56 protein-coding genes, 1 tRNA gene, 1 pseudogene and 1 riboswitch (1 of these 59 only partly in view) are annotated in these 54678 nt (G+C 69.9%); of the genes and pseudogenes, 31 read left to right on the top strand and 27 right to left on the bottom strand.

All coding sequences use genetic code 11. The features are described from left to right. Positions 1-172 precede the first annotated feature (172 nt). Positions 173-352, bottom strand: coding sequence for a DUF1328 domain-containing protein (locus H2041_RS06325; RefSeq protein WP_293410723.1), 180 nt, complete (start codon positions 350-352; stop codon positions 173-175). Between the two features lie 140 nt (positions 353-492). On the opposite strand from H2041_RS06325, the gene cobT reads away from it, so the two are divergent. Both cobT and H2041_RS06335 read left to right on the top strand, forming a co-directional pair. Further along, the gene (gene cobT, locus H2041_RS06330; protein WP_293410725.1) at positions 493-2445 is read left to right on the top strand and encodes a cobaltochelatase subunit CobT; all 1953 of its coding nucleotides are present in this window, start codon (positions 493-495) and stop codon (positions 2443-2445) included. Then, on the top strand, positions 2442-3404 hold the full coding sequence (locus H2041_RS06335) for an esterase-like activity of phytase family protein (protein ID WP_293410728.1): 963 nt from the start codon (positions 2442-2444) through the stop codon (positions 3402-3404). The genes cobT and H2041_RS06335 overlap by 4 nt, the downstream gene beginning before the upstream one ends. A gap of 79 nt (positions 3405-3483) precedes the next feature. On the opposite strand, the gene rpmB is transcribed toward H2041_RS06335, so the two are convergent. Beyond that, complete coding sequence (gene rpmB, locus H2041_RS06340) at positions 3484-3780, bottom strand: 50S ribosomal protein L28 (protein WP_293410730.1); 297 nt, start codon at positions 3778-3780, stop codon at positions 3484-3486. 401 nt (positions 3781-4181) lie between these two features. Here rpmB and H2041_RS06345 point away from each other — a divergent pair, with 401 nt between their 5' ends. The 4 genes from H2041_RS06345 to H2041_RS06360 are packed head-to-tail and all read left to right on the top strand — an operon-like array spanning position 4182 to position 7841. Continuing rightward, positions 4182-4820, top strand: a complete 639-nt coding sequence (locus tag H2041_RS06345; RefSeq protein ID WP_293410733.1) for a TetR/AcrR family transcriptional regulator — start codon at positions 4182-4184, stop codon at positions 4818-4820. After that, a complete protein-coding gene (locus H2041_RS06350; RefSeq protein WP_293410736.1) occupies positions 4817-5797 on the top strand; it encodes an HlyD family efflux transporter periplasmic adaptor subunit in 981 nt (326 codons plus the stop codon). The genes H2041_RS06345 and H2041_RS06350 overlap by 4 nt, the downstream gene beginning before the upstream one ends. Further along, complete coding sequence (locus H2041_RS06355) at positions 5794-6711, top strand: ABC transporter ATP-binding protein (RefSeq protein WP_293410738.1); 918 nt, start codon at positions 5794-5796, stop codon at positions 6709-6711. The genes H2041_RS06350 and H2041_RS06355 overlap by 4 nt, the downstream gene beginning before the upstream one ends. Continuing rightward, a complete protein-coding gene (locus H2041_RS06360; RefSeq protein WP_293410740.1) occupies positions 6708-7841 on the top strand; it encodes an ABC transporter permease in 1134 nt (377 codons plus the stop codon). Before H2041_RS06355 ends, H2041_RS06360 begins: the two co-directional genes overlap by 4 nt. Here H2041_RS06360 and H2041_RS06365 read toward each other — a convergent pair. From H2041_RS06365 to H2041_RS06390, 6 genes are all read right to left on the bottom strand, one after another. Then, a complete protein-coding gene (locus H2041_RS06365) occupies positions 7838-8587 on the bottom strand; it encodes a protein phosphatase 2C domain-containing protein (RefSeq protein WP_293410743.1) in 750 nt (249 codons plus the stop codon). The two genes, H2041_RS06360 and H2041_RS06365, sit on opposite strands and share 4 nt — an antisense overlap. Before the next feature lie 2 nt (positions 8588-8589). Continuing rightward, positions 8590-9561 (bottom strand): type VI secretion system-associated FHA domain protein, encoded by a 972-nt coding sequence (locus H2041_RS06370; RefSeq protein ID WP_293410745.1) that lies wholly within the window; start codon positions 9559-9561, stop codon positions 8590-8592. Between the two features lie 7 nt (positions 9562-9568). Next, positions 9569-11308: a protein kinase gene (locus H2041_RS06375; RefSeq protein WP_293410747.1), complete on the bottom strand. Its 1740-nt coding sequence runs from the start codon at positions 11306-11308 to the stop codon at positions 9569-9571. Between the two features lie 131 nt (positions 11309-11439). Next, positions 11440-11916: a hypothetical protein gene (locus tag H2041_RS06380; RefSeq protein WP_293410749.1), complete on the bottom strand. Its 477-nt coding sequence runs from the start codon at positions 11914-11916 to the stop codon at positions 11440-11442. Next, complete coding sequence (locus H2041_RS06385) at positions 11913-13496, bottom strand: bifunctional diguanylate cyclase/phosphodiesterase (protein WP_293410751.1); 1584 nt, start codon at positions 13494-13496, stop codon at positions 11913-11915. The genes H2041_RS06380 and H2041_RS06385 overlap by 4 nt, the downstream gene beginning before the upstream one ends. A 144-nt stretch (positions 13497-13640) precedes the next feature. After that, the gene (locus H2041_RS06390; protein ID WP_293410754.1) at positions 13641-14597 is read right to left on the bottom strand and encodes an alpha/beta hydrolase; all 957 of its coding nucleotides are present in this window, start codon (positions 14595-14597) and stop codon (positions 13641-13643) included. 140 nt (positions 14598-14737) lie between these two features. Between H2041_RS06390 and H2041_RS06395 the strand changes: the two genes are divergently transcribed. From H2041_RS06395 to H2041_RS06420, 6 genes are all read left to right on the top strand, one after another. Next, entirely contained in the window at positions 14738-15406 is a 669-nt protein-coding gene (locus tag H2041_RS06395; protein WP_293410757.1) for a hypothetical protein, read from the top strand. An 81-nt stretch (positions 15407-15487) separates the two neighbouring features. After that, positions 15488-18127 carry a helicase-related protein gene (locus tag H2041_RS06400; protein ID WP_293410759.1) on the top strand — a complete coding sequence of 880 codons (2640 nt, stop codon included), beginning with the start codon at positions 15488-15490 and terminating at the stop codon, positions 18125-18127. Beyond that, the gene (locus H2041_RS06405) at positions 18124-18411 is read left to right on the top strand and encodes a S4 domain-containing protein (protein WP_293410761.1); all 288 of its coding nucleotides are present in this window, start codon (positions 18124-18126) and stop codon (positions 18409-18411) included. The genes H2041_RS06400 and H2041_RS06405 overlap by 4 nt, the downstream gene beginning before the upstream one ends. A 119-nt stretch (positions 18412-18530) precedes the next feature. After that, a complete protein-coding gene (gene fdxA / locus H2041_RS06410; protein ID WP_293410763.1) occupies positions 18531-18872 on the top strand; it encodes a ferredoxin FdxA in 342 nt (113 codons plus the stop codon). A gap of 295 nt (positions 18873-19167) precedes the next feature. Next, complete coding sequence (locus H2041_RS06415; protein ID WP_293410766.1) at positions 19168-19680, top strand: CarD family transcriptional regulator; 513 nt, start codon at positions 19168-19170, stop codon at positions 19678-19680. Between the two features lie 132 nt (positions 19681-19812). Continuing rightward, positions 19813-19889 (top strand) — tRNA-Arg (locus tag H2041_RS06420). A gap of 205 nt (positions 19890-20094) precedes the next feature. Here the strand turns inward: H2041_RS06420 and H2041_RS19090 are convergent. Beyond that, entirely contained in the window at positions 20095-20718 is a 624-nt protein-coding gene (locus H2041_RS19090; RefSeq protein WP_367133022.1) for an alpha/beta fold hydrolase, read from the bottom strand. Here H2041_RS19090 and H2041_RS06425 point away from each other — a divergent pair. Then, positions 20617-21246, top strand: coding sequence for an alpha/beta fold hydrolase (locus H2041_RS06425; RefSeq protein ID WP_293410768.1), 630 nt, complete (start codon positions 20617-20619; stop codon positions 21244-21246). The genes H2041_RS19090 and H2041_RS06425 overlap by 102 nt on opposite strands. Positions 21247-21412: 166 nt before the next feature. Here H2041_RS06425 and H2041_RS06430 read toward each other — a convergent pair whose 3' ends face one another. Together H2041_RS06430 and H2041_RS06435 are read right to left on the bottom strand one after the other, a co-directional pair. After that, positions 21413-22924 (bottom strand): recombinase family protein, encoded by a 1512-nt coding sequence (locus H2041_RS06430; RefSeq protein WP_293410771.1) that lies wholly within the window; start codon positions 22922-22924, stop codon positions 21413-21415. 270 nt (positions 22925-23194) lie between these two features. Further along, positions 23195-23440 (bottom strand): helix-turn-helix transcriptional regulator, encoded by a 246-nt coding sequence (locus tag H2041_RS06435; protein ID WP_293410773.1) that lies wholly within the window; start codon positions 23438-23440, stop codon positions 23195-23197. On the opposite strand from H2041_RS06435, the gene H2041_RS06440 reads away from it, so the two are divergent. The 6 genes and pseudogenes from H2041_RS06440 to H2041_RS06465 all read left to right on the top strand — a co-directional run bounded on the left by H2041_RS06440 (position 23439) and on the right by H2041_RS06465 (position 28350). Beyond that, positions 23439-23768 carry a hypothetical protein gene (locus H2041_RS06440; RefSeq protein ID WP_293410775.1) on the top strand — a complete coding sequence of 110 codons (330 nt, stop codon included), beginning with the start codon at positions 23439-23441 and terminating at the stop codon, positions 23766-23768. The two genes, H2041_RS06435 and H2041_RS06440, sit on opposite strands and share 2 nt — an antisense overlap. A gap of 138 nt (positions 23769-23906) precedes the next feature. Continuing rightward, positions 23907-24218 (top strand): hypothetical protein, encoded by a 312-nt coding sequence (locus H2041_RS06445; RefSeq protein ID WP_293410778.1) that lies wholly within the window; start codon positions 23907-23909, stop codon positions 24216-24218. A gap of 98 nt (positions 24219-24316) precedes the next feature. Further along, on the top strand, positions 24317-25831 hold the full coding sequence (gene istA, locus H2041_RS06450; RefSeq protein WP_293411150.1) for an IS21 family transposase: 1515 nt from the start codon (positions 24317-24319) through the stop codon (positions 25829-25831). Continuing rightward, positions 25818-26545 (top strand): annotated as a pseudogene (gene istB / locus H2041_RS06455) (IS21-like element helper ATPase IstB). The gene istA and the pseudogene istB overlap by 14 nt, the downstream one beginning before the upstream one ends. 408 nt (positions 26546-26953) lie before the next feature. Next, positions 26954-27589: a glutathione S-transferase family protein gene (locus tag H2041_RS06460; protein ID WP_293410780.1), complete on the top strand. Its 636-nt coding sequence runs from the start codon at positions 26954-26956 to the stop codon at positions 27587-27589. A 146-nt stretch (positions 27590-27735) separates the two neighbouring features. After that, complete coding sequence (locus tag H2041_RS06465; protein WP_293410783.1) at positions 27736-28350, top strand: TIGR02281 family clan AA aspartic protease; 615 nt, start codon at positions 27736-27738, stop codon at positions 28348-28350. 59 nt (positions 28351-28409) lie between these two features. On the opposite strand, the gene H2041_RS06470 is transcribed toward H2041_RS06465, so the two are convergent. Then, the gene (locus H2041_RS06470; protein ID WP_293410785.1) at positions 28410-28964 is read right to left on the bottom strand and encodes a 2'-5' RNA ligase family protein; all 555 of its coding nucleotides are present in this window, start codon (positions 28962-28964) and stop codon (positions 28410-28412) included. A 59-nt stretch (positions 28965-29023) separates the two neighbouring features. Here H2041_RS06470 and H2041_RS06475 point away from each other — a divergent pair, with 59 nt between their 5' ends. Beyond that, complete coding sequence (locus H2041_RS06475) at positions 29024-29524, top strand: metallophosphoesterase family protein (RefSeq protein WP_293410788.1); 501 nt, start codon at positions 29024-29026, stop codon at positions 29522-29524. Between the two features lie 101 nt (positions 29525-29625). Then, a complete protein-coding gene (locus tag H2041_RS06480) occupies positions 29626-31272 on the top strand; it encodes an acyl-CoA dehydrogenase family protein (protein WP_293410791.1) in 1647 nt (548 codons plus the stop codon). Positions 31273-31286: 14 nt separating this feature from the next. On the opposite strand, the gene H2041_RS06485 is transcribed toward H2041_RS06480, so the two are convergent. Beyond that, the gene (locus H2041_RS06485) at positions 31287-32282 is read right to left on the bottom strand and encodes a glutathione S-transferase family protein (RefSeq protein WP_293410793.1); all 996 of its coding nucleotides are present in this window, start codon (positions 32280-32282) and stop codon (positions 31287-31289) included. A 78-nt stretch (positions 32283-32360) separates the two neighbouring features. Then, on the bottom strand, positions 32361-32816 hold the full coding sequence (locus tag H2041_RS06490; protein ID WP_293410795.1) for a DUF4126 family protein: 456 nt from the start codon (positions 32814-32816) through the stop codon (positions 32361-32363). 252 nt (positions 32817-33068) lie between these two features. Here H2041_RS06490 and H2041_RS06495 point away from each other — a divergent pair, with 252 nt between their 5' ends. The 3 genes from H2041_RS06495 to H2041_RS06505 all read left to right on the top strand — a co-directional run bounded on the left by H2041_RS06495 (position 33069) and on the right by H2041_RS06505 (position 35227). Beyond that, a complete protein-coding gene (locus tag H2041_RS06495) occupies positions 33069-33758 on the top strand; it encodes an alternative oxidase (RefSeq protein ID WP_293410797.1) in 690 nt (229 codons plus the stop codon). Between the two features lie 52 nt (positions 33759-33810). Next, complete coding sequence (locus tag H2041_RS06500) at positions 33811-34026, top strand: hypothetical protein (RefSeq protein ID WP_293410799.1); 216 nt, start codon at positions 33811-33813, stop codon at positions 34024-34026. Positions 34027-34108: 82 nt separating this feature from the next. Beyond that, entirely contained in the window at positions 34109-35227 is a 1119-nt protein-coding gene (locus tag H2041_RS06505; RefSeq protein WP_293410800.1) for a ferritin-like domain-containing protein, read from the top strand. A gap of 147 nt (positions 35228-35374) precedes the next feature. On the opposite strand, the gene H2041_RS06510 is transcribed toward H2041_RS06505, so the two are convergent. Then, complete coding sequence (locus tag H2041_RS06510) at positions 35375-36967, bottom strand: isocitrate lyase (RefSeq protein ID WP_293410802.1); 1593 nt, start codon at positions 36965-36967, stop codon at positions 35375-35377. Between the two features lie 140 nt (positions 36968-37107). Here H2041_RS06510 and H2041_RS06515 point away from each other — a divergent pair, with 140 nt between their 5' ends. After that, complete coding sequence (locus tag H2041_RS06515) at positions 37108-38520, top strand: short-chain fatty acyl-CoA regulator family protein (protein ID WP_293410803.1); 1413 nt, start codon at positions 37108-37110, stop codon at positions 38518-38520. Positions 38521-38752: 232 nt separating this feature from the next. Next, entirely contained in the window at positions 38753-40903 is a 2151-nt protein-coding gene (locus H2041_RS06520; protein WP_293410805.1) for a malate synthase G, read from the top strand. Positions 40904-40922: 19 nt separating this feature from the next. Here the strand turns inward: H2041_RS06520 and H2041_RS06525 are convergent, their stop codons facing one another. The 3 genes from H2041_RS06525 to H2041_RS06535 all read right to left on the bottom strand — a co-directional run bounded on the left by H2041_RS06525 (position 40923) and on the right by H2041_RS06535 (position 42588). Further along, on the bottom strand, positions 40923-41390 hold the full coding sequence (locus H2041_RS06525) for a hypothetical protein (RefSeq protein WP_293410808.1): 468 nt from the start codon (positions 41388-41390) through the stop codon (positions 40923-40925). 10 nt (positions 41391-41400) lie between these two features. Beyond that, the gene (locus H2041_RS06530; RefSeq protein WP_293410810.1) at positions 41401-41703 is read right to left on the bottom strand and encodes a hypothetical protein; all 303 of its coding nucleotides are present in this window, start codon (positions 41701-41703) and stop codon (positions 41401-41403) included. A 99-nt stretch (positions 41704-41802) separates the two neighbouring features. After that, complete coding sequence (locus H2041_RS06535; protein WP_293410812.1) at positions 41803-42588, bottom strand: porin; 786 nt, start codon at positions 42586-42588, stop codon at positions 41803-41805. Between the two features lie 201 nt (positions 42589-42789). On the opposite strand from H2041_RS06535, the gene H2041_RS06540 reads away from it, so the two are divergent. Next, positions 42790-43557, top strand: coding sequence for an SDR family NAD(P)-dependent oxidoreductase (locus H2041_RS06540; RefSeq protein WP_293410814.1), 768 nt, complete (start codon positions 42790-42792; stop codon positions 43555-43557). A 48-nt stretch (positions 43558-43605) separates the two neighbouring features. Here the strand turns inward: H2041_RS06540 and H2041_RS06545 are convergent, their stop codons facing one another. Both H2041_RS06545 and H2041_RS06550 read right to left on the bottom strand, forming a co-directional pair. Next, positions 43606-44442: a universal stress protein gene (locus tag H2041_RS06545; RefSeq protein ID WP_293410816.1), complete on the bottom strand. Its 837-nt coding sequence runs from the start codon at positions 44440-44442 to the stop codon at positions 43606-43608. A gap of 60 nt (positions 44443-44502) precedes the next feature. Continuing rightward, positions 44503-46101, bottom strand: a complete 1599-nt coding sequence (locus H2041_RS06550) for an MBL fold metallo-hydrolase (RefSeq protein WP_293410818.1) — start codon at positions 46099-46101, stop codon at positions 44503-44505. 91 nt (positions 46102-46192) lie between these two features. On the opposite strand from H2041_RS06550, the gene H2041_RS06555 reads away from it, so the two are divergent. Next, a complete protein-coding gene (locus tag H2041_RS06555) occupies positions 46193-46660 on the top strand; it encodes a YaiI/YqxD family protein (RefSeq protein WP_293410821.1) in 468 nt (155 codons plus the stop codon). Between the two features lie 80 nt (positions 46661-46740). After that, positions 46741-47094, top strand: a complete 354-nt coding sequence (locus H2041_RS06560) for a DUF1428 family protein (RefSeq protein WP_293410824.1) — start codon at positions 46741-46743, stop codon at positions 47092-47094. A 1-nt stretch (position 47095) separates the two neighbouring features. Here the strand turns inward: H2041_RS06560 and H2041_RS06565 are convergent, their stop codons facing one another. Beyond that, positions 47096-49027, bottom strand: coding sequence for a S9 family peptidase (locus tag H2041_RS06565; protein WP_293410826.1), 1932 nt, complete (start codon positions 49025-49027; stop codon positions 47096-47098). A gap of 77 nt (positions 49028-49104) precedes the next feature. After that, entirely contained in the window at positions 49105-49353 is a 249-nt protein-coding gene (locus tag H2041_RS06570) for a hypothetical protein (RefSeq protein WP_293410827.1), read from the bottom strand. Between the two features lie 138 nt (positions 49354-49491). On the opposite strand from H2041_RS06570, the gene H2041_RS06575 reads away from it, so the two are divergent. Next, entirely contained in the window at positions 49492-49971 is a 480-nt protein-coding gene (locus tag H2041_RS06575) for a DUF421 domain-containing protein (protein ID WP_293410829.1), read from the top strand. Here the strand turns inward: H2041_RS06575 and H2041_RS06580 are convergent. The 4 genes from H2041_RS06580 to H2041_RS06595 form a co-directional block, all read right to left on the bottom strand. After that, entirely contained in the window at positions 49968-50783 is an 816-nt protein-coding gene (locus tag H2041_RS06580) for a cytochrome c oxidase assembly protein (RefSeq protein WP_293410831.1), read from the bottom strand. The two genes, H2041_RS06575 and H2041_RS06580, sit on opposite strands and share 4 nt — an antisense overlap. 3 nt (positions 50784-50786) lie before the next feature. Then, the gene (locus tag H2041_RS06585) at positions 50787-51257 is read right to left on the bottom strand and encodes a DUF2243 domain-containing protein (RefSeq protein ID WP_293410834.1); all 471 of its coding nucleotides are present in this window, start codon (positions 51255-51257) and stop codon (positions 50787-50789) included. A gap of 103 nt (positions 51258-51360) precedes the next feature. Then, entirely contained in the window at positions 51361-53193 is a 1833-nt protein-coding gene (gene thiC, locus H2041_RS06590) for a phosphomethylpyrimidine synthase ThiC (RefSeq protein ID WP_293410836.1), read from the bottom strand. A gap of 39 nt (positions 53194-53232) precedes the next feature. After that, positions 53233-53640, bottom strand: coding sequence for a hypothetical protein (locus H2041_RS06595; RefSeq protein ID WP_293410838.1), 408 nt, complete (start codon positions 53638-53640; stop codon positions 53233-53235). After that, a riboswitch (TPP riboswitch) is annotated at positions 53635-53742 on the bottom strand. It overlaps the preceding gene by 6 nt. A 123-nt stretch (positions 53743-53865) precedes the next feature. Here H2041_RS06595 and H2041_RS06600 point away from each other — a divergent pair. Beyond that, on the top strand, positions 53866-54318 hold the full coding sequence (locus H2041_RS06600) for a DUF6491 family protein (RefSeq protein ID WP_293410840.1): 453 nt from the start codon (positions 53866-53868) through the stop codon (positions 54316-54318). A gap of 3 nt (positions 54319-54321) precedes the next feature. On the opposite strand, the gene H2041_RS06605 is transcribed toward H2041_RS06600, so the two are convergent. Next, positions 54322-54678, bottom strand: partial view of a tetratricopeptide repeat-containing sulfotransferase family protein gene (locus H2041_RS06605; RefSeq protein ID WP_293410842.1) — the 3' end only. It continues 1233 nt past the right edge of the window; the window shows 357 of its 1590 coding nt (coding positions 1234-1590); the start codon falls outside the window, past its right edge — the gene reads right to left on this strand; it ends in the stop codon at positions 54322-54324.

Consider the following 54678-nt stretch of genomic DNA (forward strand, 5'->3'; position numbering starts at 1 on the left):
ACCCTACGAGGCCATCTGCAAGGCCTGGGCAGACGAGCCCGACCGCTTCCGCCTCGATCCGATCCACTTGACCTCGGGACTGAACACCTAGGGCCGAACCCACGGGCCGGCGCGAAAACGCCCGCCGCTCGGGGAGCGGCGGGCGTCCTTCGTCATCGGATGGCTGTTGCGGCTAGCGGCCTGTGATCTTCCGCCCGGCCATGACGCCCAGGACCAGGAAGACCAGGAAGCCCACCAGGAAGAGGAAGAAGAGAACCTTGGCGATGGTGGCGGCCACGCCGGCCACGCCGCCGAAGCCGAAGAAGGCGGCGACGAGCGCCACCACGGCGAAGATAAGGGCCCATTTGAGCATGTCGTGTCTCCCGTCACGTCGTCTCTGCTGTCGCCAGTCCAACGCAGCCCGCGCCCCCGCCGTTCCGAAGCGGCGCAACGCGCCTCCGAAAGCGTGATCTTCCCTTCCCCCGCAGCGACCCGGCGCCTTATCTAAGAGGCATGGCCAAGTCCCCGCCCGAAAGCCCGGTCGAACCCTTCAAGCGCGCGCTGGCCAACGCCGCGCGCTCGCTCGCGGAATCGCCCGACCTGGAGATCGTCTATTCCGGCGAAGGCCCGCAGCTGCAGGGCAACCGCGCCATCCTGCCCCATCCGCCGCGCGACCTGGGTCCCGACGATGCGGCCCGCATCCGCGGCCTGGCCGACCAGATGGCCCTGCGCCTGGCCCACCACGACGCCGGAGTCCACGCCAAGGGCCGCCCGCAGTCGGCGCAGGGGGGCCCGGTCTACGACGCCATCGAACGCGCCCGCACAGAGGCCATCGGCGCCAATGCCCTGGGCGGCGTGCGCGAGAACCTGAAGGCGGTGTGGGACCAGGCCTACGCCAAGAAGGTCTTCAACCCCATCGAGGCCCAGGCCAATCCGCCGATGGAGGAGATCGTCGGCCTGATAGTGCGCGAGCGCCTGACCGGCGAGCCGCCGCCGCCATCCGCCAAACCTCTGGTCGACCTGTTCCGCGCCGATATCGAGGCCAAGGCCGGCGCCGACCTCGACAGGCTGCTGGCCAATATCGAGGACCAGAAGGCGTTCGGGAAGGTCGCCAAGACGATCCTGCGCGACCTCTCCATGGGCGACGACCTGTCCGACGCTCCCGAACAGCCTGACGAGGACGAGGAGGGCGGCGACGAGGGCGAGGCCGAGGCGTCCGAGGATCAGGAAGGCGGCGAGGGCGAGGACCAGTCCCCGCAGCAGACCGCCATGGACGACAGCGAGGCCACGCACCGGGAAAGCGAAGAGACCGACACCCAGGTGATGACGGCCGAGGACGACCCCGACGCCGAGGACACCGACGACCAGCCGGACATGGGCGAGGGCGAACAGCCCGCGCGGCCCGAGCTGCGCGGCGAGCCCAAGACGCCGACCTACAAGGTCTTCTCCACCGCCCACGACGAGATCGTGGCGGCCGAGGAGCTCTGCGAGGCCGAGGAGCTGGGCCGCCTGCGCGCCTATCTCGACCAGCAGCTGGCGAGCCTGTCGACGGTCGTCTCGCGCCTGGCCAACAAGCTGCAGCGCAAGCTGATGGCCCAGCAGAACCGCACCTGGTCCTTCGACCTGGAGGAAGGGATGCTCGATGTCGCGCGGCTGACCCGCGTCATCATCGATCCGACCGCGCCCCTCTCCTTCAAGGAGGAGAAGGACATGGAATTCCGGGACACGGTCGTCACCATCCTGATCGACAATTCCGGCTCCATGCGCGGCCGTCCGATCATGGTCGCCGCCGTCTGCGCCGACATCCTGGCCCGCACGCTCGAGCGTTGCGGCGTGAAGACCGAGATCCTGGGCTTCACCACGCGCGCCTGGAAGGGCGGCTCGAGCCGCGAGGACTGGCTGAAGGCCGGCAAGCCGCCGCAGCCCGGCCGGCTGAACGACCTGCGTCACATCATCTACAAGGCCGCCGACGCCCCCTGGCGCCGCGCCCGGCGCAATCTCGGCCTGATGATGCGCGAGGGCCTGCTGAAGGAGAACATCGACGGCGAGGCCCTGATGTGGGCGCACCACCGCCTGATGGGGCGACCGGAGCAGCGGCGCATCCTGATGGTCATCTCCGACGGCGCGCCGGTGGACGATTCGACCCTGTCGGTGAACTCCGGCCACTACCTCGAACGTCACCTGCGCGAGGTGATCGAGGAGATCGAGACCAAGAGCCCGGTGCAGCTGATCGCCATCGGCATCGGGCACGACGTGACCCGCTACTACCGCCGCGCGGTGACCATCGTCGATGTGGAGCAGCTGGCCGGCGTCATCGTCGACCAGCTGGCCGAGCTCTTCGACGAGGAGGTGCGCAAGCCCACCCGGGCCACGGCCAGCCTGCTGCAGCCGCCGCCGACCACGCAGGGGCCGAGCGGCCCGACGCGGGGATCGACCTTCAAGGAAGTCCGGAGAGCGCTCGCGTGACCCACCTGCCCCGTCTGGCGTCCCTCATCGTCGCGGCGGGGCTCGCCGCCTGCGCCCCCGAGACGGCGAAGCTGCCCTCGGCGCCGGTCGCCGCCGGCCCGGGAATCGCCGTGACCGCCCAGGCCGTGCCGCTGAACCCCGACGCCCCGGGACAGAGCGCCATCGGCGCCTTCCGCTACGCCGGAGGCCTCGCCCTCTCGGCGGAGAGCACGGCGCGATTCCATGGCCTGTCCGATCTCGTGGTGAGCGAAGACGGCGCGCTGACCGCCATCAGCGACGAGGGCGACCTGATCGAGGGCCGGCTGGTCTTCGCCGACGGGCGCCTGAGCGGCCTGGCCGACGTCCGGCTGGCGCCCCTGCCCGGGCTCGATGGCCAGCCCCTGCAGAACAAGGCCCAGTCCGACGCCGAAGGGCTCGCCATCCTGCCCAATGGCGACCGCCTGGTCAGCTTCGAGCGCGACCATCGAATCTGGCTCTATCCCGCCGACGGCTCGCCGCCACGTCCCGCGCCGACGCCCGAGGCGGACTTCCCCGCCAATGGCGGTCTGGAGGCTTTGGGCGCCGATCCGCAGTCGGCGCCGGACGCCTATGTCGCCGGCGGAGAAGATTCGGGGCAGACCTGGACCTGCCGGGTCTCGGCCGGCTGCACGGCGGCCTACCTGGTGGAGAAGCCTGCGGACTACGGCCTCGTCGCCCTGCGCCGGCTGCCGCAGGACCGCACCGCATACCTCCTGCGCGCCTGGGACCCGCTGCGGGGCAACCGCATCGTCCTGACGATCCGCGGCCCGGCCGGCGAGATCGCGCGCATGGAGATGGAGCGGCCGCTGACCATCGACAATTTCGAAGGCGTGGACTTCGTCCCGCGCGAGGATGGCGGCTATCGCCTCTACCTGCTGGCCGACGACAATTTCCAGAGCAGCCAGCGCACCCTGCTGCTGGCCTTCGACTGGACGCCCTGAGGGCGGAAGACGAAACAGCCGAAAACGAAAAAGGCCGGCCCCGCAGGACCGGCCTCTTCGAACCGTCAGGTCGCCTGGATCAGGCGGCCTTGGTCTCGGCGAGCTTGGCCTTCAGCTGGCGCTTGATCTTCAGAGCGCGCGGCGAGAGCTGCTCGTCGCGGGCCTTGACCAGGAAGGCGTCGAGGCCGCCCTTGAAGTCGAGCGTGCGCAGCGCCGCATTGCTGACGCGCAGCTTGAACGACTGGCCGAGCGCGTCGGACTGCAGGGTCGCCGGAGACAGCGCCGGCAGGAAGCGGCGCTTGGTCTTGATATTCGAGTGGCTGACGTTGTGACCGACCATCGGACCAACGCCAGTGAGTTCGCAGCGGCGCGACATGGTGTTCAACCTTCGCGTGGAAACCAAAACGGCGGGACCAGCCCGCGCAAGAGAGCGGGCGATATAGGCGAAAGCCGCCCGGCCCGTCAAGGCGGCGCGGGTCGGGATCTGCCTCGCGCCGTCCGCCGCATCGCCGCCGCCGTCGCCGGCCGCCCTGCGACCGCGTGACTCAGGGCGCACACGGAGCTTCTGGGTTGTGGTTAATCAAGCTTAAGCTACAATACTTGGTATGGAACAAAGCCCGAATCGGCGCGAGTCGCTGATTCGGTCCTGATTCGTTTCGCCCGCGTTCCGGCGCGCCGGCTGGCCGCGTTAACCGCCCCCCTGTGAACAGACAAGCCTTGCCTTGCGGCCGTTTTCGGCACAGTAATAACTGACCGGTCAGTTATTAGTTAGGCGCCATGCTCCCCTCCGGCCAGCCGAAGTTCCGCCGCCGCAAGGCCGCCCGACCCGACGAGATCGTCGCCGCGGCGCTGGAGATCTTTTCGGAGAAGGGCTTCGCCGCCGCCCGCCTGGACGACATCGCCGCCCGGGCCGGCGTGTCCAAAGGCGCCATCTACCTCTACTTCGCGACCAAGGAAGACATCTTCCGCGCGGTCATCGCCCAGGCCGTCCTGCCCAATGTCGGGCAGATCCGGCAGCTGGCGGCGGCCCATCCCGGCCCGTTCTCCGATCTCGCACGGGGTCTGGCGGCGCTCGCCCCGACGCTGCTCGCCCGCTCCGAGCTTGGCGGGGTGATCAAGATGGTGGTGGGCGAGGCCCGGAATTTCCCCGAAATCGCCCGTTTGTGGCACGACCAGGTGATCGACCCGGCCCTGGGGGCGCTGAGCGAGGCCATCGGCGCCGCCCAGGCCCGCGGCGAAGTCCGGCCAGGCGATCCCCGACTCTACGCCCTGGGGCTCATAGGCCCCCTGCTGGCGGGCGTCATCTGGCGCGAGACCTTCACGCCGGTGGGCGCGGAGCCCTTCGATCTGCCCACCCTCGCCCGTCAGCATTTCGAGACCGCCCTGCGGGGCATGAGCCCGGACCCAACGGCATGAATCGCCAGCGTCTCCTCATCGTCGGTCTGGTCGCGGTCGCCGGCGCGATCGTCCTTGCGCTCTGGCTGGCGCCGCGGCTGGGACATGTTGACACCCTCACGGGTTACGTCGAGGGCGAGCCGCTCTACCTCGCCTCCCCCGTCTCCGGCGCGCTGACGTCGGTGGCGGTCAGCCGCGGGCAGAGGGTCGGCGCAGGACAGCCCCTGTTCGTCGTCGACCCCGACCAGGCCGCCGCACAGCTGGACCAGGCGCAGGCCGCGGCCGAGGCGGCCGAAGCCCAGGTCGCCGATGCGCGAAAGGGCGGCCGGCCGGCCGAACTGGCCGTGCTGGAGGCCAACATCGCCGCAGCCGAGGCCCGCGCCCGCGAGGCCCAGGCCGAGCTTCGCCGCGTGGCGACGCTGGCCGAGACGGGCGTCTATGCGCCGGCCCGCCTCGACGACGCCCGCGCCGCGGCCGAAGCCGCCCGGGCCCAGCTCGCCGCCGCCCGCCGCCAGCGGGACGCTGCGGCCCTGGGCGCGCGGGAGGACCTGCTGCGCGCTGCGGAGTCCCGCGTGCGCGAGGCGCAGGCCCAGGTCGCCGCCGCCGGCGCCCGCCTGGACGACCTGTCGCCCGCGGCCCCCGCCGCCGCGCGGGTCGAGGACGTCTTCTATCAGGAAGGCGAGTGGGTGGCGGCCAACCAGCCGGTCCTGTCCCTGCTGCCGGACGACCGGGTCAAGATCCGCTTCTTCGCGCCCCAGGACACGATCCAGGCCTATCGCCCCGGCCGGACCGTCGCCTTCTCCTGTGACGGCTGCCCGGCGGACCTGACGGCGGAGATCACCTATGTGAGTCCGCGGCCCGAATTCACCCCGCCGGTGATCTACAGCCGCGAGGCCCGCGACCGGCTTGTCTATCTGGTGGAGGCGCGGCCGTCCCGGCTGCTCAATCCGGGGCAACCGGTGGACGTTCGCCCGCTGGCCACGGAGCGGGCCCGGTGACCCTGGCCATCGACGTGCGGGGGCTGAACAAGAGCTTCGGCGACAAGCACGTGGTGCAGGACGTCTCCATTCAGGTCGAGCAGGGCCGCATCTGCGGCTTCCTCGGCCCCAACGGCTCGGGCAAGACCACGACGCTTCGCATGCTCTGCGGCCTGCTGACGCCGGATTCGGGCGAAGGCGCCTGCCTGGGCTTCGACATCCTGCGCCAGGCCGGCGAGATCAAGCGGCGCACCGGCTACATGACCCAGAAGTTCTCGCTCTACGAGGACCTGACGATCGCGGAGAACCTGCAGTTCACCGCCCGGGTCTATGGGCTGGACCGGCGGCGACAGCGGGTGGATTCCGCGCTCGAGCGCCTGGGCCTGTCGGCGCGGCGCGGACAGCTGGCCGGCGCGCTGTCCGGCGGCTGGAAGCAGCGCCTGGCCCTGGCCGCCGCCACCCTGCACGAGCCGCAGCTTCTCCTGCTCGACGAGCCCACCGCCGGCGTCGACCCGCTGGCGCGGCGCACCTTCTGGGACGAGATCCACGCCCTGTCGGGCCAGGGCCTGACCGTGCTGGTCTCCACCCACTACATGGACGAGGCCGAGCGGTGCCATGAGATCGCCTATATCAGCTATGGCCGCCTGATCGCCCGGGGCACGGCCGGCGAGGTGGCCGACCAGGCCCGCCTCGTCACCCTGCGCGGCGAAGGCCCGGGGATCGACCGGCTGTCGGGCGAGATCGACGGCGCGCCCGGCGTCGACAGCGTCGCCCCCTTCGGCGCGGCCCTGCACGTCAGCGGCTCGGACCGGGCGGCGCTGGAGACCGCCCTGAAGCCCTGGATGCGCCCGCCCTATCGCTGGACCGAGGTCGAGCCGACGCTGGAGGACGTCTTCATCAAGCTGATGAAGACCTCGCAGGACAATTTCCGATGAGCGGCCTTTCCGGCGCCCGAGTCCTGGCGGTCCTGATCAAGGAGTTCAAACAGCTCACCCGCGACCGGCTGACCTACGCCATGATGCTGGCCATGCCGGTCGTTCAGCTCCTGCTGTTCGGCTACGCCATCAACACCGAACCCCGCCACCTGCCGACCGCCGTGCTCGTCCAGGAGGACAGCGTCTTCGCCCGCTCGGTGCTGACGGGGCTGAAGAACAGCGACTATTTCGACCTCGTCGCCCAGGCGCGCAGCCCGCAGGAACTGGACGCCATGATCCGCCAGGGCGAGGCGCAGTTCGCCATCACCATCCCCGGCGACTTCACCCGCCGCGTCGTGCGCGGCGACGGAGCCCAGATCCTGGTGGAAGCCGATGCGGCCGATCCGTCGGCGACCGGCGCGGCGGTCGCCGCCCTGGCGGCCCTGCCGCGCGAAGCCCTGGCCCACGACCTGAAAAGGGCGCTCGCCCCCCTCGCGCGCGGCGCGCCGCCGTTCGAGGTGGTGATCCACCGGCGCTTCAATCCGGAATCGATCACCGCCTACAACATCGTGCCGGGCCTGCTGGGCGTCATCCTCTCCATGACGCTGGTCATGATGACCGCGCTCAGCGTCACCCGCGAGATCGAGCGCGGCACCATGGAGAGCCTGCTCGCCACGCCCGTCGAGCCGCTGGAGGTGATGGTCGGCAAGCTCGCCCCCTACGTCCTGGTGGGCCTCGTGCAGACCGCCCTGATCCTGATCCTGGCGGCCACCCTGTTCGACGTTCCCATGGGCGGTGGCTGGCTTGGCCTTTCGGCCGGCGTCGGGCTCTTCATCGTCGGTTCGCTGGCGCTCGGCTTCCTGATCTCCACCGTGGCGCGGTCCCAGCTGCAGGCCATGCAGATGAGCATCTTCTACATGCTGCCTTCCATCCTGCTGTCGGGCTTCATGTTCCCTTTCCGCGGCATGCCGGACTGGGCCCAGGCGCTCGGCCAGGTCATTCCGGTCACCCACTTCCTGCGTGTCGTGCGCGGGGCCCTGCTGAAGGGCCAGGCCTTCCCCGACATGTGGCGCGAGCTGGCGGCCCTGCTCGCTTTCGTGCTGGTGGTCACGGCGCTCGCCATGGCGCGCTACCACCGGACCCTGGACTAGCCGCCCTGCGCCACGGCCCAGACGACGATCAGGCTGACATTGTCGGGGGCGCCCCGCTGGAGCGCGAGCTCCAGCAGACCGTCGGCCGCCGTCTCCGGATCGGCGGCCGCCAAATGCTCGGCGAGCTCGGCGTCCGAGACGCAGGCCGTCAGACCATCGGAGCAGAGCAGGAACCGGTCGCCGGCCGCGATCTCGGCGAAGCGCTGGTCGAGGTCCAGTTCGGCCGCCGCGCCGACCGCCCGCGTCACCATGTGGACCTTGGGATGTGTCCGCCGCGCCGTCTCGGCGATCTCGCCGCGGTCGATCAGGCTCTGGACCACGGTGTGGTCGTGGGTGACCTGTTCCAGCCGCCGGTCCCGCAGGCGGTAGGCCCGGCTGTCGCCGGCCCAGACGCACGCGAAATGCCCGTCATGCGCCAGCAGCGCGACGACCGTGGCCCCGCTCGTGCCCCCGCCCGCCTCGCCCGCCGCGCGGAAGAGGTCGCCGTTCACCTGCTCGACGCCGCCGATCAGCGCCCGCAGGCGCTGATATCCGGAGCCGTCCGGCGTCAGGCGATCGAGCGCCTCGACCAGGCGCGAGGCGGCGACCTCGCCGGCCTGGTGACCGCCCATTCCGTCGGCGACGGCCCATAGGCCGGCGTCCGTCCGGACGAGCAGCCGATCCTCGTTGAGCGACCGGACACATCCCGCATGGGTGCGAGCGGCGGCGCGGAAGGTCAGGCGCGGGGGGCAGTCGACCTCCCCCATGCTCAGCCGCCGCCCTCGACATAGCCCTGGGCGAAGGCGCGGGTCAGGGCCCCGCCGTCCACGAGATCGCGGTGGCGCTGATTGTGGATGTCCCAGCGCAGGGCCTGGGCGCCCTTGAGAAGGCTCGACTGCCGCTTGGCTTCCGCCTCGATCGCCGCCGGCGAAAGGCTGTCCACCACCAGCTGGGCCATGGCGTCGACGCCCTTCGACAGGCCGGTCATGTGACGGCCGAGATCGTCGAACGAGGCGCGCACGGCGTCGGCCCCGGACAGGAATTCGCTGGCGCCGTCGCAGAGCAGGTCCTGCGCCAGCCGGCGGGTCGGCGTCCACTTGAAGGGATTGTTCTGGGCCGCCTGGATCGTGGTGCGCTCGAGCTGAGCGGCCTCCTTGACGCGCGCGCGGTCGGCCATGAGGGCCGAGAGCCCCAGGACGGTCTGCTGATAGACGGCGCCGATCCGCTGCATCAGTTCGTGCGGCTCGACGCCGGAGAGGGCCGAGGCGTCGAGACCTGCGCCTTCGCAGAAGGCCTCCAGCAGCGATCCGTCGCGATGCGGCGGCCGCGGCGCCGGAGCCGCATCGCTCCAGCCCTCGGCCAGCGGCGTGCGCACGCCGCCCAGGGCCCCGTGGACCGTGGTGGAATCCGGCGACGGCAAGGGCCGTTCGTCGGGGCGCTCCACGAGCACGCTCAGCGGGCCCAGACGCAGGCTCTGGCCGGCGAAGATCTCCACCGGCTCGCCCGCCGGCGCGCGGGCGCCGTCGTCGAGGAACGTGCCGTTGGTGCTGCTGTCGCAGAGGAAGAGGCGGCCGTCCTCCACGGTCAGCGCGCAGTGGATGCGCGACAGCACGCTGTCGGGATCGGCGATCGGCCAGTCGGCCGACGGATCACGGCCGAGGGTCAGCCGCCCCTCGCCGAGCAGGCGCGCCTCGACCTGCTCGAAGGGACGGTCGCGGTGGAACAGACGGCAGATGTACATGGCCGCCTCAGGCGCTCTGCCGCTGGTCGGGGGCGAAGGGCGTCCCCGCCGCCGGATCGGGCGCAGCCGGCAGGATCTGGGTCGCCTCCACGGCCTGCGGCCGCCGGCCGAAGGGACGTTCGGCCGCCAGCAGGCGCTCCTGGACCTCGGAAGCCATGCGGTTGAAGCCGTCGAAGAGTTCGCCGAACTCGTCGCGCCGGCGGTGCGAGATGCGGAAGTCGAAATCGCCCATGGCCGCGTCGCGCAGGGCCTGCTTCAGCCGGCGCAGCGGCAGCGTCATGAGACGGCCGAAGACGAAGCCCAGGCCCGCGACCACCGCCAGCACCAGGGCGGCCAGGCCGAGCATCAGGTTGCGCGACGTCGCGGCGGCCGCGTCGAGCTCGGCCCGGCTGATGCTGACCTCGATCAGGCCGAAGGGCCGGTCGGCATAGACGATCGGATGGACGAAGCGGAAGCCGGGCTGATCGTTCTGCAGCGCGATCTCGGTGACGACCACGTCGTCGCTCCGGCGCACCACCTTCTCGCCGGTGGGAGGCGCGTAGCGGCGGCCGATCTGGGCCGGATCGCTGGCCCCGCGGATAATCCCGTCGGCGTCGACCATGGTCATCCAGCGGACCGACTGGTCCTGGGCCGCGGCGGCGATGAAGGCCTGGATCGGCGACCAGTCCTGCTGTCCTTCCGGCGCGGCGGCGTTCTCCACCGCCGGCAGCGCCGCATTGCTGGCCACGAAGGCGGCGATGGAGGAGCCCGAGGCGAGCGCGATCTCCTCCATGGCCGCGTGCTGACGCGACAAAACGGCGGTCATGCTGGCGACCAGGGCGAGCGCGGTCACCGCCACCATGGCCAAGGTGAGGCGCAACTGGAGCGGCACGTAGCGGCCGCGAGCGGCGTCGTCGGCGCGGACCGCCTCGTGCGCCTTGATCTCCCGCTCCACCGCGCGCTTCAGCTCGGCGCCGTCGACGAAGCGTCGCTCGGGCCGCTTGGCCAGAAGCTTCTCGATGATGAAACGCAGCCCGCCCGCGCAGCCCGGCGCCAGGGTCGAGATCGGTTCCGGGTTCTGCTGGGTGATCTGCAGGGCGAGCGTGGCGGCGCTGGAACCCGAAAAGGCCGGACGGCCCGTGACCAGCTCGTAGAGCACGGCGCCGACCGAGAAGAGATCCGAACGGCCGTCGACCGTCTGGCCCAGCGCCTGCTCGGGGCTCATATAGCGCGGCGTGCCGAGCACCTGCCCCACCTGGGTCTGCAGGAGCTCGCGGTGGCGTTCTCCAGGATCGGCCTCCGCCACGCGGGCGATGCCGAAGTCCAGGATCTTGATGGTGCGCCCGTCAGGGGCGAGCATGATGTTGGAGGGCTTGATGTCCCGGTGGACCACGCCCGACAGGTGAGCGTAGCTGAGCGCGCTGGCCAGTTGCGCCGCGATGGCGAGCACCCGTTCGCCGTCCAGCGGCCCTTCCCGCTCCAGCACGAGGTCGAGCGGCTCGCCCTCGAGCAGCTCCATGGCGATGTAGGCGTAGCCGCCGGCCTCGCCGACGTCGTAGATCGTGACGATCGCCGGATGGGCCAGGGCTCCGGCCGCACGAGCCTCGCGCAGGAAGCGGGCGCTGTATTCCGGCGAGCGGCGGAACTCCGGCTTCAAGATCTTGATCGCCAGCACCCGGTCGATGTCCGGATCGTGAGCGCGCCACACCTCCGCCATCGCGCCTTCGCCGATGCGCTCTTCCAGTTCGTAGCGACCCACCCGTCCCATCACCTCATCCCGCCTTCCGGCTCTCCGAACGCCTCCCCCCAGAGACTCCTCCGTCCCGGCGCATCGGGCGCCGGACTCGCCCTAGGATTGTCACGACAGGTTAAGACGGGGTTCGAAACCGCGACGAAACGTCACGGTGCGCTGCGCACGGCGCGGCTGATCCGCAAGGCCCGCTCCAGATCGCGGGCGATCAGGGCGTTGTCGGGGTCCAGCGCCTGGGCCTGGCGCAGAAGGCGGACGGCGCTCTCCACATTTCCGCGATTGAGCTCGGTGAGGCCCTGGGTGCGCAGCTTTGCCGCCTGGGCCGCCTGGGCCGCCTGGGCGCCGCCGCCCGGCTTCTGGGCCGGCGCCGGGGAGCTCTCCCGCGGCGGCGGCGGGGCGGAGCGCGCCTGCGGCTCGGCGGCGCGGCGGGGCGCGGGCGAGGCGGCGGGCGACGAGGACTCGTCCTCCGGCGGGTTCGGGATCGGCGCCATCTCGCCCCAGGCGCGGCCCGGCGCGGCGGGCTGCGTCTCCGCCGGCTGCGGCGAGGGCGTCGCGCAGGCGGCCAGGAGGGCGCCGGCGAGGGCGGAGGCGGCGGTCAGGCGCGCCGCGGAACGGAGGGTCGTCATGCTGAGAGCTCTTTCGCCGTCAGGTTCGGATCGGAGGCGGCGCCGACCAGCCGGCGCGGCCAGTCGGGATCGGCCGCGAGGCGGCAGAATTCCTCGGCCGGCAGGGGGCGCGAGAAGCGGTAGCCCTGGAAGATGTGGCAGCCGAGGGCCTGCAAGGCCGCCACCTCTTCCGGCGTCTCCACGCCCTCGGCCAGGACCTGGAGGTCGAGGCCGCGGCCGAGTTCGATGAGCGCGCGGCAGATGGCGCGGCTGTCGCGGCGCCGGTCGGCCTGGGTGACGAACTCCCGGTCGATCTTCAGTTTGTCGAACGGCAGGTTCTTCAGATAGCTGAGGCTGGAATAGCCGCTGCCGAAATCGTCGATCGCCAGGCTCACCCCCAGGTCCCGGAGGGTCGAAAAGAGCCGCACGGTCCGTTCGCCGTCAGCCATGGCCGCGGTCTCGGTCAATTCGAGCTCCAGCGCCTGCGGCGGCAGGCCGTGGCGGGCCAGGGTCCGTTCGACCTTGGCGCTCAGGTGCGGATCGAGGAGCTGTCGGGCGGAGAGGTTCACCGCCACCTTCAGCCCCTGTGCGCCGGCCTCCCGCCAGCGGCTGGCTTCGCGGCAGGCGGTGTTGAGCGCCCACAGGCCGTAACGGTCGCTCAGACCCAGCGCTTCGACCACGGGGATGAAGCGAGCGGGCGACACCGGCCCGAGTTTCGGATGGTTCCAGCGCATCAGCGCCTCGGCGCCGACGACGCGGCCGGCGGCGAGATCGACCACCGGCTGGAAGACCATGGCCAGCTGGTCCTCGGCGATGGCCTGGGCGAGGTCCTGCTCGAGCATGAACTGCTCGCGCGCCGCCTCCGCCGAGAGCGGCGCCCCATGGCTTTCGAGGCCGCCGCGGGAGAGCGCCGCGGTGGCCTTCAGGATCAGCCGGCCCCCTTCGGCGCCGTCGCGGGGATAGGAGACGGCGCTGACCTCGACGGTCGGCGAGAGCACGGCCTCGGACCCGCAGATCTCCTGCCGCGCCACATGGGTCAGGGCGCGCAGCTCGCCGAAGGCCTCCGCCATCTCGGAGCCGGAGAACCAGATCGCCACGCAGTCGCGGTCGATCTGGCCGAGGGCGTGACCGGACTTCACCGCCGCCCCGAGGCGTCCGGCGAACTGCGCCAGGGCCTCTTCGGCGAAGGCGAGGTCGAAGCCGGCGAGGCGGTCGAAGTCGGCGAACCGCAGAAGCCCCATCAGACGCGGCGTTCCGCGCTCGGCGACGTCCCGTGCGATGGCCTCGCAGAAGGGCTCGCGGGTGGGCAGGCCGGTGACGGGGTGGAGCTGGGCGGTGCGGTGATCCAGGGCGGCGAGACGCTCGACGAGCCGGGCGACGGCGCCGGTCGCCGAGCCCGGCCGATCCTGCAGGACCCGCGCAGCCAGGCGCTGGGCCCGGAGCCGGTCCCAGACGCCGAGAAGGGTCAGGCCTGCGGCCGAGGCCAGGATGACGGAGGCGAGCGGGGCGGCGTCGCGCCAGAGGGCGCCGCCGACGACCGCCAGCGCCACGGCCGCCGGCCAGGCTGCGCCGATCAGCCGCTCGGCGAGGCGCTCGGCCATGCGCAGCGGGGGCCGCGTGCGTTCGCCCGCCGCCTCCCTGTTCCCGCCCGCTGTCGCCAAAGTCGCCACGGGGCCACGATACAACCCCGCAGTTAATCGATCGTCCTCAAGCTTGGCCGTGGAGGAGGCTGAAGGCCGGCGCGCCTAGGGCGCTGCGATCCGTTCCTCCAGGAAGGCGCGAAGATCGCGCGCGCTTTCGTCGGGCATCTGCTCCATCGGGACGTGACCGCCCTGCGGATAGACCACCTTGCGGGCGTCGGGGATCGCCTCGGCGAAACCGGCCGAGCGGGCAGCCGGGATCACCTGGTCTCTCGCCCCCACCATGACGAGCGTCGGCGCCGATATGGCGGCGAAGGTCTCCGGCGTCACGGCCTCGCCGGCGCCCCCGCGACGGCCGGTCAGGAGCGCACGGTGGCCCGGCGCGCGGGCGAGCGCCACGTAGCGGTCGACCAGTTCGGGGGTCACGAGGCTCTCGTCCTCATAGGCCTGGACCAGCCCGTCCTTGGCCAGGGGGCGCGGATCGAGGTTGCGCAGAAGCGCCCGGCCGAGCGGATTGGCCAGAAGACGGAAGACGAGCGGCGGCCCCGACTCGGCCCCCTCCGCCTGCGGCCAGCCGGCGGCGTTGACCAGCACCAGGCCGCGGACCTTGTCCGGATGGGCCAGCGTGTAGCGCCACGCCACGGCGCCGCCCATGGAGTTGCCGGCGATGACGAAAGGCTCCAGCTCCAGGTGTCCCGCGACCGCGTCGACCACCGCCACCTGCGAGGCCGGCGTGATCTCGTAGTCCTCCGGCGCCCGCGTCAGCCCATGGCCGGGCAGGTCGAGGCTGACCATCCGGTAGTCGGGCGACAGCCGCGCGACCCACGGCTCCCAGGCGTGCAACGAAGCCGCGAAGCCGTGGACGAGGACGATCGTCGTCGGCGCGTCCCTCGGCCCCTCGTCGCGATAGTGGATGCGCAGGCCCTCATCCGTCTCCAGATAGCGCGAGGCGGGGCTCGCATACCGCTCCTCCAGCTCGGCATAGGGGAGGTCCGGCGCCACGCAGGCGCTCAGGCCCACCAGGATCAGCCCCACCGCCAGCAAACGGCCCGCCCAGCGCATCGCAACCCTCCCCGCGCCGGCTCTGACGTCCGGCCTTTTCGCCAGCTTGGGCGGCTGGCGGCGAAGGTCAATGCTGTCGCAAGGTCACCCCGCGGACCTCGGCACGGCTCTTGCGAGGCAGCAGCCCAGAGGAGCGCGAGATGGTCTCTGCAGTCTCTGGAACCGGCAATTCCTTCCTCCTGGAAGCGCTGACGCGCGCCCGGTCGGCAGAACCTGCCCAGCAGGTCACCGCCGCGCGGGAGCTCGTCCTGCCGGTCCAGCCGGTGGCGCCCGTGGCGCCGGCGGCCAAGTCGCTCGCCCCGCCGCCCAATCCGCTGGCCGAACCCGCCGCGGTGACCAGCGCCCTGCAGCAGGTCGACGTTCCGCCGTCGGAGTTCGCCGCCTTCGCCCAGGCCCGCGCCGCCGGCGCCTATGGCCTCGCGACGATGCCGGCCGTGGAGACCCTGCAACCTGTCGCACCGCCCGAACCGCTGCGCGACGTGGGCGAGCTGGGCTTCATCCCGGGCGAGGTCTTCACCAGCGAGGATCCGAACGCCGTCACCGACTATCTCCGCGGCGAAGTGGCCAAGGCGAAGGCCGCCGCCGAGCGCGAAGCGAAGATCAGCGAGAACCTCGGCGTCGAGGTGAAGATCGCGTTCGACCCCAACACCGGCAACCAGACCGTGCTGAAGCCCGGCGAGGCCGGCTATGACGATGTCCGCGGCGCCCGCGCCAGCTACGCTCTGATCGGCTACGACCTCGAGAAGATGGGCCAGTCGCGGGCCGATTTCCAAGACCTCTTGCCCGCCCGCCCCCGCCAGGCCGCCTGACGCCGCCTGCGACGATGACAGCTGGGTGAAGCCTGCGCGCCCGCGCTTGTGCGCGCGCGATTCCGGCCCCACCTTCGAGACATGAGTGACCGCCCTTCGGGCGCTGCGCCGTCGCGCCTCGTGGCGGTGCTGGGGCCCACCAACACCGGTAAGACCCATCTGGCGGTCGAACGTATGCTGGGTCACGCCTCCGGCATGATCGGCCTGCCCCTGCGGCTGCTCGCCCGCGAGATCTACGACCGCATCGTCAAGCTGCGCGGCGCCCGCTCGGTGGCCCTGATCACCGGCGAGGAGAAGATCGTCCCGCCCCGCGCCGTCTATTTCGTCTGCACCGTCGAGGCCATGCCGCTGTCGCGCGAGGTGGAGTTCCTGGCGGTCGACGAGATCCAGCTCTGCGCCGATCCGGAACGCGGCCACGTCTTCACCCATCGCCTGCTGCACGCCCGCGGCAAGTCCGAGACCATGCTGCTGGGCGCCTCGACCATGGCGCCGCTGGTCCGCCGCATGCTTCCGGACGCCGAGATCGTCGGACGCGAGCGGTTCTCCAACCTCACCTATGCCGGCTCCAAGAAGCTGACCCGCCTGCCCCGGCGCAGCGCCGTCGTCGCCTTCTCCGCCGACCAGGTCTACGCCATCGCCGAGCTGATCCGCCGCCAGCGGGGCGGCGCGGCCGTGGTCATGGGCTCGCTCAGCCCGCGCACGCGCAACGCCCAGGTCGAGCTCTACCAGTCGGGCGAGGTGGATTTCCTGGTGGCCACCGACGCCATCGGCATGGGCCTGAACATGGACGTCGACCACGTGGCCTTCGCCGGGCTGCGCAAGTTCGACGGCAAGCGCACCCGCTGGCTGCATCCGCAGGAGATCGGCCAGATCGCCGGCCGCGCCGGCCGCTTCCGCACCGACGGCACCTTCGGGGTGACGGGCGACTGCGACGAGATGGATCCCGACCTGGTCGAGGCGGTGGAGAACCATCAGTTCGAGCCCGTCGCCGGCGCGGAGTGGCGCAACGCCCGCCTCGATTTCGGCTCCCTGCCGGCCCTGATGCGCTCGCTCGCCCAGCCGCCGCAGCGGCCGGGCCTGAAGCTCGCCCAGGAGAGCCTGGACGAGATCACCCTGCGCCAGCTGGCCGCAGATCCGGAGGTGGCGAACCGCGCGCGCGACCGCAGCGCCCTCTTCCGGCTGTGGGACGTCTGCCAGACGCCGGACTTCCGCAAGGTCTCGGCCGAGGAGCACATGCGCCTGGTGCGCGACCTGTTCGACCAGCTGACCACCGGCCGGCGCCGCATCGCCGACGACTGGATCGGCCGGCAGCACAAGCATCTGGATCGCACCGACGGCGAGATCGACGCTCTGGCCCAGCGGCTGGCCGCGGTCCGCACGCTCGCCTATGTCGCCAACCGGCCCGACTGGCTGGTCGATCCCGCCGGCTGGCAGGGGAAGATGCGGCAGCTGGAGGACCGGCTGTCGGACACCCTGCACGAAAAGCTGATGGCCCGCTTCGTCGACCGGCGGACCAGCGCCCTGATGCGCGGCCTGCGGGTGCGCCACGAGATGCTGGCCGGCGTGGGCGGCGACGGCGCGGTGACGGTGGAAGGCCAGTATGTCGGGCGCCTGTCCGGCGTCGCCTTCGAGGCCGCCCGCGGGTCGACCGTGCTGGAGACCAAGGCCCTGCGCGCCGCGGCGACCGCCGCCGTGGGTCCGGAGATCGCGCGCCGGCTCGGCCGCCTCGCCGCCGAGCCCGACGAGGCCTTCGCCCTGACGCCCGACGGCGCGGTCCTGTGGCGCGGAGACGCCGTGGCGGCCCTGGCCGGCGGACGCCCCTTCTCGCCGCGGGCGCGCCTGTTCGGCGAGCTGGGCGAGGCCGCCGCCCGCGAGCGGGCCCAGCGCCGCATCGAGGCCTGGCTGGCGGCGGAGGCCGGGCGGCGCCTGTCGCCCCTGCGCAAGCTCGACGCCGCCGTCGCCGACGGCAAGATCAAGGGCCTGCCGCGCGGCCTCGCCTATCGCCTGCTGGAGAACGGCGGCGTGCTGGACCGCACCGAAGTGCGCGAGGAGGTCATGGCGCTGAGCCAGGTGGAGCGCCGGGCGCTGAAGAGCCTGGGCGTGCGCATCGGCGCCTTCAGCCTCTTCATGCCAGGCCTGCTGCGGCCGGAGGCCCAGGCCTTCGCCCAGGCCTTCGCCGGGGAAGGCGGCTGGCGGCCGCCCGCCGGCGTCTCCCACGCGCCGGAGCCCGCCGCCGCGCCCTGGCGGCTCGCCGCCTTCGGACTGCGTCCGGTCGGCCGGCTCATCGTCCCGGTCGCGGGGCTCGAGCGGCTGGACGAACTGCTGCGGGCCGCTCCCCGCCAGGCCGGCGCGGCCCTGCTCTCCGACCAGGCGCGCGAGGCGCTCGGCTGGAGCGCGGGCGAGACCGACCAGATCCTTCGGGCCCTGGGCTATGCGCCCGCCGCCAAGCCCAGGGCCGGCGAGCCGGTGGCCTGGCGCCGGCGCAGCGACAAGGCCGGCAAGGGCGAGCCGGCGGCCCGCGCGCCTTCGGCCTCGCCCTTCGCCGCCCTAGCCGCCCTGAAGACGAAGCCCCCGCGGCCGGCCCGGCCCCGCCGCGCGCTCAAGGCCAAGTCGCCGGCTTTGGACCCGCAGACCTCGAACGCCGCCGGGACCCAGCCCGCCGAACCCCGCCGCCGGCGACGCCCGCGGCGGCGACGGCCACCGGGCGGGAGCGCCGCGTGAGCGAGGCCGCCGAATCCTGCCGCGTCGATGTCTGGCTGTGGCGGGCGCGCTTCTTCAAGACCCGCTCCATGGCCGCCAGGTTCGTCGAGGACGGCCGCGTCCGGATGACGCGCAGCGGCCAGGAGACGCGGCTCGACAAGCCCTCGCGCGCCGTCCGCATCGGCGACGTCCTGGTCTTCGCCATCGGCGGACGGCTGACGGCGCTCACGGTCTCGGCGCTCGGCATACGCCGCGGCCCGCCGGCCGAGGCCCGCACCCTCTATCGTCCCTTGGAGAATTCCTGAGCAGCAGGCGCGGCCCAAAGACGCTATGGCCCCAGGTTGACAAGCCGCGCCCGCGCCGTGAAAAACCCGCGCCCTCAAAGACACGCGCCAGAGTTCGGCGCGATGGAGCTTCTGACCCGATGACCTACATCGTCATGGATCCCTGCATCAAATGTAAGTTCATGGATTGCGTGGAGGTCTGTCCGGTCGACTGCTTCTATGAGGGTGAAAACTTCCTCGCCATCAATCCGGACGAGTGCATCGACTGCGGCGTCTGCGAGCCCGAATGCCCGGTCGACGCGATCAAGCCGGACACGGAGGATGATCCTGACGGCAAGTGGCTGCGGATCAACTCCGAATACTCCCGCGTCTGGCCCAACATCACGGTGAAGGGCGATCCGCCCGAAGACCGCGAGGCTTACGAGCGCGAGACCGGCAAGTTCGAGAAGTACTTCAGCGAGAAGCCAGGCCGCGGCTCCTGACGCCGAAGCTGTCCGACTGCTGCGCTGCGGCGCCAAGCCTTTCTTTCGGCTGAACTTTATGCTATCGTCACACTCGACGTGGCGGTAGGCGGTTGTCGCCTGCCCCGTCGAAAGAGCAGAAGAGCCGTCTCCGGCCGAAAACGCCTGCCAAGGGCGAGGGTGTCTTAAGAGGTCTACTCCGTTTTATGGGTTTCCGGCTGTCGCGAACTTTTCGCGGGCGAGGCCGGTTTGTCCCATTCAGCGGGGTTTTCCGCGACTCCCGCCGGTCGAGCGACGCAATTGAAAGGTCATTGCGATGAGCAAGAACGGTCTGGATTTCCAGGTTGGCGATCACGTCGTCTATCCGGCGCACGGCGTCGGCCAGGTGCAGGCGATCGAGACCCAGGAAGTCGCCGGTCTTTCGCTTGAAGTGTACGTGATCACCTTCGACCACGAGAAGATGACCCTGCGGGTGCCGACGGGCAAGGCGCGCAGCTCGGGCCTGCGCTCCCTGGCCGAAGGCGATGTGGTCAGCCAGGCGCTGAACACGCTGAAAGGTCGCGCCCGCGTGAAGCGCACCATGTGGAGCCGCCGCGCCCAGGAGTACGAAGCCAAGATCAATTCCGGCGACCTGATCTCCATCGCCGAGGTGGTCCGCGACCTGCACCGCGCCGAGAACCAGCCCGAGCAGTCCTATTCGGAGCGTCAGCTCTATGAATCGGCGCTCGACCGCATGGCCCGCGAAGTCGCCGCCATCGAGCAGATCGACCGCGACGCGGCCATCGTGATGCTGAACAAGTCCCTGCTGGTGAAGGCCGCCGCGGCCTGACGCCGGACCGCAAGGACCATCGACAGGACGCCCGGCCTCAGCGCCGGGCGTTCTTCGTTTCAGGGGGTGAGCGGGGCGCCGGCCCGACAGGGCTTGTCCCAAGCCCCCGCCCCATGGCATCGAACCCGCGCCGGCCCGGTAGCTCAGCAGGATAGAGCAGCGGTTTCCTAAACCGAAGGTCAGGGGTTCGAGTCCCTTCCGGGCCGCCAGTGTCTGTCGTTCCCACTTAAGGTGGGCCACATCGCAACCTAAGGCTGGCCCAAACAAGTTAAAGCGGGCCACGACTGCCTTGCCAGACCGCGTTCTCGAGCCTCTGGCCGGGTTTGCCGCCGAATTCCATGAGAGATAGCGACACGAGCTAGCTCGCCGGCTGCGCCAATGTTGCCGTGGTGCAGCCACAGCGGCTCTGACCGTTTACCCGTGGCCAAACATTGAGCGAAGCTCAGGCCGGAGGTCGGCCACCTCCAGGGGCCACGGATTTGCGCTGAGCGGCGGGTCGATGGCGACGACAGCGCCGATCGTCGGGAGCTGGAACCTGGCGGCTGTAAGGCTGACGAGCGCCCCCAGGGACTCCCCGACCAGCAGAATTGGTCTAGCGCCGAAGAACGTCGCGACAGCGACAGCAAAGGCCTTCCCCCAAGCATCTAGGCTGGTCTCGGAGAGGGAGGGAACGCCGTGCCCGGGCAGGTGCCCCACGACGCAATTTGGGATTTGCTCGGCCAGCGGAACCATGTCGGCGCCCGAGCGCATAGCGCCATGGAGCAGGCAAACCGCAGGTCCTGGGTCAAACTCGCCCAACGTGCTGAGCCACACCGGCCCGAGACGCGTTTCGACGGCCGTGTGACGCAATCCCTTCGCCCCCTTCAGTGAGCGATGCCGGTCTAGCAGGGCGGGAGGCTGGGCGGCTATACGCGGCTGACGGATAGGAGCTGGTCGGTGACAGATCGGGCGAGGCGTTACTTCATTCCCACGCCGGGCGGCGAAGTGGCGCTCGTGTTTGAACCCTCGCCCCGCAGTTCGGTCCTGGCAATCATCCACGGTGCGGCGCGCCGCTCCATTCAGCTGAAGCCGTGGCTCGCTCACAACGCGGTGCTCATCGAACTGCCGGGCCATGGCCAGGCGCCTTGGATCGAGGGCGGAGTGGCAGATTGGGCGAGAGCCTTCCAAGCGGCGCTCGATCACTTATGGCCCGGCGCGCCTGTGACCTTGGTCGGCGAGAGTCTGGGGGGCGTGATCAGCCTCCACATGTCGGCCGGCCGAACAATCCTCCTCGACCCACCAATGCAGCCGACTGAGGCCGTCGAGCACGAGATCCGCCATGGCAACGTCGCTGAGTGGCTGCGCCCCCTGATCCGCGCCGACTACTGGTCGCTCCTTGATGCACAAGAGCGGGTGGTCGAGGTCGTGTGCGGGGCGGACGGTATTCTCCCTGAAGATGCCCGCGCCCGGCTGGCATGCCACCCAAGGGTCATCTATCAGTTGGTGGATGGCGGACACGTCCTCCTGGACGATAATCCAGAAGCAATACTTCAGATCGTGCAGATGGCGCCGGGCAGAGGCGAATAGCGAGCACGAGCTTCAACGCCCAGGCCGGGCGAGCCTACGTCCTGGCCTCCGACTCCGTGACCAGCGCACTCGCGGTTGTCCCCACTGAAGGTCTGCCTTTCCGGTCTATGGCTTGGGTCCCGCCGCGCTTTCCCGGAGGGCAACGCGGCTGCGCCGGTCGAACGCTTCAAGCCACGCCGCCCCCTGACGACGGATGCTGAGCAGCCGCTGCGAACGCTCGGGTCAGGCTCCCAAACCGCCGCTCGATTGTCGAGGAGCTGGGTAAGTCTGGAGAATTGTCCATCATGGCGCGTGTCGCTCTGCCGTTGGCCATCACCATCTGGCCTAGCGCGGTCAGGATCGCATCATCTGAGTACTTGATCTTGAAACTGGTGCGGGGCGCCGTTGGACATTCGTAGCCCACCAAGGCGTAGGCCCGCCGCAGCGTTCCGAACCGCTTCATATAGGTCGTGGGCGAGGGAAGCTCCGGACTGCGATTAATCAGCTCATAGGTGAGCCGGCCTTCCCGCTCGAAGAGCGCCTTCAGGCGGTCGAGCATGTCCTGGTCGGCATACCTCCGGCAGTGGACCCGATACGGGCGGCCCCCGATGTCGGCCCCGACCATGGCCCAGATGCCTTTCAGTCCACCCAGCCGTTTGCGGACCACCCCTGCGGTTGGGAGGTCCTCGGCGGCGTCGACCAATGCGGAGCTCAGCTTCGATCCAGAAGCTGCGAGCACCCGGAGCCGATCCAGCAATTCGTCGTCGGTGAGGCGGCAGACCCCCGCCTTGATGATCTCTTGGGCCCGATTGAATAGGGCCGTAGAGATGATCGGCTCCACCGCGTCAGCCGTGATCACCTGTTCCGAGACAGGATTGGCGACGGCCTTGCTCCCCATCTTGATCGAGCGCCGATTGTAGCGAATCTCGCCGACATAGGCGGGGTTGACCAGAAGCATGCGGACTGTGTGGCCGCGCCAGGGCCTGCCCCGCCTGAACGGAACACCTTCTTCATTCAGCAGGCGCGCGATGGATCGCTGCCTCAGCCCCGTGATCGTGAAGAGCCGGAAGATGCGCCGAACACAGGCGACTTCTTCCTCGGGCCCGGGAATGAGCTTTTCCCGATAGGTGGCGGTGAGCTTCTTCTCGCCATCCTGAAGGACCAACAAGATGCGCCCAGCGTCGTCCACCACTGCGCGGCGCAGCCCGTACGGCGCACTGCCGCCGGCATGATAGCCGGCCTGCGCGACCCGCACCTGAGCGGCGAAGACCTTCCGACTGAGGTCGCGGCTGTACTCGGCCGCCATCATCCGCTTGATGCTCTTCAGCACGGTAGCGGCTGGCGAGCCGTCATTCGCAAACGCCTCAGCACAATACTCGACCCCGATCCCCGCCTGGCGGCACAGGAACTCGTAGTGAGCGGCCTGGTCGGGATCCTGAAAGCGTCCCCACCGGCTGACATCGTAGACGAGGATCATCTCCGCACCGAGCTGGCCGGCAAGCACATCGCGCAGCAGAGATTTGAGACCTTCACGGCGCTCGAAGGTCAGGCCGCTTACGCCGGCGTCCCGGTAGGTGCCGACGATCTCAATTCCATGCTCCAGGGCATAGGCGAGATTGGCGGCTGCCTGATTGTCGAGAGAGTAGCGCTGATGCTCCGTCGACATGCGGAGATACTGCACGGCGCGGGCGGCTGGCATGGCATGCTCCCGGGCCCGAGCGGCCCGCGAAGATTTTGCACGCTAAAATTCGGAGTCCACGAGTTTCGGGGCCATCCTTCTACCATGCCCGAAACTCATCCCTCCGCGCGCCCAGCGCCGCGGGTAAACTCGTTCAAGTTCCGGGTGGGGCGGTGGCTTGAGGCGGAGGGGAGCGGCTGGGGGGTCGTCTCAGCGACGGTCCTGTCGCTCGCCGCTCTGGGGATCCTTGCGCTCCTCGCTGGCGTGACGCTCAACTAGTAGCTGGCCGTCTCAGTGTCCAGGCGAAGCCAGCCGCGCCTCCACCTCGGTCACCATAGCGCTCGCTGTCGTGCCCAGCGCCGCAGAGATGGCCATCAGCCGCGAGACGCTGATCCGGTTGGCCGCCCGTTCGTACTTCTGCACCTGCTGAAAGGTGATGCCGCAGGCCTCGGCCAGCTGCTGCTGGGAGATACCCGCGGCGAGCCGCTTCTGTCTGAGGAGCTCGCCCAGCACAAAGTCGGCCTGAGTAGGCGCCATGTTCGCGCCTCTTGTCGATCTGGTCGGCACGGTGTCCCTTTCGGCGGAAGCTTCAGCAAAGGGCGTCGGGCCGGCCATGTGCAACCTCTACTCGATGACCAAGGGCCAGACGGCGATCCTGAACGTCGTCCGGGCGACGCTGGACAAGACCGGCAACCTGCCGCCCCTCCCCGGGATCTATCCCGACTATCCCGCGCCGATCGTGCGCCAGCTCGACGGCGAGTGCACCCTGGCCATGGCCCGGTGGGGTATGCCGTCCCCAGGTCCGCCCACTGAAGCCCTGGCTGACGCCGGAGCATCGTTGCCTCGTCCCCTTCACCGCCTTTAGCGAGCCGGCGCCCGCTCAGTGGCGTCAACGTCACCGCTGGAACTACGGGTTGTTAGTGGGATGGGGCAAGGCACCGCCCTCGCTTAGAGCACCTAGTGATGCTACCCATGAGTCTGCGAAGCAGGAGGATCGAATCCGTTGCCCGTGTTCTATCTGCGGGACGCCAGGAGCGACTTTCATGGTTACTCGACGCTCGCCTGGCTGCATGAGTTCGCACGGAAAGCACCATCAGGCGAGATCGTTCTGGACTGCAGTCGATTGCGGTGGCTCGACGCCAACCTTTCAGCACCGCTCAGTGCCGTTATGCATGCCTCGCTCGGCCCCTCAAACAGAACCTACCGGTTCGCTCAACTGAGTAGATCCCTTGCGAGCCTGCTTTGCGACAATGGGCTGGTCCAGGGGGAGCGATCCGCTCGCGGCACCGTGATCTGGATCGGCGTGGAAAATTGACCCCTATCTCGGGGAAATCGGCGTCGAAAAATGACCCCCTGTCTCTGAGGCTTTGATGGCCAGATCGGCGGCTTGTTCAGCTGCGGATCGAGATGGGGATGCTGGTATTGGAGACGGTTGCGAAGATCCGGCGTGAGCACTTTGGTCGGGGCAAGGGCGTAAAGACGATCGCGCGGGAGCTGGGGTTGTCGCGCAACACGGTCCGCAAGGTGCTGAGGTCGGGAGAGACCTCGTTTGAGTACGAGCGTTCCGAGCAGCCTCATCCCAAGCTGGGCGCCTTCATCGGGCGGTTAGAGGCGATGCTGGAGAGCAACGCCGCCAGCGCCAAGAAGGACCGGCTGACCCTGACGCGGATCGCCGATCTGCTGAGCCGGGAGGGCTATGACGGCGGCTACGACGCCGTCCGACGATATGCAGGCCGGTGGGCTGCCACGCGCCGCGGCGTGAGCTCTCCGGTCGAGGCGTTTGTGCCGCTGAGCTTTGCGCCGGGCGACGCCTACCAGTTCGACTGGAGCCACGACCAGGTCGAGATCGGCGGCACGCCGATGACCGTGAAGGTCGCGCATTTGCGGCTTTGCCACAGTCGTCGGTTCTACATCCGGGCCTATCCGCGCGAGAGCCAGGAGATGGTGTTCGATGCTCACGCCCGCGCCTTTGCGCTGTTCGGCGGGGTCACGGCGCGCGGGATCTACGATAACATGAAGACTGCGGTGGACGCGGTGTTTGCGGGCAAGACCCGGCGGTTCAATCGGCGCTTCGAGCAGATGTGCTCGCACTACCTGATCGAGCCGGTCGCCTGCACACCAGCCTCGGGCTGGGAGAAGGGGCAGGTCGAGAACCAGGTGGGCTATGCCCGCGACAACATCTTCAAGCCACGCCTGCGCTTCAGTACGCTGGAGGAGCTCAACGGCTGGCTGGAAGCCGAGTGCGAGCGCCGGGCGCGAAACGACCGACATCCTGAGCAACGCGACCGGACGGTCTGGGAGGTGTTTGAGACCGAGCAGCCGTTTCTGGCGCCGTTTGCTGGGGCCTTCGACGGCTTCCACCAGATCGAGGCCGTGGCGCAGGCCACCTGCCTGGTCAGCTTCGACCGCAATCGCTACTCGGTGGCGGCCCGGGCGGCGCGCCGGGCGGTGCAGATCCGCGCCTACGCCGACCGGATCGTGCTGCTCTGCGGCGGCGAGGTCGTGGCCGATCACCCGCGCAGCTTCGGCCGCGACCGGACAATCTATGATCCCTGGCACTACCTGCCGGTGCTGGCGCGCAAACCCGGGGCGCTGCGCAACGGCGCGCCCTTCCAGGACTGGGCGCTGCCGCCGGCCTTGACCCGGCTGCGGAAGAAGCTGGGCTCTGGCGACGAGGCCGACCGCCGCTTCGTGCGGGTGCTGGCCGCGGTGCTCGACGATGGCCTGGAGGCTGTCGACGAGGCGGTCCGTGAGGCCTTGGACGCCGGTCTCTCCAGCGACGATCTGATCCTCAATATCCTTGCCCGGCGACGCGAGCCGCCACGACCTGCGGGGATCACCACGTCGGAGGCGCTTCAGCTGCGGCACCCGCCGATCGCCGACTGCGCCCGCTACGACCGTCTGAGAGGCCCCCGTGCAGCGGCATGAGATGATCGAGGTCTTGGGGCAACTGGGCTTGAAGGGCATGGCCGGCGCCTTCGACGACGCCGTCACCACCGGGCTGCAGCGCAACCGTACGGCCATGGAGATGCTGGCCGATCTCCTGGAGGCCGAGACCGCTCACCGCAAGGCCGCATCCATCCGCTACCGCATGACGGCGGCCAAGCTGCCAGTGATGAAGGACCTCTCGACCTTCATCTTCCAAGGCTCGCCGATCAATGAGGGGCTGATCCGCACGCTGCACGACGGCGCCTTCCTGGCCAACCATCGCAACGTCGTGCTGGTGGGCGGTACCGGTACGGGCAAGACCCATCTGGCCGTCGCGATCACCGCCAGCGTGGTCCGCGCCGGCGCCCGCGGCCGCTTCTTCAACCTCGTCGATCTTGTGAACCGCCTGGAGGACGAGGCCGGCGTGGCAAGGCTGGAGCGCTCGCGGCCCAGCTCTCCCGGCTGGATCTCGTCGTGCTCGACGAGCTGGGTTATCTGCCGTTTGCCCAGGCTGGCGGCCAACTGCTCTTCCACCTGATCAGCAAACTCTACGAGCGCACCTCGGTGCTCATCACCACGAACCTGGCCTTCGGCGAATGGCCGACCGTCTTCGGCGACGCCAAGATGACCACGGCGCTGCTCGACCGGCTCACCCACCACTGCGACATCGTCGAAACCGGCAATGACAGCTGGCGGCTGAAAAGCCGGTCCTAAACCCAACGTGAGGGGTGCGCCCGCCGGCTACGCGCTGCGCTACGCCGATGGCTACGCGCTACGCCGCCGGGCGACTGCCAACGCCCGCACCAAGGGGGTCAATTTTGCACGCCGGTCGGGGGTCATTTTTCAACGCCGTTTGACACTGCTGAGTAGGAACGAGCGATCGGCGCAGGTCAGGGGATCTGCTCTCTGACCTGTCCGCGTCTGATCGGCGTCAGTCGCTGATCTTGTCGCTCGGCCGGAAAGCGGACGCCGCGGAGCGGGCAGGAGCGCGATCTCCACGGCGCGCTGGCGTTCACGCCGCCCATGCCGAAGCCGTTCGACAGCGCGCCCTCCGTGAAGGACTGCTGCCACACCGCTGTCAGCAGCGTGAGGATAGGTGGTCTCAAACAGCTGGAGCCGACCATGTCCGACCTCGTCTTCTACACCAACCCCATGTCGCGCAGCCGCATCGTCCGCTGGATGCTCGAGGAGGTGGGCCAGCCTTACGAGGCGAGAATCCTGCGCTGGGAGACCGGAGACGCCAAGACGGCCGACTATCTGGCGATCAATCCCATGGGCAAGGTTCCCGCCATCGTCCATGACGGGACCGTCGTCACCGAATGCGCGGCCATCTGCGCCTACCTCGCCGACGCCTTCCCTGAAGCCGGCCTCGCGCCCCCCGCCCACAGCCGGCTGCGCGGTCCCTACTATCGCTGGCTGTTCTTCGGGGCCGGTCCGATCGAGCAGGCCATCGGCGCCAAGGCGGTGAACCTGGAACCGACGCCCGAGCAGCGCAGCTCCCTGGGCTTCGGCTGCATGGAGGATGTCCTGGACGTCCTTGAGGGCGCGGTGAAGGACCGCGCCTATCTGGTGGGCGAAACCTTCACCGCCGCCGACCTCTACCTCGCCTCACACCTGTCCTGGGGGATGAACTTCGGGATGATCGAGAAGCGTCCGGCGTTCGAGACCTATGCGGAACGCCATCTCCAGCGTCCCGCGGCCCGGCGCGCGGACGAGATCGACGACGCCCTGATCCATCAGGCGCAGCCGACCGCGTGAACCGGGGCGCCGGCGGCTGACAAGGCCGCCGCGCCCGTCCTGCTCTGGCGCGCGCCGCCGGGAGGGGCCGGCGCAGCCGGGCGCGTCGAAGGCGGTGCGAGGCCCGGCTGCCGGATCGAAAGCCCAGCTCTGCAGTTCATTGGGGCATGCTCGACTCCCTTCCCCACTGGCAGCAGCTCGCCCTCTTCGCCGTCGTCGCCGCCCTGGGCCTGACGCTCCTTTTCCGGTTGCCCTACGTGGGCGGCGCCCTGCGGCACGTGGTGTCCGTCGCCGTCCTGGCCCTCTGCCTGTTCGTGGTGGCCCAGCAGCTTCCCTATCAGCCCTGGCTCGCCCCGCTGCTGGCCCGGGCCGGGCTGGACGGCCAGGAGGTGACCGGGGAGGAGGTGCGCATCCGCATGTCGCCGGACGGCCACTTCTGGGCGCGGGTCAGCCTGAACGGGGTCGAGACGCGGATGCTGATCGACAGCGGGGCCACCCTGACGACCCTCTCGACCGAGACGGCCGCACGGGCCGGCATCCGTCCGGAGGTCAGCCTCGCCCCCATCGTCGCGCGCACGGCCAACGGCGTGGTGCAGGCGCAGCCCGCACGGGCGGAGTCCTTCAGCCTCGGCCCCATCTCCGCCTCGGACCTGAAGGTCGCGATCTCTCCCTCGCTGGGGCCGGTGGACGTCCTTGGCATGAACTTCCTGGTCCGCCTGGCGAGCTGGCGCGTCGAAGGCCAGTCCATGGTGCTGACGCCGCGGAGCGAGCCGGGGGCGTGAAGCTCCGGCTGAGGCGCCGACGAGAATCCACAGCAGACTCTCGCCCGTCGGCGCCTGCTTCAGGAGCCATCCGCCTCGCCGAGACCGCTTCCGGCGGGGCTTGCGTCGCCGAACGCCAGGCGCGCTATCGGCGACCAGGGGCCGCCGAGATAGCGCCAGACCTCCAGCCCCTCGGCCCAGATATCGAAGGGCTCGAAGGCCTGCTGCAGGTCTTCGAGCAGGGCCCGCGCGGCGTCCGGTTCGGCCTTGTTCTGGATGGTGATGTGCGGCCGGAAGGGGGCGCGGTCCTGGGGCGTCAGCCAGCCGGAGAAGGCCGCCGCCAGTTCGGCGCGCAGATCCTCAAGCTCGGGCGAGGCGATGCGATAGGCCACGCCCCGGCCGAGAAACCAGGGGCCGCGAACCTCCAGCCGCATCGGCGCGCGCCGTCCGGCGGCGGCCTTCAGCACTTCGGCGACGGCGGTCTCCTCCGCCCCCGGCAGGGCGTGGAAAAGGGTCAGGTGCGCCGGGACCTGATTGCGTCCCTTCGGGAAGTGGGCGCGCCGCAGGTCGTCGAACCAGGCGAAGGCGCCCTCGTCCAGGGCGGCGGTGACGATCAGGGGCGGATGGTCGATCATGGAAGAACCTGGCGCTGGGCTCCGGGCACGGTCGAACAGGTGTGGGCGTTCCGCAGACCATGGCGACATTCTTCACCAGCGACACCCACTTCGGCGATCACCGCGTCCTCAACCTCTATCCCCGGCCTTACGGCTCGGTGGCGGAGATGGACGCCGACCTGATCGCCCGCTGGAACGCCGTCGTCGGCGCAGGGGACGAGATCTGGCACCTGGGAGACTTCGCCCGCACGCCGCGCCTGGCCGCCGAGCTCCTGCCGAAGCTGAACGGGCGCAAGCACCTCGTGGCCGGCAATAACGACATCGGCCCAGACGTCGCCCACGGCTGGGAGACGGTGCAGCCCTATGCCGAGATCGAGCGCGAGGGCCGGCGGCTCGTTCTGTGCCACTATCCGTTCCGGAGCTGGAACGGCCAGCACCGCGGCAGCCTGAACCTGCATGGCCACAGTCACGGCCGGATGAAGCCCCTGCCGCGCCAGTTCGACGTGGGCGTCGATGTGCGCGACTATGCCCCGGTCGCGCTGGAAGCCCTGCTGGCGGCGCGCCGGCCGAAAGCGCCCTGAGCGACGCCCTCGCCCCGCTCCGGAGGCCGCCGCCGGCTGTTCACCCCAGGCCCGCCGGGGCGTAGGCTCGCCTCAAGGCCCTCCAGCCCAGGAGCGAGACCATGCCCGCCTACGCCCCCACGGACGTCCTCGAGACCCACGAGGTCACGAACCAGCCGCCCCCGTTCGCCGGCCAGAACCTGTATCTGATCGACCAGCCCTTGCGCGAAGCCGTACGACGCGAGGCCGGGCCGTGGCTGGACGAACGCATGGCGGCGCTGGGCGCGGTGGTCGGGTCCGAGCACGTGCTGGAACTGGGAGAACTGGCCAACCGCCATCCGCCGGAGCTGGTCGCCTTCGACCGGTACGGGCGACGGCTGGACGAGGCGCGCTTCCATCCCGCCTATCACGAGCTCATGGCGCTGGCGATGGATCACGGCGTCCATGACGTGGCCTGGACGGTCGACGAGCCCGGCGCGCATGTGGGCCACCTCGGCCTGCTCGCCCTCTTCACCCAGGCCGAGGCCGGGACCATGTGCCCGATCAACATGACCTACGCCGCCGTGCCCGTCCTGGCGGCCCATCGGGACGCCGCCGGCCCCTGGCTCGAGCGGCTGATCGGCGGCCGCTACGACGCCCCCCTGCGGCCGATCACGCAGAAGCGCGGGATCACCCTGGGCATGGCCATGACGGAAAAGCAGGGCGGCAGCGACGTGCGCGCCAACGCCACGCGGGCCGAGCCCCTGGGCGAGGGGCTCTATCGCTTGACCGGCCACAAGTGGTTCTGCTCGGCGCCGATGAGCGACGGCTTCCTGACGCTGGCCCAGGCGCCCGGCGGCCTCAGCTGCTTCCTCGTTCCGCGCATCGCCGAAGGGGGCGAGCGCAACGCCATCCGCCTCATGCGGCTGAAGGACAAGCTCGGCAACCGCTCCAACGCCTCCAGCGAGATCGAATACCACGGCGCGACGGCCCGCCTGCTGGGCGAGGAGGGGCGCGGCGTGAAGGTTATCATCGACATGGTCCACCACACGCGCCTGGGAACCATGGCCGCCACGCTCGGCGTCATGCGCATGGCGCTCGCCCAGGCGGCCCACCACGTCAGCGGCCGCAGGGCCTTCCAGAAGACGCTGATCGACCAGCCGGCCATGCGCGCGGTGATCGCCGATCTGGCCCTGGAGTACGAGGCGGCCGTCGTGCTCGCGACCCGCACCGCGCGCGCCTTCGGCGACCTGGACCCTCAGGGCCGCGCCTTCGCTCGCCTGGCCGTGGCTCTGGGCAAGTACTGGCTGACCAAGCGCTGCCCCGGCTTCGTCTTCGAGTGCATGGAATGCCACGGCGGCGTCGGCTACGTCGAAGAGACGCCCATGCCCCGGCTGTTCCGGGAATCGCCCCTGAACGCCATCTGGGAAGGCTCGGGCAACGTCATCGCCCTGGACATCCTGCGCACGCTGGCGCGCGAGCCCGAGGCCCTGGCCGCCTGGCGGGCGGAGGTCGAGGCGGCGCGCGGGGTCTCGCGCACCCTGGACGCCGCGGCCGACCAGCTGACGTCGATCCTGGACCGGGGCGCGGTCGGCGAGGGCGAGGCCCGCTGGGTCGCCGAGCGCATGGCTCTCGTCCTGCAGGGCGCCCTGCTCGTCCGGCACGCGCCCGCGGCCGTCGCCGAGGCCTTTGTCGGCAGCCGGCTTAGCGAAGACCGCAGCGCCTTCTACGGCGCCTTCGCCCGTGCGCCCGATATCGCGGCCATCGTGGCGCGCCAGCTGCCGGCCTGAGCGGCCGTCCGCCCTCAGCCCTTCAGCGCCTCCAGGCAGCCGGACTCCGCCAGGATGGCCGCCAGTCGCTCATCCCCCGCCGCCTCGGCGTACTTGCGGCGCAGTTCGGCCAGCGACTTCGCGTGGTACTTCTGCGGCGGCTGGGCGTAGTCGCCGCCCGGCAGGGCGACGGTGAAGCTCTCCTCGCCGGCCGCCAGGGCGCGGGCGTTGGCGTCGGCCCAGGGCAGGAAGTAGGCGCCGGCATAGTCCAGCAGCGGCTTGAACGTCGGGGCGAGCGCGTCCCAGCTCTCGAAGTCGCCATCGATCCGTGGGTCGTTCATGCGCAGCGCCCAGTCGGCCACCGCCGGCGCCCGGGCGCGCATGATGGCCCCGGTGGTGGGGTCGATCAGCATCTCGAAGAACTGGGCGGCGAGACCGAAGTCGCCGAGCGCCGGCCGGCCGCCGAACAGGTAGGGCCGGTCGGTCAGGTGTGGCTGCAGGATGTCGAGCAGGCGCTCGTAATAGGCCGTGATGAGCGGCGCATTGGCGTCGCTGGAGCCCACGAAGTGACCCCGGCCGGTCATGCGCTCGCGCACCATCCTGGCGCGCTCGGCCACCGCCTCGGCGCTCGCGGTCGGCAGGCTCAGCCGGGCCAGCGCCTGGGCCGAGGCGAGCTGGTCGACCTCGGCGTACCAGCGGTGGTGGAACATCAGCTTGTTGCCCCACTCGTCGCCGAACTCCTCGACGAACTGCGAGAGGAACTTCAGCGCCGGGCCGTCGGGATGGATCGAGGGCTCCGGATGGGCCGCCTCGACCGCCTCGATGATCGGAGTGGAGTCCTGCAGGCCCTGGCCGTCGGGGCTCACCACCGTCGGGATGATCGGCAGGCGCGAGTGCTTGCGGTACTCCGCCTCGTTGTCCGGGCCGCGCGGGGTCCAGCGATGCGGCAGCCCCTTGAACCGGAAGTAGGACCGGACCTTCACCGAATAGGGCGACATTTCCGATCCGAAGATCACATAGGGCTCAGGCAAGGCGTCCTCCGCGGCGTCTCAGGCGTCGTCGGAGGCCAGTCTGCCGCCCATCGCCGCGCCTGGCGAGCCCGCGATCGGCTAACGGCTGCGCGCGGCGAGCGCCACCGTCTGGGCTGCGCCGAGCGTGAGCGCGTCCTCGATCAGGCCGGTGGAGGTCTGGCCGAAGCGGCGCATGGCGCGCATGCGCAGGGCGAAGGTGACGTAGGACGCCGCGACGGCCGCTCCGGCCCCCAGCACGGCTCCGGCGAGGGCGCGACGGCGCGGCGCCAGCGCCATGCCCGCAATCCCGCCGGTGACGAGACGCGCGGCGATCCCGGCCAGCACGATCCGGTCCGGCGCCGAGCGCAGCTTGTCGCCCCAGATCTCGCCGGCGGCCAGGGTCTTGGCGGCGCCAGACACCAGGGGGTGGCCCAGCCAGGAGGGCGCGCCGTTGTCGGCCGGCAGGGTCCCGCACCGGGCGGCGTCGGCGACCACGGCGAGCGGGGTCATGGACCGCGCGCCGGCGGAAAGTCCGATGAGAAGGGCATGGAGCATGGGCTGTCCTCTGATGGCTCCAGGCCAAATCGCTCAATGCGCCGATTGGCTCCCACACATTGGCGTCCTGACGGACGCGAACCGGCGGAGCGCGCGTCCTCGGATCCGGCGATCCCGTGCGACAGCTTGGCCTAAGGGTCAGCCCTTAGGGCGACGCCCCGAATATCGGCGGACGGACGAGAGGCGTACTCAAAGGCTCACACGCGGCGTTCGCGCCCCCCGATGTTCGTCTTGAGTAAGTAAGGCCCCGTCATGCAAAGCCCCGCCATCGACCTGACCGTCCATCATCAGCCCAAGGGCGCGGCCGATCGCGTCGCCTTCGGCTTCGTCAAGCTGCTGCGGTTCTGCGCCGACACCTTCTTCGCCAAGCGTTATGGCCATCGCGCCGTGGTGCTGGAGACCGTGGCGGCGGTGCCGGGCATGGTGGGCGCGACGCTCAACCACCTGAAGTGCCTGCGCCGCATGTGCGACGACCGCGGCTGGATCAAGACGCTGATGGATGAGGCCGAGAACGAGCGCATGCACCTGATGACCTTCATCGAGGTGGCCAAGCCGACCCTGTTCGAGCGCTTCGTGGTCGTCGCCGCCCAGTGGGTCTTCTACCTGTTCTTCTTCGGCCTCTATCTGATCTCGCCGAAGACCGCCCACCGCGTGGTCGGCTATTTCGAGGAAGAGGCGGTGATCAGCTACACTCACTATCTCGCCGAGATCGACGAGGGCCGTTCGGAGAACGTGCCGGCGCCGGCCATCGCCAAGGCCTACTGGAACCTGCCCGACGACGCGACCCTGCGTGACGTGGTCGAGGTGGTCCGCGCCGATGAGGCCCACCACCGCGACGTGAACCACGACTTCGCCAACGAGCTGGCCGGCCTGCCGCAAGGCGTGGTCGCCCCCTGCCCGCCGCACGTGACCCTGGAGCCGGCCTGGAAGCAGGCGGCCTGAGGAACGAAGGCTCCGCCGGACGCAGCCCTGCGTCCGGCCCTGGAGGTCCAGCATGATGCAGACCTACGAATTGATGATGGATGTCAGGGGGGAGCGGGTCTTCGTTCCCCTGACCTGCCGTCCCGGCGAACTGATCACCCTGGCCCGCCGGGCCCTGGCCGAGGCCGGCGCCTCCAGCTGCGACATCACGCAGTTCGGCGACCTGCTCTTCTCGCTGGACGTGGCCGACGCGCCTCCGCGGCGCCCCCAGCCGGCCAACGCCCCTTGACCCATGTCAAAGATGACGCCGGCGTCATCTTTATAGTGGCTCTTGAGCTCGGCGATGGAACCGGGCCGAAGGGAGCCAAGCCATGCTGCATGTTCAGATCGTCCAGGGACCGCCGACCGAGGTCCAGACCTTCGATGACGACGACCTCGCCCGCCGCCTGACCGACCACGACGTCGACTGCATCCGCGAGATCTTCAACACTCCGCTGACCGGGTCCTACAACTGGGACTACGAGACGGCGAACACGAAGATCCGCAAGCTCTACGAGCTCGGCAAGCGGTTCAACTGGAACTCCGAGCTCGACATCGACTGGGACCAGCCCCTGCCCCAGCGCCCGGCCGCCGCGGGCGAGGACGACGGGCCCGAGGGCTTCAAGGACCATCCCAAGTGGAAGGCCCTGACGCCGGCCCAGAAGGCCGAGTTCGCCCACCGCTCGCAGGCCCAGACCCTGTCGCAGTTCCTGCACGGCGAGCAGGGCGCCCTGATGGTGGCCTCGCAGCTGGTCAGCTGCGCGCCGACCCACGACGCCAAGCTCTACGCCGCCTCCCAGACCTTCGACGAGGCCCGCCACGTCGAGGTGTTCCACAAGTACCTGATGCACCGCTGCCGGATGATCTATCCGATCAATCCGAGCCTGAAGTTCCTGCTCGACAAGGTGCTCACCGACCAGCGCTGGGACCTGAAGTTCATCGGCATGCAGATCCTGATCGAGGGCCTGGCGCTGGCGGCCTTCCAGACCATCCACGAGACCACCGAGGACCCGCTGCTGCGCGACGTGGTGGGCCTGGTCATGCGTGACGAGGGCCGGCACGTGGCCTTCGGCGTCAACTATCTGGAGGACTGGATCCGCGCCCTGCCGCAGGAGGAGATCGAGGAGCGCGCCCAGTTCGCCTACGAGGCCTGCGTCGTCATGCGCAACCGCCTCGTCTCCACGACGGTCGCCGAGGAGTTCGGCTTCACGCCCGAGGAGGCCATGGAGATCAACAACGCCAGCCAGGGCGGCCAGGCGTTCCGCAAGTTCCTGTTCGAACGGATGATCCCGAACCTGAAGCGCGTCGGCCTGCTGACCGACAAGGTGCGGCCGAAGTTCGAGGAACTGGGCGTGCTGGAGTTCGAGAACCTGAAGCACGACGGCGCCATCGACTGGGCGACCCTGGAACGTCCCCTCACCGTCGGCGACGGCAAGGTCATCGCCGCCTGAGCCTGTCGGCTCGACCATCCCCTCCTGGGGTGAGCCTGGCCCGCATCCGACCTCGGATGCGGGTCTCCTTTTTTTGGCTGCGGGCCAAGCAAAACGGCCCGGGACGATGTCCCGGGCCGCTCGCTTTCCCGCGATGACCGCCGCTCTTTAGGCGAACTGGTTCATCGTGTTGTGGACGCCGCCGGCCTTCAGGGCCGCTTCGCCGGCGAAGTACTCCTTGTGGTCGTCGCCGATGTCGGAGCCCGACATGTTCTGGTGCTTCACGCAGGCGATGCCCTGGCGGATCTCCTCACGCTGCACCTGCTTGACGTAGCCGAGCATGGCTTCGTCGCCGAAGTAGCGCTTGGCCAGGTTGTCCGTGGACAGGGCGGCCGTGTGATAGGTCGGCAGGGTGATCAGGTGGTGGAAGATGCCCGCCCGCTTGGCGCCGTCGGCCTGGAAGGTGCGGATGCGCTCGTCGGCTTCCTTGGCGAGGTCGGTCTCGTCGTAGTCGACGCTCATCAGCTTGGCGCGGTCGTAGGCCGAGACGTCCTTGCCGGCGTCCTTCCACGCGTCGAACACCTGCTGGCGGAAGTTCAGCGTCCAGTTGAAGGACGGGCTGTTGTTGTAGACAAGCTTGGCGTTCGGGATGACCTCGCGGATGCGGTCCATCATCGAGGCGATCTGCTCGACGTGCGGCTTCTCGGTCTCGATCCACAGCAGGTCGGCGCCGTTCTGCAGCGAGACGATGGAGTCCAGGACGCAGCGGTCGGCGCCGGTGCCTTCGCGGAACTGGAAGAGGTTCGAGGGCAGACGCTTCGGACGCAGCAGCTTGCCGTTGCGGCTGATGATGACGTCGCCGTTGCCGACCTTCGAGGGATCGACCTCTTCGCAGTCGAGGAAGCTGTTGTACTGGTCGCCGATGTCGCCCGGCTCATGGCTGACGGCGATCTGCTTGGTCAGGCCGGCGCCCAGCGAGTCGGTGCGGGTGACGATGATGCCGTCCTCGACGCCCAGCTCTAGGAAGGCGTAGCGGCAGGCGCGGATCTTCTGCAGGAAGTCCTCGTGCGGGACGGTCACCTTGCCGTCCTGGTGGCCGCACTGCTTCTCGTCGGAGACCTGGTTTTCGATCTGCAGGGCGCAGGCGCCCGCCTCGATCATCTTCTTGGCCAGCAGATAGGTGGCTTCCGCGTTGCCGAAGCCGGCGTCGATGTCGGCGATGATCGGAACCACGTGGGTCTGGTAGTTGTCGATCGCGTCGAGCAGCTGCTGTTCCTTGGCCTTGTCGCCGGCGGCGCGCGCGGCGTCCAGGTCGCGGAACATGAGGCCGAGCTCACGGGCGTCGGCCTGGCGCAGGAAGGTGTAGAGCTCTTCGATCAGCGCCGGCACCGAGGTCTTCTCGTGCATCGACTGGTCGGGCAGCGGGCCGAACTCCGAGCGCAGGGCCGCGACCATCCAGCCCGACAGATAGAGGTACTTCCGGTCGGTGGTGCCGAAGTGCTTCTTGATGGAGATCATCTTCTGCTGGCCGATGAAGCCGTGCCAGCAGCCGAGCGACTGGGTGTACTTGCTCGGATCGGCGTCGTAGGCGGCCATGTCCTTGCGCATGATGGCCGCGTTGTAGCGGGCGATCTCCAGGCCGGTCTTGAAGCGGTTCTGCAGACGCATGCGGGCCACGCTCTCGGGATTGATCCCGTCCCACGTGCCGTTCTTGCTCTGAATGAGCTGCTGCATCTGAATGATATGATCTTGGTAGGACATGCGCCTCTCCTCGATGCGAATTCGGTTGGCGGCTCCCTACCCTCCGCGCGAGGGGCGCCGAAAGCCCTGGCGAGGTGGGGATGTAAGGCTTTACAGAATTTCGTTGTAATGTTGTAAGGGTCCTCACGAAAGGATTCCGCATGGCCAACGAACGGCGCCTCTATCTGGGCGCCAACCTGCGCCGCCTGCGGCGCGACCTCGGCCTCACCCAGGCCGACATGGCCGCCGACCTCGAAGTCTCGGCCTCGTACATCGCGCTGCTCGAACGCAATCACCGGCCGCTCAGCGCCGAGATGCTGCTGCGGCTGGCCCAGACCTACAAGGTGGACGTGGCCGCCCTGGCCGGCGGGGCCGGCGCGGACGACGCTGCGCGGCTCCAGGCGGTGCTGAAGGACCCGCTTTTCGCCGACATCGACCTGCCCGCTCTGGAGAGCGGCGACGTCGCCACCAACTATCCGGCCTTCACCGAGGCGCTGCTGCGCCTCTACACCGCCTATCAGGAGGAGCACCTGGCGCTCGCCGACCGGGCCGAGGCGGCGCGTGACAGCGACCTGGAGGAAGCGCCCGATCCCGTGGCGGAGTCCCGCCGCTTCCTCGCCGCCCGGCGCAACAGCTTCCCGACCCTGGACGATGCGGCCGAGCGTCTGGCCCAGGCCATCGCCGCCCACGAGGGCATGGCCGGCTATCTGAAGTCGCGCCATCAGCTGAGGGTGCGGCGGATCCCCTCCTCCGTCATGGTCGGATCAACCCGGCGGCTCGACTGGCACCGGCGCGAACTGCTGCTGGACGACTCCCTGGACGGCGCCAGCCAGTCCTTCCAGCTCGCCCTGCAGCTCGCCTATCTCGAACTGCCCAAGGAGATCGATGCGGCGCTCGCGGAAAGCAGTTTCGCCACCGAGAGCGGCGAGCGCCTGACCCGGCGCGCGCTCGCCAGCTATGCCGCCGCCGCCGTGCTCATGCCCTACTCGGCCTTCGCCAAGGCCGTGGAGGCGCGCCACTATGACGTCGAAGCCCTGGGCCGCCAGTTCGGGACGAGCTTCGAGCAGACCGCCCACCGGCTGACGACCCTGCAGAAGCCCGGCCAGGAGCGGGTGCCCTTCTTCTTCATCCGCGTCGATCCGGCGGGCAATGTGTCCAAGCGCCTGGACGGGGCGGGCTTCCCCTTCGCCCGGCACGGCGGCGGCTGCCCGCTCTGGTCCCTGCACGAGGCCTTCCGCACGCCCCGGCAGATCGTGACCCAGTGGCTGGAGTTGCCGGACGGCCAGCGCTTCTTCTCCATCGCCCGCACGGTGACGGCCGGCGGCGGCGCCTATGGCGCGCCCCGGGTGGAGCGGGCTATCGCCCTCGGCTGCGCGGCCGAGCACGCCCACAGGCTGGTCTACACGCAAGGTCCCGACGCGCCGCGGCCCGAGAACGCCACCCCGATCGGCGTCACCTGCCGCCTGTGCCACCGGACCGAATGCACCGCCCGCTCCGCGCCGCCGATCGGACGCCAGATCCTGCCTGACGACATCCGCCGGACGACCGCGCCGTTCGGATTCTCGGACAACTGAGGAATCCGGGCACGCCCTGCCCCGTCGCGTGAAGATCGCGGGGAAAGCTTCGACGCTGCAGAAGGAGGCGCGCAACGACCTTGCTTTCGGCAGCCTTCGCCCGGCGCGCCAGGCGCGGCCATCGCAACGCATGGGGGCTTCAAACGCGCGCGCTTCCGTGCAGTAAAGCGGCCAAGATGCGCCCGCCGTCCGCGGCGGGCCGGACGCTTGGAGTGGAAAGGCCGTTACGCGCATGGACATCAGCAACACCCTTTCGGTCGACGATCTTCTGCACGCCTTCGTGGAGAAGGAGCTGCTGCCGGGCACGGGCGTAGAGGCCGGGGCGTTCTGGGCTGCGCTGGAGAAGATCCTGGCGGAGTTCGGCCCCCGCAACGCGCAGCTGCTGGCCAAGCGCGACGAACTGCAGGCGAAGATCGACGCCTGGTGGAAGGACCGCCGCGGCAAGCCCTTCGACGTGGCCGAGGAGATCGCCTTCCTGAAGGAGATCGGCTATCTCCTGCCCGAACCGCCGGCCTTCGAGATCGGCACGCAGAACGTCGATCCGGAGATCGGCAAGGTGGCCGGTCCGCAGCTGGTGGTGCCCGTCTCCAACGGCCGCTACGCCCTGAACGCCGCCAACGCCCGCTGGGGCAGCCTCTATGACGCCCTTTACGGCACCGATGCGCTGGAGCCGCCGACCGGCGGCAAGGGCTATGATCCGGCGCGTGGCGCCAAGGTGATCGCCTATGCCCGCGGCGTGCTCGATCGCGCCGCGCCCCTGGCCGCCGGCTCGCACGCCGACTCCGCAGGCTACGCCGTCGAAGGCGGCAAGCTTGTCGTGAAGCTGAAGGACGGGACGACCACGGGCCTGGCCGACCCGGCCCAGTTCGTCGGCTATCGCGGCGAGGCCGCAGATCCCGCCGGCGTGCTGCTGCGCCACAACGGCCTGCACATGGAGATCCAGGTCGACCGCACGCACAACGTCGGCAAGGACGATCCCGCCGGCGTGGCCGACGTGCTGGTGGAATCGGCCCTGACCGCCATCCAGGACTGTGAGGACTCGGTCGCCGCCGTCGACGCCGAGGACAAGACCAACGTCTATCGGAACTGGCTCGGCCTGATGAAGGGCGACCTGACGGCCACCTTCGCCAAGGGCGGCAAGACCGAGACCCGCCGCCTCGAGCCGGACCGCACCTATGCCGCGCCCGGCGGCGGCGAGGTCACCCTGCGCGGCCGCAGCCTGCTGCTGGTCCGCAATGTGGGCCACCACATGCTGACCGACATCGCCACCCTGGACGGAAAGCCGGTCTACGAGACCCTGGTCGACGCCCTGGTCACCGTCGCGGCGGCCCTGCACGACCTGAAGGGCAAGCGGGCCAACAGCGCCGCGGGCTCGGTCTATGTGGTGAAGCCCAAGCTGCATGGCCCCGAAGAGGTCGCCCTGGCCGTGGCCCTGTTCGACCAGGTCGAGGACGCGCTGGGCCTCGCCCGCAACACCGTCAAGATCGGCATCATGGACGAGGAGCGCCGCACCAGCGCCAACCTGGCCGCCTGCATCCACGCCGCCAGGGACCGGGTCGTCTTCATCAACACCGGCTTCCTCGACCGTACGGGCGACGAGATCCACACGGCCATGGAGGCCGGCCCCATGGTGCGCAAGGACGCCATGAAGGCCGAGCCGTGGCTGGCCTCCTACGAGAAGCGCAATGTGGAGATCGGCCTGGCGACCGGCTTCCCCGGCCGCGCCCAGATCGGCAAGGGCATGTGGGCCATGCCCGACATGATGAAGGACATGCTGAGCGCCAAGATCGGCCATCCGAAGGCCGGCGCGACCACGGCCTGGGTGCCGTCGCCGACGGCGGCCACGCTGCACGCCCTGCACTACCACGAGGTCGACGTGCCGGCGCTGCAGGCCGAGATGGCCCAGGCGGCGACGAAGACCGGCGCCGACGCGCTGCTGACCCCGCCGCTCGCCAAGTCCAACTGGAACGCCGCCGACGTGCAGCAGGAGCTGGACAACAACTGCCAGGGCATCCTGGGCTACGTCGTCCGCTGGATCGACCAGGGCGTCGGCTGCTCCAAGGTGCCGGACATCCACGATGTGGGCCTGATGGAAGACCGCGCGACCCTGCGCATCTCCAGCCAGCACATGGCCAACTGGCTGCACCACGGCGTCTGCACCGAGGCGCAGGTCCGCGAGACCTTCGCCCGCATGGCCAAGGTGGTGGACGAGCAGAACGCAGGCGATCCGGCCTATGCGCCGATGGCGGGCAATCCGGACAGCATCGCCTATCAGGCGGCGCTGGAGCTGGTGTTCGACGGCCGCAACCAGCCCAACGGCTATACCGAGCACATCCTGACCCGCCGCCGCCGCGAGCGGAAGGCGCAGGTCGCCGGCGCCTGAGCGCGCCTGCGGGGGGCGGCTAGATCCAGCCGCCCTCCCGCAGGGCTTCGATCGAGCTCTGCGCCCCGGCGTGGTGAATGAAGGCGCCGCCCTCGGCCTCCCAGAGGTGGCGGAAGCGGTCGGTGTCGTCGACCAGCACGTCGCCCGCATGGCAATGCCGGCACTTCAGCGCCGCCTGGGTGGTGATCACCTCCACGCCAGGAAAGTGCTGCGCCGCCCAACGGCGCTTCTGTGGCTCGGCCCAGCGGCCATGGGGCAGGCCCGTCAGAATGACGGGGTCGCGATGGCGGACCGCCTGGTGGAGCTCCATGGCGTCGGGCAGGAGCGGCAGGCGTCCGAAGAAGTCCGGCGCGGCGGCGAGCCGCCGCCAGAACTCCTTCAGCCCGTAGCGCTCCGAAAACACCCGGGGCGGCGCCCCCAGGACCGCTTCGGCGCCGCGGTCGAAATCGGCCAGCACGCCGTCGCAGTCGAGGAAGATGCGCCCCATGCCGCCAGGCTCAGGCGCGGCCGAAGTTGCGGCTGGTCGCCCCGCCTTGGCCGCCGCTGCCGGGCTCGCCGATGGGGCCCTCGGGCGCCTCGCCAAGTTGGGCTCCGGCGCTCTTCATGGCGTTCACGGCCTCGGCGTCGACGCCGTCCACCCGCTCGACATCGTCCCAGCTGAGGAAGGGACGCGCCTCCACCAGGGCCCGCGCGCGCGCGTCGCCGGCGACGGTGCGAAGATCCTCCTCCGTCGAGGTGTTGAGATAGACCGTCTGGCCCTGGGCCATGTTCGCCTCCTGTCGATCGTTGGGGTTGCTCATCCAACCGCCGAGCGGCGCTCCCGTTCCTGACATGGCGGCCAACGAAAAGCGCCCCCGGGAGATCCCGGGGGCGCTCGCCGAACGGTCCTGGCGTCGAGCTTAGAGCTCGCCGGCCGCCGCGATCAGGGCCGAACCGATGGTCCCGCCGAACAGGTTCGAGACCGAACCCTGGCCGACGCCGGCCGCGTCGCGGGCGCGCAGGTCGCCGCCGAAGCTGTAGCGGACGCCGATGCGGAAGGTGTCGGTCGTCAGGTCCAGATCGTCCCACTTGCCGCGCTCATAGCCGCCGACGACGCTCACCGGCGTGCCGGCGAACTGGTACTCGGCGTCCAGGCCCAGATTGTAGAGGTCGGTGTCGAGGCCGTCGCCGTCGGCCTTCGAGAAGCCGGCGCTGGCGCCGACGCGGAAGTTGTCGGCGAAGAAGTAGCGGCCCTCGCCCCGGACGGACCAGAAGTCCACATCGTCCAGGTCGTCGGCGCGGCCGTAGCCGAGCTGGCCGTGCAGGGACACGTTCTGCATCTGGGCCTTGCCCTCGACGCCGACGCCCCAGAGCTTGGCGTCGTCGTTGGCCTGGACGCCCAGGAAGCCGCCGACATAGCCCGCGCCCACCGGCGTGTTCAGATGGCCGGTGGCGGAGAAGACGTCGGCGTCGTCGCCGTCGGCGTCGAAACGGGTCACCGAGCCCTCGATCTGGCCGTTCAGAGTGCCACCCTGGAAGGCGGCGGCGCCTTCGACCTGCCAGGCGTCGCCGTCGGCGTCGAGCCCGGCGGCTTCGACGTCGGTCTTGCCATAGTTGAGACCGATCTGGCCGACCTGAGCGGCGGCGGGCGAAACGGCGGCGAACAGAGCAGCGGCGGACACCGCGGCGAGAAGCGACTTGGTCATTTGTTATTATCCGTAAGCGAACGAAAGAGGGCGCCCAATAAGGTGGCGCTTGAATCGCTGCAATGCCGATTGAATCGGCAGGACCGCTTCAACTCTCAATTGTGGCGCGCGGGCCACAGCCGCCCGGGCGGCATTGATCTGCCTTAAGGCGCCGACGCCCGCCCTCCGTCAGTCTTCCCGCATGCAGCCAGGGAGATTGAGATGGACCGGTTGAAGGGAAAGGTCGCCGTCGTCACCGGCGCGGCGGTCGGACTGGGACGCGCCATCGTCCAGCGGATGGCCGAGGAAGGCGCCAAGGTGGCGCTGTTCGATGTCCTGGTCGAAGAGGGCGAAGCCGCGGCTGAGACGCTGCGCAAGGCCGGATATGAGGCGGCGTTCTGGCGCTGCGACGTGGCCAAGGAAGCCGAGGTCGCCGCCTGCGTCGATGCGGCCGCCCAGCGCTTCGGGCGGATCGACATCCTCGTCAACAACGCCGGCGTGTCCGGCGCCAACAAGCCGACGCACGAGATCACCGAGGCGGATTGGGACTTCGTCCAGGCGATCAACGTCAAGGGCGTCTTCTTCGGGACCAAGCACGCCATCCCGCATCTGAGAAAGGCGGGCGGCGGGGCGATCATCAATCTCTCGTCGATCTACGGCCTGGTCGGCGCCCCCGACGTGCCGCCCTATCACGCCTCGAAAGGGGCGGTGCGGCTGATGACCAAGACGGATGCGCTGACCTATGCGGCCGAGAAGATCCGCGTGAACTCGATCCATCCGGGCTTCATCTGGACGCCCATGGTCGAACATCATCTGGAGAACCTGGGCGACCTGGAGGCGGGGCGGCGCGCGACCGCCGAACTCCACCCCCTCGGCCATATCGGGGAGCCGGACGACATCGCCTGGGCGGCCGTCTATCTCGCCAGCGACGAGGCCAAGTTCGTCACCGGCGCGGAACTGGTGGTGGACGGCGGCTACACCGCGCGCTGAGCCGGAAGGCCGGCGAAGGGGGCCGCCGACCGCGGCCCCCGTGCGCCCTCAGTGCGACACCAGGATCGGGACCGGCAGGCTCGCCGTCATCTGGCGGCTCACCCCGCCCAGGATCAGCTCCTGCAGGCGCGGCCGGCCATAGAGGCCCATCACCACCATGTCGGCGCCGAGTTCGGCGGCCTGGCGCTCCAGGACGTCGCCGGCGGACTCGTCCTGGCTGGGATCGACGATGAGGTTGGCCGATACGCCGTGCCGCTCCAGCAGACGCTGGAGCATGCCGTCAGGCCCGCCCTCGCCCTTGGGCGAGACCACCAGCACAGTCACCTCCTCGGCGGTCTCCAGAATCGGCCAGGCGTCGCGCAGGGCCCGGCCGGCCTCGCGGCCGCCGTTCCAGGCCACCAGGACGCGACGGCCGACGGGCGGGGCATAGTCGTCCTGCGGCGTGATCAGCACCGGCCCGCCGCTGGCCATGGCGAGGTGCGCGGCCGAGATCTCGTGCTCGCTCAGGCAGGCCTTTGCGACCCGCGGCATGACCGTCAGGTCGGCCCGGCGGGCGGCGGCCATGATCGGCGCGTGGTAGTCGCCGCTGAGCGTCAGCCAGTCGGAGGCGACGCCGGCGTCGCCCGCGGCCGCCTCAAAGGCCATGCGTGCGGCCTCGCCCGCCTCGTCCACCGCCTTCTGGTGCCCGGACAGCACCTCGTCGACCACGTCCCGCGGCAGGGCGCTGAGGCTCTCGGCCGCCATGTACTGGCGGATGTAATCGCTGGTCAGGAAGACGCCGGTGAGGTGGGCCTTGAAACGGCTGGCGAGGTCGGCGGCGGTCCGGGCGCGCAGGGTGGCGGCCGGCGTTTCGTCCACATGGACGAGAATCTGGCTGTAGGACATGGGGGCTCTCCGTCTGTCGGCTCAACCTAGCCGGGCGGGCGGGCGCCACCTTGACCGGCGTCAACCCGTCGGCCGGGCCTCGGCAAGCCGCGCGGCGAGGCTGGCGATCAGGGCCTCGCGGGCGGCGTCGTCCGGCGCCTCGGCCAGGGCGGCGTTCAGGGCCAGGTTCAGCGCCGCGCGCGCATTGTGCCAGTCGGCCCGGCTGGCGGCGCCGGCCGCAATGCGGCTCGCGCTCGCGCCGAGCGGAACGGCCTGCGGGCCGGTCAGTTCGAAGGCCGCGTCCATCTCCGGGATGACGAGCTGGCCTTCCTCGAAGCCCGACTGCGCCAGACGGTCCTTCAGCGCGGCCAGCGCAACCGGCTCGCCGTGGTTCAGGAACACCTTGCCCGCGACGGGCCCCCGCGCCTGGGCCCACTCGGCCAGTCCGGCGGCGTCGGCGTGGCCGGAATAGACGTCGAGGGACACTATGCGCGCCCGGACCCGCACCTCGTCCTCCTGGATGCTGACCCGCTCCGCCCCCTCCTGCAGGAAGCGCCCGAGCGTGCCTGCCGCCTGGAATCCGGGGAGGAAGACGGTGGTCTCCCGGCGCCACAGGAGGCGCTTGAGGTGCTTGCGGATCCGGCCGGCCTCGCACATGCCGCTGCCGGCCATGATGATGTGCCAGCCGCGGAGGCGGTCGAGCCGGTCGCTCTCGGCGGGCCTGCGCAGGAAGGTGAGCCGCCCGCCCGCGCGCAGGCCTTCGAACGGGTTTCGCCCGGTCTGGCGATTATAGCCGCGCTCGCGGAAGACCTCCGTCGCCTCGATGGCGAGCGGCGAGTCGAGGAAGATGTCGGCCTCGGGAATGCGGTTCGCCTGCATCAGGATCTGCAGGTCGGCGATAATCTCCTGCGCGCGTTCGACGGCGAAGGTCGGAATGAGCAGCGGACCGCCCGCGGCATAGGCCTGGTTGATCTCCTCGGCCAGGAAGTCGCGCCGCGCATCCGGCGTCATCCGCAGCCGGTCGCGGTCGCCGTAGGTGGATTCCAGCACCAGATGGTCGACGCCGCTCGGCCCCTCCGGATCGGCGGCGTATTCGCGGCCGCCGGCGCCGATATCGCCGGAGAAGAGGATGGTGGTGTCGCCCTGCTCGCCCGAGACCCGCACCTCGACCGAGGCGGCGCCTAGTATGTGCCCGGCCTCCCAGTAGGTGGCGGTCAGTCCCGGCAGCACCTGGGCCGGCGCGTTCAGCTTCACCTTGGCGAAGGCCTTCGTCGTCTTCTCGCCGTCGCGGGCGGTGTAGATCGGCTCGACCTCCGGCAGGCCGCGCCGCTGGTTGCGGCGGTTCAGGCGACGGACCTCGTTCTCCTGGATGTCGCCGGCGTCGCGCAGCATCACGCCGCACAGGTCGCGGGTCGCCGCCGTGGCGTAGATCGGCCCCTTGAAGCCGGCCTTGACCAGCTTGGGCAGCAGCCCCGAGTGGTCCAGGTGCGCGTGGGTCAGCAGCACGGCGTCGATCGTCGCCGGATCGAAGGGGAAGTCGCGGTAGTTCAGAGCCTTCAGCGTCTTCGGCCCCTGGAACATGCCACAGTCGATCAGCACCCGCCCGGCCTCCGTCTCAAGCTCGGCGCAGGAACCGGTGACGCAGCCGGCGGCGCCGTGGAAGGTGAGGCGGATGGACATGCGGACCCTTTCGCGCTGAGGACGAGGCCGGGCACACTGGGCGGAGGCGGGCGGCCGTCCCGTGATCCAGATCAAGCCCTGCGGAGGACGAATGGCGAACGCGCCGATCACCATCTTCATCGACGCCGACGCCTGCCCGGTGAAGGACGAGGTCTACAGGGTGGCCCAGCGGTACGGGCTGAAGACCTATGTCGTCTCCAACGCCTTCATGATGATCCCCGCCTCGCCCCTCGTCGAGCGGGTGGTGGTGGACGCCGGTCCGGACGTGGCCGACGACTGGATCGCCGAGCACGTCGCGCCGGGAGACGTCGCGATCACCAACGACATTCCCCTGGCCGAGCGGGTGCTGAAGGCCGGCGGCCACGCCGTGGCGCCGAACGGCAGACCCTTTACGGAAAACTCCATCGGCTCGGCTGTCGCCCAGCGCGCCCTGATGGAACAGCTGCGCTCCACCGGCGATTTCCTGGGCGGACCGAAGCCCTTCGACCGCAACGACAGGTCCCGGTTCCTCCAGGCGCTGGACGAGATCATCCAGAAGGAGCGCCGGCGCCGAGGCTGATCGGGTATCTTGCCGCCGGCCTGTCGGGTTGGCGCGCCGCCGACCGTCCTTGCGGCGCGGACGACGAAAAGGAGTTCCCCATGCCCTATGTCGACGGCTTCGTCCTGGCCGTGCCGAAGGACAATGTCGAGGCCTACAAGGATCTGGCCCGCCGCGCCGGCGAGGTCTGGATGGAGTACGGCGCGCTGACCTATGTCGAATGCGCCGGCGACGACGTGCCGGAGGGTGAGACGACCTCCTTCCCCATGGCCGTGAAGGCGCGGGCCGACGAGGTCGTCTTCTTCTCGTGGATCACCTACGTCTCGAAGGAAAGCCGAGACGAGATCGTCGCCAAGGTCATGGCCGACCCGCGCCTGCAGGCGGACGAGTCGGCCATGCCGTTCGACGGCAAGCGGATGATCTTCGGCGGCTTCGTCCCCGTCGTGACGTTCTGACCTACTCGGCGCCCAGGCCCAGGACCTTCTTCAGGAACTGGACCTCGGTGGCGCGGACCTGTTCCTGGTTGGCCTTCTTGTGCACGCCGTGGCCCTCGTCCCGGGCCAGCACGTACCAGACCTCGGTCCCCTGCTCGCGCAGTTTGGCGACCATCTGCTCGGACTCGCTCTGCGGCACGCGGGGATCGTTGGCGCCCTGATAGATCATCATGGGCTTGCGCATGCGCTCGCTCATGTTGATCGGCGCGATCTTCTCGAAGACGGCCCGCATGGCCGGGTCGCGTTCGTCGCCATACTCGGCCCGACGCAGGTCGCGGCGGTAGCCCTCGGTGTTCTCCAGGAAGGTGACGAAGTCGGAGATGCCATAGAGGTCGATGACGCCGACCAGCCGCGGGTTGTAGTGGGCCGCGACGGCGAGCGCCATGTAGCCGCCATAGGACTGGCCGACCACGGCCACCCGGCTCGAGTCCAGATCCGGCTGCTGCTCCACCCAGTCCAGCAGGGCGCCGATGTCCTTGACCGAATCCTCGCGCTTCTCGGCGTTGTCGAGCGACAGGTAGGTCTTCCCGTAGCCGGACGAGCCGCGGACGTTGGGGATGATCACGGCTGCGCCCAGCTCGTTCACCCAGGCCTGGCGCCGGGCGCTGAAGCTGGGCAGCTCCTGGCCTTCCGGGCCGCCGTGGATCTGGATGACCACCGGCAGTTTCCCGCTGGCGCCTTGCGGCTTGTAGACGAAGGCGGGGATCGAGCGGCCGTCGAAGGTCTCGTAGCGGAAGAGGCTCGGCTCCACGAGGGTCGACGGGTCGAGGCCGCCCAGTTCGCTGTCGGTCCAGCGGGTGAGCTTGCGGCTCGCCAGCTCGTAGCTCCAGACGTCGCCCGAGGCGTTATAGGTCGACAGGCTCAGACCCAGCCGCGCGCCGTCGGGCGAGAACTTCAGGGCCGTCAGCACACCCTTGGGCAGGTCGGGGCCGGCGAGCTCGCGGCCGGTGGCCACGTCGCGCAGGACGACCTTCGAATAGCCCTCCTCGTTGACGACATAGGCGATGGTCTTGCCGTCCGGCGTCAGGTCGAAGCCCTCCGCGCCCCACTTCGCGCCGCTTTCCAGTTCGCGCATGGCGCCGGTGGCCAGGTCGAACACCACCGGCCGCGTCACTTCCGAGCCGTCGTCGGAGAGGGTGACGACCGTGTTTCCGCCCGGCCCGAAGGCCGCGCCGGCATAGTGGACCTTGCGATCCTGCGGTCCGAGCCGCGTCAGCTCGCCCGAGGCGATGTCGAGGACGAACAGCTCGACATCGGCGATGGAGTTGTAGCGCGTCAGCAGCATGCGACGGCCGTCGGCGGAGATCTCCAGGGGCGACATGGCCCCCTCGCCTTCCAGGACGACGCGACGGCCCTCCGGATCGGCGGCCGGCGCGATCATGATGTCGTAGTTGGGGTCGCCGGGCGTCACCTGGCTCCAGGCCACCCGGGCGCCGTCCTTGGAGAAGACGAAGTCGCTGTTGCGGGTGCCGGGCTTGGTCAGGCGGACCTCGTGGCCCTGAAGATCGCGCAGGAAGCCCTGATAGTATTCGGAGCCGCCCTCGTCGCGGCGATAGGCGAAGCGCGCGGCCCCCGGCTGGGCCGTCGCCACGGTGATCGGCTCGTCGAAGAAGGTGAGCTGGGTGCGCGCGGCCAGGGGCTGGGCGACATGGTGGATCTGCTCGGTCTGGCCGAAGCGGGTGGCGATCAGCATCGAGCCGTCGGCCAGCCAGTCCTCGAACACCGCCGAGCGGACCTCGTAATAGGGGGCGATCGCCTCGGCCACCGCGTCGGGCAGGGGCGGCGCGCCCTCGAAGACGAGTTGCCCGACCTCGCGCCGCTCCACCTGGGCGAAAGCCGTTGCGGCCAGGCCAAGCGCCATGACCGAACCGAGAAGAAGCGCGCGCGAAAGCATGGGAAGCCCCTGAACCAGTGAACAGGGGCGTGAGCCAAGCCCTTCGGGCGGCCGGCGTCAATGCGCAGCCGGCCGGCTCAACCCTCCCGGTGCGCCACCGTCCACAGGAGCCACAGGCCGATCAGGATCGCGCACTGGCCAAGGGCGGCGACGAAGGAGATGGGGCCGATGCCCAGTCCGAACAGCGCCCGCTCCAGCATCGGCGTATGGCCGTAGGAGATGGCCAGCATGGCGCTGAGCAGGGCGAGGCCTCCGAGGACGAAAGCCGCTCCCGCGACGGCGCGGGCGATCAGGGGCCGCCGCGGCGGCCCGGAGCCGGATGTCATGGCCGTATTTCCCATGGTGACTGACTGCGGGACGATCCGTCGCCACGGGACGCCTCGCCTTGATCGCAGTCAAGCCGCGCCGCCGGTTGAACGCCGCACGGCCACGCTGCGTTGTCGGTTCAGTCGAAAGGAGACGAGATGGATCCCGATTCCTTCTTCACGGGCTGGCAGCCCATCGTGCGCGTGCTGGTGATCGGGACGGCGGCCTATGTCGCCCTGGTGGCCGTGCTGCGCGTCTCCGGCAAGCGGACGCTGTCCAAGCTGAACGCCTTCGACCTGGTGGTCACCGTGGCCATCGGTTCGACCTTCGCCTCGATCCTGACCTCGAAGGATCTGGCCCTGGCCGAGGGCGTGACGGCGCTCGCCCTGCTCACCGGCCTGCAGTTCGCCGTCACCTTCCTGTCGGTGCGCATCAGGGCCGTGGACCGGCTGGTCAAGGCCGAGCCGACCCTCCTGCTGCGCGACGGCGAGCCCCTGCCGGGGGTCATGAAGCGGCAGCGGGTGACGGAGGACGAACTGCGCGTGGCCGTCCGCAATTCGGGCGGCCGCGAACTCCAGGACGCCGCCGTCGTGATCCTGGAGTCCGACGGCAGCCTGAACGCCATCCTGAAGGGTTAGTTGGCCGCGGTCGCCCGGCCGGCGAGTAGTTCGGGCAGGCCGGCGCGACGGCGGAACCAAAGCGCGAAGAAGGCGGCCGCCAACAGCAATTCGGCCAGGTCGCCGCCGTAGTACATCCACTGGGCCGCCGCTTCGACCTCCGCCCGAGAGGCGGCGACGCCCCTGGGATAGCCGTAGCCGTACATGATCTTGCCCAGCATCGCATGGGCCGCCGTGGCCAGGAACAGCACGGCCAGCCGCAGCCCCATGCCCGGACGGTGCGGCGCGGGGTCGGGGCCGGCGATCGACCAGGTGAAGAGGTAGCCCGACAGCACGAAGTGGACGTGCAGCAGTACGTGAACCGCCCCATTGCCCTGGCTGAGCGCGTAGAGCGGCGTCAGGTAGAGGACGTACATGCCGCCGATGTCGAGCAGGGCCGCGGTGATCGGGTGGATCAGGATCCGCAGGGGCGGCGTCGCCAGCAGGGCCGTGATCGCGCGCGCCGTGGCCACGGGAACCTGCCGCAGCAGCAGCGTGCCCGGAGCGCCCAGCGCAAGGCCGATCGGGGCGAACATGCCGAGCAGCAGATGCTGGACCATGTGGCCGCGCAGATCGCCGTGCGCCCAGGGGGCGATGGGCGGCAGCATCGCCGCGCAGATCAGGCCGACGCCGACGGCGAAGGCCGCCGTGCGCCACGGGCTCCAGCCCTGCGCCCGCTGTTCGCGGCCTGCGCCGAAGAGGTAGGCGGCCAGTCCGAGGCTCGGCAGGACGACAAGCAGCAGGACCAGCGCGGCCGAACTGGCCGCCAGGCCGGCATGACCCCCGTGATCCATGGCCTAGCGGCCCGGGGCCCGCTCGGCCCGCGCCCGCCGCAGAAGCACGAAGCCCACCGCCAGCAGCAGGAGCCCCGCCCCGTTCCAGGCCAGGTCGTAGGGCAGGAGGTTGTCCACATAGCGGACCTGATGCAGGCGCAGCACCTTGTGATCGACGATCCCGTCGAAGAGCTGGAAACCGCCCGCGCCAATGAAGAAGCCCGCCCAGGCCGAGCTGCGGGCCAGGGCGCGCCGGGCGCGGACGTCGGCCAGCATGAAGAAGCCCAGCACCAGGATGATCAGCTCCGCCGAGTGCAGCAGGCCGTCGGAGAACAGGGCGACGGCCGATGTCGAACGATCGAAGAAGTGGTGCCACGCGAGAAGCTGGTGGAAGACGATCTCGTCCACCGCGGCGGTGACGCCCACGCCGATCAGCCCGGCGGCGAGCAGGGACCGGCGAGGATCGGCCGGTTCGCGTTCGGCGGCTTCGGCCATCGGAACCCTCCAGGAGCGGCGCGGCGGCGCCTGTGGGCTCCTCAACTGACCAGGGCCCGCCGCCGGTTCCCGCCCGGCGGCGGCGCCATGCGCCCCGGCGCGGTCAGGTCTTCGCGGGGACGTAGACCTCGCTTCCGCCGGCGCGGAACTTCTCGCTCATCTCGGCCATGCCCTGGGCGGCCATGTCGTTCTGCCCACGGGCGGCGTCTCGGATGTCCTGGCTGATCTTCATGGAGCAGAACTTCGGACCGCACATGGAGCAGAAGTGCGCCGTCTTGTGCGCCTCCTTGGGCAGGGTCTCGTCGTGGTATTCCCGCGCCGTCTCCGGATCGAGGCCCAGGTTGAACTGGTCCTCCCAGCGGAATTCGAACCGCGCGCGGGAGAGCGCGTCGTCCCAGGCCCGGGCCGAGGGGTGGCCCTTGGCGAGGTCGGCGGCGTGGGCGGCGATCTTGTAGGTGATCACCCCGTCCTTCACGTCCTTGCGGTCGGGCAGGCCCAGGTGCTCCTTGGGCGTGACGTAGCAGAGCATGGCCGTGCCGAACCAGCCGATCATGGCCGCGCCGATGGCGCTGGTGATGTGGTCATAGCCCGGCGCCACGTCGGTGGTGAGCGGACCGAGCGTGTAGAAGGGCGCCTCGCCGCAGGCGGCGAGCTGCTTGTCCATGTTGGCCTTGATCTTGTGCATGGGCACGTGGCCCGGCCCCTCGATCATGGTCTGGACGCCGTACTCCCAGGCCACCTTGGTCAGCTCGCCCAGGGTCTCCAGCTCGGCGAACTGGGCCGCGTCATTGGCGTCGGCGATGGAGCCGGGCCGCAGGCCGTCGCCCAGGCTGAAGCTGATGTCGTAGGCCCGCATGATCTCGCAGATGTCCTCGAAGTGCTCATAGAGGAAGCTCTCGCGATGGTGGGCCAGGCACCACTTGGCCATGATCGAGCCGCCGCGCGAGACGATGCCGGTCACGCGGTTGGCGGTCAGCGGGATAAAGGGCAGGCGCACGCCGGCGTGGATGGTGAAGTAGTCCACCCCCTGCTCGGCCTGTTCGATCAGGGTGTCGCGGAACACCTCCCAGTTCAGATCCTCGGCCACGCCGCCGACCTTCTCCAGCGCCTGGTAGATGGGCACGGTGCCGATCGGCACGGGGCTGTTGCGGATGATCCAGTCGCGGATGTTGTGGATGTTGCGGCCGGTGGACAGGTCCATGACCGTGTCGGCGCCCCAGCGGATGGCCCAGACCATCTTGTCCACCTCGTCGGCGACGGTGGAGAGCACCGCCGAATTGCCGATGTTGGCGTTGATCTTAACCAGGAAGTTGCGGCCGATCGCCATCGGCTCCAGCTCGGTGTGGTTGATGTTGGCCGGGATGATCGCCCGGCCGCGGGCCACCTCGTCGCGGACGAACTCCGGGGTCACCAGGTCGGGGATGGCGGCGCCGAAGTCCTCGCCGTCGCGGATGAAGGGCTCGCCTTCCTTGCGGCGCAGGTTCTCGCGGATGGCCACGTATTCCATCTCGGGCGTGACGATCCCCCGCCGGGCGTATTCCATCTGGGTGACGCTGACCCCCGGCCGGGCGCGATAGACGCGGCGCGGCGTGGAGAATTCCGGCGCCAGGTGGGCCCCCTTGGCGAAGCCGTTGTCCTCGGGCTTCACGACCCTGGGATCGGAGACAACCTCCACATCCCCGCGGGAGACGACCCAGGGCTCGCGGGTGCGCGGAAGACCCTTCTCGATGTCGGTCTTGACCGCCGGATCGGTATAGGGCCCCGACGGGTCGTAGAGCGTGACCGGCGGCTCGCCGGCGCTCTCGTGGACGGCCACTTCGCGGAACGGCACGCGGATGTCGGGCCAGAGCACGCCGGGCTCGTAGACCTTCTTCGATCCGGGGCGCTCGCCGGTGGGGATGGCGGCGGCTTCCAGCTTGGAGGTGGGCTTGTTCATGAGAGGTCTCGTGGAACGGTGGAGGATGGGGCCGCGGGCTCAGCCGGCGGCGCGACGATAGCCGACCAGGGTCAGCCAGACCCCGACCGCCACGGCGGCGAGGCCCGAGCCGACCACCAGGGTCTTCGAGCGCAGGGCCCTGTCGGCGAGGTCGAAGACCACCTCGGGCGCGAAGATCAGGAAGACGCCCCTCAGGACGAAGAGCCAGGCGACGAGGCTGACGGCGATCTCGGCCGGGGCGCGCCATCTCTGGTGCGTCGCCAGGAGCGCGAGCCCCGCCAGGAGAACCAGCATGCCGGTGACGAAGGTGAGCGCCGCATCACCCTGGAAGGCGTCGATGAGCCCGCCCAGATCGTCGCGCCGCAGGACGGCGACCGCGCCCGCGGCGGCGAGGAACGGCCCCAGGACGCGGGCCGATAGCCGGGTGGATTCCACAATGCGCGCCATGCGCTCTCCCTTCCCTTCGCCGGCATGACCCGGATCAGGTTCTGCGGGTCGCGGGCTCGCCCGCCTCTCAGCCGCCCAAGCGCGGCCCCCCGAGGACGAAGGGGACTCTAGTGCCGCGCGACCGCCGCGCCAAGCGCCCTCCTGCGGTCAAGCTTTGGCCGCAATGGGGCGGAGAGTCGGAACAGCGGGCCGGGCGGGGAGTTGTCCGCCGCAGGAGGAAGACGAATGACCAGAAGACTTGCTTCGCCCCTCGCCGCGGGCCTCGCCGGCGCAGCCGCCGCGCTCGCCCTGTCGGCCTGCGCGGCCAACGACACGCAGAGCTACGCGGCCGAAGCGGCCACGGGGAACGCCAATGTCGCCTCGACGGCGCGCTCCTGCTTCCGCATCAGCAACATCCGCGCCCAGAAGGTGCTCGACAACGACACGGTCCTGTTCAGCACCGGCCTCGGCCGCGACGACGTCTACCAGGTCGACATGCGCAGCGCCTGCCTGACCGGCGCCCTGGCGAGCGATCCGCTGATCCTGCGGCCGACCGGCGCGTCGGACGTGGTCTGCGACCGGATGGATATGGACATCGGGGTCAAGACGCCCATCGGGGCGACGCCCTGCATGATCGAGAATGTCCGGCGGCTGACGGCGCAGGAAGTCGCGGCCATGCCCCCGCGCGACCTGCCCTAAGGCCTACTCCACCGCGATCCCCGCGGCCTCCAGCGCCTGGCGCAGGGGCGCAAGCCCCTCGCCATAGCGCCGCCAGCGGCCGACCGAGGAAGCGTAGATCGGACGGCGCACCTGGACCGAACTGGCGGTGGCCACCGGCGCGCCGTTCTCGTGGAAGGCCAGGCAGCGGGGGTCGAAATCCAGGCCGCAGAAGTCGAGCAGGCGGCGCGTCTCGCCCTCCTGGTCGGCCACCAGATCCTCGTAGGCGACCTCGGTGAACCGGTCCGCCGGCAGGGCGGCGCGCCAGTGCGCCACGAGGCGGTCGAAGCCGGCGTAGTAGCGCGCCGTGTCGGCCAGGTCGTAGGCGTAGTCGTAATAGGA

It is taken from the genome of Phenylobacterium sp., from assembly GCF_013911965.1.
In the GTDB taxonomy this organism is placed as follows: domain Bacteria; phylum Pseudomonadota; class Alphaproteobacteria; order Caulobacterales; family Caulobacteraceae; genus Phenylobacterium.

What these genes read in the sequence shown, in the direction of transcription:
- H2041_RS06400 (WP_293410759.1), top strand. Translation starts at nt 15,488, where the DNA reads ATGAGTGACCGCCCTTCGGGCGCTGCGCCGTCGCGCCTCGTGGCGGTG.
- cobT (WP_293410725.1), top strand. Translation starts at nt 493, where the DNA reads ATGGCCAAGTCCCCGCCCGAAAGCCCGGTCGAACCCTTCAAGCGCGCG.
- H2041_RS06470 (WP_293410785.1), bottom strand. Translation starts at nt 28,964, where the DNA reads ATGATCGACCATCCGCCCCTGATCGTCACCGCCGCCCTGGACGAGGGC.
- H2041_RS06350 (WP_293410736.1), top strand. Translation starts at nt 4,817, where the DNA reads ATGAATCGCCAGCGTCTCCTCATCGTCGGTCTGGTCGCGGTCGCCGGC.
- H2041_RS06600 (WP_293410840.1), top strand. Translation starts at nt 53,866, where the DNA reads ATGACCAGAAGACTTGCTTCGCCCCTCGCCGCGGGCCTCGCCGGCGCA.
- H2041_RS06435 (WP_293410773.1), bottom strand. Translation starts at nt 23,440, where the DNA reads ATGGCGCCTACTCAGGCCGACTTTGTGCTGGGCGAGCTCCTCAGACAG.
- H2041_RS06520 (WP_293410805.1), top strand. Translation starts at nt 38,753, where the DNA reads ATGGACATCAGCAACACCCTTTCGGTCGACGATCTTCTGCACGCCTTC.
- H2041_RS06475 (WP_293410788.1), top strand. Translation starts at nt 29,024, where the DNA reads ATGGCGACATTCTTCACCAGCGACACCCACTTCGGCGATCACCGCGTC.
- istA (WP_293411150.1), top strand. Translation starts at nt 24,317, where the DNA reads ATGCTGGTATTGGAGACGGTTGCGAAGATCCGGCGTGAGCACTTTGGT.
- rpmB (WP_293410730.1), bottom strand. Translation starts at nt 3,780, where the DNA reads ATGTCGCGCCGCTGCGAACTCACTGGCGTTGGTCCGATGGTCGGTCAC.
- H2041_RS06575 (WP_293410829.1), top strand. Translation starts at nt 49,492, where the DNA reads ATGGATCCCGATTCCTTCTTCACGGGCTGGCAGCCCATCGTGCGCGTG.
- H2041_RS06395 (WP_293410757.1), top strand. Translation starts at nt 14,738, where the DNA reads ATGGTCTCTGCAGTCTCTGGAACCGGCAATTCCTTCCTCCTGGAAGCG.
- H2041_RS06525 (WP_293410808.1), bottom strand. Translation starts at nt 41,390, where the DNA reads ATGGGGCGCATCTTCCTCGACTGCGACGGCGTGCTGGCCGATTTCGAC.
- H2041_RS06535 (WP_293410812.1), bottom strand. Translation starts at nt 42,588, where the DNA reads ATGACCAAGTCGCTTCTCGCCGCGGTGTCCGCCGCTGCTCTGTTCGCC.
- H2041_RS06545 (WP_293410816.1), bottom strand. Translation starts at nt 44,442, where the DNA reads ATGTCCTACAGCCAGATTCTCGTCCATGTGGACGAAACGCCGGCCGCC.
- H2041_RS06585 (WP_293410834.1), bottom strand. Translation starts at nt 51,257, where the DNA reads ATGGCCGAAGCCGCCGAACGCGAACCGGCCGATCCTCGCCGGTCCCTG.
- H2041_RS06375 (WP_293410747.1), bottom strand. Translation starts at nt 11,308, where the DNA reads ATGGGACGGGTGGGTCGCTACGAACTGGAAGAGCGCATCGGCGAAGGC.
- thiC (WP_293410836.1), bottom strand. Translation starts at nt 53,193, where the DNA reads ATGAACAAGCCCACCTCCAAGCTGGAAGCCGCCGCCATCCCCACCGGC.
- H2041_RS06345 (WP_293410733.1), top strand. Translation starts at nt 4,182, where the DNA reads ATGCTCCCCTCCGGCCAGCCGAAGTTCCGCCGCCGCAAGGCCGCCCGA.
- H2041_RS06555 (WP_293410821.1), top strand. Translation starts at nt 46,193, where the DNA reads ATGGCGAACGCGCCGATCACCATCTTCATCGACGCCGACGCCTGCCCG.
- H2041_RS06360 (WP_293410740.1), top strand. Translation starts at nt 6,708, where the DNA reads ATGAGCGGCCTTTCCGGCGCCCGAGTCCTGGCGGTCCTGATCAAGGAG.
- H2041_RS06505 (WP_293410800.1), top strand. Translation starts at nt 34,109, where the DNA reads ATGCTGCATGTTCAGATCGTCCAGGGACCGCCGACCGAGGTCCAGACC.
- H2041_RS06515 (WP_293410803.1), top strand. Translation starts at nt 37,108, where the DNA reads ATGGCCAACGAACGGCGCCTCTATCTGGGCGCCAACCTGCGCCGCCTG.
- H2041_RS06595 (WP_293410838.1), bottom strand. Translation starts at nt 53,640, where the DNA reads ATGGCGCGCATTGTGGAATCCACCCGGCTATCGGCCCGCGTCCTGGGG.
- fdxA (WP_293410763.1), top strand. Translation starts at nt 18,531, where the DNA reads ATGACCTACATCGTCATGGATCCCTGCATCAAATGTAAGTTCATGGAT.
- H2041_RS06480 (WP_293410791.1), top strand. Translation starts at nt 29,626, where the DNA reads ATGCCCGCCTACGCCCCCACGGACGTCCTCGAGACCCACGAGGTCACG.
- H2041_RS06510 (WP_293410802.1), bottom strand. Translation starts at nt 36,967, where the DNA reads ATGTCCTACCAAGATCATATCATTCAGATGCAGCAGCTCATTCAGAGC.
- H2041_RS06385 (WP_293410751.1), bottom strand. Translation starts at nt 13,496, where the DNA reads ATGGCCGAGCGCCTCGCCGAGCGGCTGATCGGCGCAGCCTGGCCGGCG.
- H2041_RS06440 (WP_293410775.1), top strand. Translation starts at nt 23,439, where the DNA reads ATGTTCGCGCCTCTTGTCGATCTGGTCGGCACGGTGTCCCTTTCGGCG.
- H2041_RS06565 (WP_293410826.1), bottom strand. Translation starts at nt 49,027, where the DNA reads ATGCTTTCGCGCGCGCTTCTTCTCGGTTCGGTCATGGCGCTTGGCCTG.
- H2041_RS06570 (WP_293410827.1), bottom strand. Translation starts at nt 49,353, where the DNA reads ATGACATCCGGCTCCGGGCCGCCGCGGCGGCCCCTGATCGCCCGCGCC.
- H2041_RS06380 (WP_293410749.1), bottom strand. Translation starts at nt 11,916, where the DNA reads ATGACGACCCTCCGTTCCGCGGCGCGCCTGACCGCCGCCTCCGCCCTC.
- H2041_RS06430 (WP_293410771.1), bottom strand. Translation starts at nt 22,924, where the DNA reads ATGCCAGCCGCCCGCGCCGTGCAGTATCTCCGCATGTCGACGGAGCAT.
- H2041_RS06465 (WP_293410783.1), top strand. Translation starts at nt 27,736, where the DNA reads ATGCTCGACTCCCTTCCCCACTGGCAGCAGCTCGCCCTCTTCGCCGTC.
- H2041_RS06580 (WP_293410831.1), bottom strand. Translation starts at nt 50,783, where the DNA reads ATGGATCACGGGGGTCATGCCGGCCTGGCGGCCAGTTCGGCCGCGCTG.
- H2041_RS06560 (WP_293410824.1), top strand. Translation starts at nt 46,741, where the DNA reads ATGCCCTATGTCGACGGCTTCGTCCTGGCCGTGCCGAAGGACAATGTC.
- H2041_RS06460 (WP_293410780.1), top strand. Translation starts at nt 26,954, where the DNA reads ATGTCCGACCTCGTCTTCTACACCAACCCCATGTCGCGCAGCCGCATC.
- H2041_RS06390 (WP_293410754.1), bottom strand. Translation starts at nt 14,597, where the DNA reads ATGCGCTGGGCGGGCCGTTTGCTGGCGGTGGGGCTGATCCTGGTGGGC.
- H2041_RS06490 (WP_293410795.1), bottom strand. Translation starts at nt 32,816, where the DNA reads ATGCTCCATGCCCTTCTCATCGGACTTTCCGCCGGCGCGCGGTCCATG.
- H2041_RS06365 (WP_293410743.1), bottom strand. Translation starts at nt 8,587, where the DNA reads ATGGGGGAGGTCGACTGCCCCCCGCGCCTGACCTTCCGCGCCGCCGCT.
- H2041_RS06540 (WP_293410814.1), top strand. Translation starts at nt 42,790, where the DNA reads ATGGACCGGTTGAAGGGAAAGGTCGCCGTCGTCACCGGCGCGGCGGTC.
- H2041_RS06530 (WP_293410810.1), bottom strand. Translation starts at nt 41,703, where the DNA reads ATGAGCAACCCCAACGATCGACAGGAGGCGAACATGGCCCAGGGCCAG.
- H2041_RS06495 (WP_293410797.1), top strand. Translation starts at nt 33,069, where the DNA reads ATGCAAAGCCCCGCCATCGACCTGACCGTCCATCATCAGCCCAAGGGC.
- H2041_RS06550 (WP_293410818.1), bottom strand. Translation starts at nt 46,101, where the DNA reads ATGTCCATCCGCCTCACCTTCCACGGCGCCGCCGGCTGCGTCACCGGT.
- H2041_RS06370 (WP_293410745.1), bottom strand. Translation starts at nt 9,561, where the DNA reads ATGTACATCTGCCGTCTGTTCCACCGCGACCGTCCCTTCGAGCAGGTC.
- H2041_RS06500 (WP_293410799.1), top strand. Translation starts at nt 33,811, where the DNA reads ATGATGCAGACCTACGAATTGATGATGGATGTCAGGGGGGAGCGGGTC.
- H2041_RS06415 (WP_293410766.1), top strand. Translation starts at nt 19,168, where the DNA reads ATGAGCAAGAACGGTCTGGATTTCCAGGTTGGCGATCACGTCGTCTAT.
- H2041_RS06325 (WP_293410723.1), bottom strand. Translation starts at nt 352, where the DNA reads ATGCTCAAATGGGCCCTTATCTTCGCCGTGGTGGCGCTCGTCGCCGCC.